Below are 56,459 nucleotides of genomic sequence, written 5' to 3'. Positions count from 1 at the left end.
TTCTTCTCTAAAGGATCGTTTACCTTCTACACATTGTAAATTTGACGAAATTGTGACAAGAAAAAAATGTTCGCTTTCTTCCACTAAACCAAGAAAGTTTCAATTCACGTAGTCCATTTAATCCCAATATATTTCCGTATAATTTCCGACCTCAAATATTTGTTAAACGCCCATGTAATCTGACTTAACATCTATCGGTAGCGCTTTCATTGTCTCTCCCAAAAAGACGAACGATAATCTGGATAAAACAATATAAAGTTCGTTTTTAGTTACTTTCTCGACTTCTGAAGTCAAGTTTTTTAATCTTTTTCAGAAATATTGTTGACAAAGGTGAACAATAAGGATTATGATGTTAACAAATTTAATCACACGAAAATATAACGACGGAGACATGCTAGTCGCAAGAAAATCCAAAGAGAGCTGATGGTTGGTGTAAATCAGCGATTTCTACGATAATAGTTCCACTCCTGAATAGATAAGCCGAACATCTCCAAAGTAAGCTTATCCGTCACATGCACGTTACGCATATTGCTAAGACTGCTAGAAATCTTTCAAGCAGTGATTAAGGGTGGTACCGCGAACCAATATTTATTCAGCCTTTCGCCCCTTACAACACAATCTTTGTGTTTGTAAGGCGCGGAAGGCTTTTTTATTGTTTTTTATTCTAGAAAGGAGATTGTTTGCATGCTGTAAGATATTTAGTTTTACAAATTTCAGACTGTTTCGTATATAAAGAACACTAAAAAATTTTTATTAAAAGGAGCTAATTACAAATGACTACTGCAACTAAAACAATTAACGTATTTATCGCTGACCCACTAAGTGAAGATGGTATTTTCCCACTACGACAAGAACAAGATTTAGACTTAAATATCATTGTTGATACTGGTCTTGCACCAGAAGAATTAATCGCAAAAATTGCGGATGTAGATGTTTTACTAGTACGTTCTCAAACAACGGTAACACGTGAAGTAATTGAAGCGGCTAAAAGCTTAAAACTTATCGGACGTGCTGGAGTAGGTGTAGACAACATTGATCTAACTGCTGCAACTGAACATGGCATTATCGTCGTGAATGCACCAGACGGTAACACGAACTCTGCTGCTGAGCACACTATTGCAATGATGACTTCACTTGCTCGTCACATCCCTCAAGCATTCAATACACTTAAAAATGGTAAATGGGATCGTAAATCTTATGTTGGGGTTGAGCTTAAAAATAAAACGCTAGGTGTTGTAGGCTTCGGTCGTATCGGTGTTGAAGTTGCTTATCGTGCAAAAGGTCAACGCATGAACGTTATGGCATACGATCCATTCCTAACAGATGAACGCGCTAAAGAGTTAGGGGTAACAAAATCAACAGTTGAAGAAATTTGTGCAACTGCAGATTTCATTACAGTACACACACCACTTCTTCCTGAAACACGCAACCTTATTAACAAAGAAAAATTCGCTATGATGAAAGATGGCGTGCGTATCATTAACTGTGCACGTGGCGGTATTATCAATGAGGATGATTTATACGATGCAATCGTAGAAGGTAAAGTAGCAGGTGCTGCTCTTGACGTATTCGTATCTGAGCCAGCAACAGATCACAAGCTACTTACTTTACCACAAGTAATCGCAACACCTCACTTAGGTGCATCTACAATTGAAGCACAAGAGTCTGTAGCTGTAGACGTTTCAAACGATATCATTAAATTCTATAAAACAGGTACTGTAACTAACCCAGTAAACATGCCATCTATTCCAAAAGAGTTACTTGCACAAGTCGAGCCATTCTTTGAATTAGCTGAAAAACTAGGTTCATTCTTATCTCAACTTACAACTGAGCCTGTAAAAGAAATCAACTTATCTTATGCTGGTGAAGTAGCAAATTATGATGTACGTCCATTAACGTCAAACGCGTTAAAAGGCTTATTAGCTAAAAACCACGGTAATCATGTGAATGACGTAAATGCTCGCTACCTATCTGAACGTATCGGCATGAAAATTAATGAGCATAAAACAACAACTGCTAAAGGCTTCACTAGCTTAATTACAATTGAAATTAAAACAGTGAACGAAACACACACAGTTGCTGGTACATTATTAAATGGTTTAGGTGCACGTATTGTTAAAGTAGAAGACTATGTTGTTGACGTTATTCCACAAGGTCACCTTCTTTACATTAAAAATACTGACAAACCAGGTGCAATCGGCCGCGTAGCAACAAAGCTAGCAGAAAAAGATGTAAACATCGCAACAATGCAAGTTGGTCGTGCACAAGTTGGCGGTACAGCTGTCATGATGTTAACAATCGACAATACTGTAACAGAAGAAGATTTAACATTCGTTGCAAAGCTTGAAAATATTGATGAAGTAAAAGCGATTAACCTATAATATACTGATTTATAAGCAGGGAGTACAAATACTCTCTGCTTTTTTATTTTTGGAGATTATCATCTTAACGTAGGGTTGATTTCCGTTCCGACTGGGCGCTTTGTAGCTGCCGCTTCGCTTTCTCTACAGATAAAACATTTGTTGTTGCTGTCGCTATGCTTTCGCACAGATAAAAAGCTTCATGCCTTTATGTACCTCAGGAATGTTATACAAATAAACGACTTTTAAGTCAGCTACAAGAACAAATGGAACATGCACCTTCAATTTCAGTAACCGCTCAACAGTGAGAAGCTAATGGTTACTTTACACCTCATGACGTATTGATTGTCTATTCTGATGGAACTCAAGAGAAATGGAAGGTGCTTAACGATGATACTTTCTTTAATATCGCAACTGAACAAGCAATTCAATTCGACAACGGATTTGATTCACTGGAGTACTACTATGATGATAAACGTTCCATCAAGTTTCTTATTAGTAATATCTTTGTATTGCTTGCGCACTTCACACTATGGCATGCCAAAAAAAAGAATGCCTCATATTAAACGGCGTTTTGTTGCGGCTACTGTCAAACATGCCATCGCCAATGCCATCATGCTAGTTTTGTTTGCAGGTCTATTATTTGCTATCTATTTACTGATGCATTCCATACACGCTACGATTATATACGGCTTATTTACGTTCTACTCTCTTATGCAAATTTATTATCGTAAAAAAGCAGGTGAGTGCCGTTGTACAACTTTGTATTGCAATAGCTTTTACATTGCTATATCTTGCATATTATGTACACCTTTAATATATATTTCGATAAACTTCAAGAGACAAAAAAATGTACTGATCCTTTGATGAATCAGTACATTTTTTACTTTATAGCTTATTTACAAGTTCTAATAATGCAGTTAAAGAATCAACCTCATATGTTGGAGTGACAACGCCATTTATTGCACTGTTTTCACGATTGATCCAAACGTTGCGCATACCAACACGAGATGAACCTAAAATATCAGTATTTAAATTATCTCCAACCATGATCGCATCGTCTGCAGTAATACCCGCTTTCTCCATTACATGTTCAAAAATAGAGGCATCTGGTTTTCCTTTACCAAAGTCCCCAGAGATAATAATATGATCAAAATATGGCGCGATTTCCGGTGTTATTTTTAGCTTTAAATTTTGTAAACTTGGTGCTCCGTTTGTTAGTAATACGAGTTGATACTTTCCTTTCAGCTTATCTAGCACATCAAAAGTATCTTCATATAAGAATGGTGACACTTTACGCTCTGCGACAAAGCGCTCCCCTAGCTCCGCCCCTAATTGTGCATCATCAATGCCAAGAGCTGCTAAGCCTTTTGTCCATGCTTCTGTACGATAGCCTGGTACGATATTTTTCATCTTTTGGAAAGAATCTGTTGGATCGTCGAATGTTCCCCAAAGTCCTTCGAATGGGTTAATGCCGATTAACACCGTATAATCATATGTTTCATAGCCTTCGTAAAGTGCACGTGCTTCTTTACGCACTGATTCCTCTAGCTCAGCCGGATTCACATTATGTATTGTTGCTGCATATTCACACGTTTTCTCAAATGCTGTTTTGACAGATTTTTTATCCCATAATAGCGTATCATCTAAATCAAAAATAATTGTGTTAATTGACATTGTGTCAGCTCCTAGCTTCCTATTAGTATAATTATTTTAGCATATATTCAAAATATTTAGCATAGCGTTTTAGGCATTTTCGTGCTCGAGTTGGCCCGTCATAAAATAGGCTCATCACCATCTTCTAGTGATGAGCCTATTCCCAGTCTTTTCTTCATTCTATGACTATTGATTTTTCTTACGTAATCTACCCATTAAGCTTTGTATTTCGAGCTTTTTTTGCTCAGTTTCTTCCTTTAAAATTTCAATTTGATAGATGCCATCAATTTCTTCAATTAGCACGCGATCGCCAACCTGTACTGGTTTATTCATGGCAGATTGTAAAATGATTAGCTGATCCTCTTCCTCTGGGTACTTCAAAAAAACTGCATATCCATCTTCAATACGGTCTAAGGTGTATTTAGTCGAGCTCACTAACAAGTTCCCCTTTCACATTACGTAATTGTGCAGCATCCCCATCATTTAGCCAAATCTGTTTCTTTGTCCACTTTAAATAATTTTGACCGTCTCGTGCATTTGAGCCACTTGTGACATAAATCGTCTTCCCTGGCTGCAATGTCACATTCGGGAAGTTAAAAACTTGATTCCCTTCAATCGATATTAGCTGCCAATCTTTTAAAGACACTGCTTCATTACCATTATTTTTAATGCCTACTACTTCTTCTATTAAGTCCTTACTAATAATCTCAACACTTGCACTAGTCGCTTTTGGTATTGAGACACTTGAACTAGTTGTTTGTGGTTCCGAGGCAATTGTTCCTGACATTTCTTTCGAATTCACGTCATAGTTTACCCCATCTGTTGATACGATAACAGTTCCTGCTTCTGCAGTTGCGTAAATTTTACTGCCAATTGCTTGTAAACGCTCAACTACTTCAGCGTGCGGATGACCATACTTATTGCCCTCTCCATAGCTTAAAATTGTCACCTCAGGCTGCACTTTCTGAATGAACTCCGCAGAGCTACTCGTGTTAGAGCCATGATGACCTGCCTTTAAAATCGTTGCTTTCACATCGTTCTGCATCATCTCTTTTTCTAACGCTATTCCCGCGTCGGCTGTTAATAAAAATGATACATTGCCATAAGCAACTTTTAAGACAATGGAAGCATCATTATTATCTGTTGCATGTTCATTGGCATTTAACACCTTCACATTAATATCATCATCAAACGCTATACTATCGCCTGTTTTCGGAACATTATAAGGAATATTCTTCGTATCAATTAGTGTCAGCATCTCTTCAAAAGTTTGAGATGTATGTACCTTCCCTGAATCATAAAATTGTCCGATATCTAACGAATTCAACACAGGAATTAAACCACCGATATGGTCTGCATCGGGATGGGTTGCGACCACTATATCAAGCTTGTTCACACCAAGCTCCTTCAAATAGGAAACAACCTTTTGCCCAGCTCCTTTAACGCCTCCATCAACAAGCATTGTCTTGCCGTTTGGGGATTCAATAAAAATCGAATCTCCTTGTCCTACATCAATAAAATGTACGCGCATTTCATGTCCCGCAGTGACGGATACTTTCTCCGTATTTAATGTCTCCGTACAGCCTGCTAATAAAAAAATACAAAGGAGCACTACTATTAATTTTTTCATTTACTAACTTCCTTTCTATTTTTCTATTATACAAAAAAGAGATGATATACTCCCTTTTTCAATTAAACTAAAATCCATCACATGGGGTTGATTTCCGTTCCGACTGGGGGCGTCCGATGAGCCGCTTCACTCGCTTTGCTCGCTCCAGGGTCTCATCTGTGACGCTAATCCCTAAGGAGTCGCCCAGCCTCCACTCCAATCAACTTATTTAAATTGCTAATGTCATCCCTAACTCTTAGTGACAGACTTAATTTTTCATCCATTTTGTATATAATTCCTAAACATTTCCTTTGTTTTCATGCGAATAAAATAATAAGGTTCTTGCATTGCCTGTTGGACACTAATATTTTCATCTACTAATGATTCAACAACAGTAAAATATTCGAGCAACGCAGGTTTATCATTTTCATCTATTGCCCCTGACAATAAGATAGCCTGTACATTCGCTAATGTTGCAGCCTTCGCCACTCCTATCGGTGCTTTCCCATGTAATGTTTGACGATCCGACTTTCCTTCACCTGTCATAACAAACTCGGCACCTTTTAACTGCTTTTTCAACTGTACTGCATTCATCACAATCTCAATACCTGCATGAAAACTGCCGTTTAAAAATGCTATTAATGCGCCTCCCATTCCACCTGCAGCACCTGCTCCTCTGTAGTCGTGCAGTCGGATGTCAAATTGCTTTTCAACAATGTCTGCAAACTGCTTTAAGCAACTATCAAAATAAGCAATTTGATGCGCTTTCACACCTTTTTGAGGTCCAAAAACAGCTGTTGCCCCACGCTCTCCAATCAATGGATTATCAACATCACATGCAATATTAAACGTTGCTTCAGCCAATCGGGGATCTAGCTGACTAACATCAATTGAAGCTAAACCTAATAGTGCTGAAACCCCATCAGCAATTAAAGTGCCGTCTTCTTTTTTCAATCGCAGTCCAAGAGCCTTTAACATGCCTATACCAGCATCATTTGTAGCACTACCGCCAATTCCGATAATAAATTTCCTAAACCCTTCATCAAGAGCGGCCTTGATGAACTGCCCCGTTCCGTACGTTGATGCAAGCTCAGGATTTTTTTCTTTCTCCTGTAACAGCATAATACCGGATGCCTGAGCCATTTCAATAACGCATGTTTCATTATCACCGAGAACACCATATTTCGCTTCAATTACTCTCCCTAATGGGTCAAGCACATGTTGTGAAATATATCGACCATTTGTTGAGGCAACAAGTGATTCTAGTGTTCCTTCACCACCGTCTGCAATTGGTAAAATGATTGTTTCAATTGATGGATCAACATCTAAAATTCCTGCCTGCATTGCTTTAGCCACATCGCTGGCTGACAAAGTCCCCTTATAGGAATCTGGACTAATAACGACTTTCATGTTATACCTCCTTTTACAATCATTATAAAATTCAGATTAGAAATTTGCCTGAGATTTATCGGAATGATTTTTAAATTTATCGGAACATTTTGCGATTTTATCGGAATGTTTTCCAACTTTATCGGAACATTATCGAGATTTATCGGAATAAAAGAGGCAATCTGAATATACTACGTCAGATTGCCATCATTTTTTATGCCTTATATAATTCGTCTAAAAACTCGATTTTTTTACCGATTGCCTCTTCAAACGTCATGATGTAGGCAGCTGGATCTTTTGGATTATGGAACTGTGCAATCTTCCCTGTTTCAGGATGTACAAATTTAGAGGATGCTCCACAGCCAATCCCTAAAATTGTCTGTACTTCTTCCATTATGACAATATTATAGATGCTCTCTTCGCCAGCTTTACTGTAGCCGACATTTTCTAAATTACCTAAAATATTTTTTTGACGATATAAGTAGTATGGTACATAATCATTTTCCTTCGTCCATACTTGTGCCATATGCATCATTTGTGCAACAGTATCACGGTCTGCTACCTTGTATTTATCCTTATTACGTGTCATTTCCGATGCACGTTTAAATGATAATGTGTGTACAGTTAGCGATTCTGGCTGCATTTTTGCAGATTCATCTAATGAATGTTGGAACTCTTCAATTCCTTCATTCGGTAAACCAATAATTAAATCCATATTAATGTTATTCATGCCTGATTCACGTGCTAACCAAAACTTATCAATTGTTTCCTGTACCGTATGATGACGACCAATTGCTTTAAGTGTTTCATCTGTATACGATTGAGGATTAACACTTATACGGTCAATGCCCCATTTTTTTAACACGTCTAGTTTTTCAGGCGTAATCGTATCAGGTCTACCCGCTTCGACAGTTACTTCACGGATTGTCTCAGGATGCGGGAAGGATTCATGCATCGTCTGATAGAGTGCATCCATTTCATGTGCCTCGATAGATGTCGGTGTACCACCACCCCAATAAATGGACGTGATTTTCATATTATTTTCCTTCAGCCATTTTCCCATTTCACGTAATTCAATATGCAGCCCATCTAAAAATGTAGCAACACGACCTTGTTTTCGATTGCTGCCAATCGCATAGGCTGGGAACGTGCAATAGGCACATTTAGTCGGGCAGAAAGGAATGCCGATATAAATACTTATTTCTTTACCGATTTCATCTATATCAGGAATCGTCACTAACTGACGAGCAACTATTTCTTTTAGTAGCGCTACCTTTTCTTCCGACAGACGGAAATCACGAATAAGAATATCTGCAATTTCTTCCTCACTCTTCCCAGCCTTTCGGAATTTATGGTAAAGCTTCGTTGGACGAACACCCGTTAAAATTCCCCATTGCTGATGCATTCCCGTATGTTGCTCTAACACATCTAAAAATACGTGAGACAAAGCACGCTTCATACGAATATTTAGCTCACGTCCCTCAGCTTCAGATTCATATTGAATACGGTAATCATTCGTATAACGCTTACCGTCTACTTTGAGCTCAGCTTTAGTAGAAATCGAGAAATCATCCCCAACGTTATGTTCGAATGATACTGCCATATCTGTTCCTTCAGACTCTACCTTTAACTTGGAATCCTCAAAAAATAAATTCGCAATATGATTTAATACACGAATCCAATCCTCAGGATATTTTTGATCTATGTGAATAATTTTCATTTTCTTCGCTCTTTTCTCTCAAAATTACAGTACCAATAGTTTAACAAATTTTTATTACGTTAAGCAAAGCCAGAAATAATAACAGAACATTCTGTCTACCGATACAAAAAATCCATTTTGAAAAAATTTATCAAAATGGATTCTTATCTTTTAATTATCTATTGCCACATTTGTTTTGAATTTCTCTTCTTTTAGTTTAAGAATTTTTCTTAATTCCATGCTTACTTTCTCCAAGCCTTCCATATCGGGTATAAAATAAGAAAATTTACCGATATATTGATCTTCTCCTTTTATTTCTAACGATTTCGTAGATATGTTTTTAGAACTCAAATATTGCTTTTGGAGTGCGTAGATTTCATTAGGGTTTAAATCTGTTTCTACGTTTTTCCCTAAAATATCTGCAATTTGACCAATTTTAAATATTGTATTCGTCGATTTTGCTTGATTAATTGTTGCAGTCAAAAATTGTCTTTGTCTCTCTTCGCGTGAGTATGAAGCATTAACAGGTCTGTATCGCATTCTTACAAATGCAAGTGCCTCTTCCCCGTTTAAATGTGCCTCTCCTTTATGAAATTCTATCCTTTGTTTTCTATCGTAAATATTATCTTCCCAGAAGTCCTCTTTTACATCTATTGTTACTCCACCTAAAGCATCGACAATATCTCTAAAGCCATCAAAGTTTACTGCAATAAAGTTATCTATCGGTATATTAAGGAATTTTTCAACTGTCTCTAATTGCAGCTTAATTGCCCCATAGCCTGTAATTGATCCGTAATTATAAGCGGCATTGATTTTATGTATACCTGTATATTCCCCTGCATTTTCAATTTTTACTCTTGCATCTCGAGGTACTGTAATTAAGTTTATTTCAGATGTATCCGGGTCTAAGGTAATGACCATTTGAGTGTCTGCCCGACCATCCTTCGTCTTACTAGAATAATTTTCAACCCCCAATAATAGAATTGAGATCGGATCTTTTTTAAATGATACATCCTCTTCCCTAAGCTCTGATTTATTTCCTGCTCTATTTAAATCGACCTTTGAACTATCATAAGCATTTTTAAATTTAACAAACGCATAAGCTCCATAACTAGTTACGGTTAATAGTGAAATTAATATTACTAGTAAGGTTATTTTAAAAACTTTATTTTTAGGTTTCGCTTTTTTAGAGCTTCTAGTTTTTCTTTCCAAATTAAATCCTCTCTTCTATTTGAATTCCTGAAGTAAAGTCATTTTCTCCCTTAATTAAGACGCTGTTTGTCCTTTAGAGTTTCCTATAATAAATATTTTTGGAAATTAAATTCTAAAAATCCCCATAAAGGTAAATCTACCTTTATGGGGATTTTTAAAATTATTTTAAGTATTCCTCTACAAATTCAACTGGTACATATGTTTTATTACCTCCTAACAAAGCAGGGGCTGCATTAAGTGAGCGTAATGCTTTGTTATAACCAAACATTTTTTCTCCACGAGTAATTGTGTAAGATAAATTACCTTTAGATACAATTGCACCCTTACCTGTTGACTCCACTGTATAACCAAGCTTTTCGGCAATCAAACGCAACGGAACCATCTTTGTTCCATCAACTTCATAATAATCTGTCGCGATTATTTCTGCTATTTCTGCATCTACAGTATTTCCTGATTCGTCATCAAGAACAATTACTTTCGAAGGGGTTGTTTGAGCGGGGATACTTTTTGTTGAAGCTGTATAAAAAACAACTAAGTTCTTCTCTACTAAATCTTTAGCTGTAACTTTCTCTCCCGTCGTATTTAAAAGCTCCGTGTTTTCACCAATGCTTAATTTTAACATATCATAAGTATTTGTTAGGTTTTCAAAGAAGTAATCAACTTCAACAAATCCAGCTTCCTTAGTTTCAACAATGACAACATCGGGATCGAATTGTGGTGGATAAATTAATTTTTGTGGCTTGTTCGCAAATGTATAAGCTACTATTTTATCCCCTTCTTTAAGCTCCACTTTTTTACCTGTATTATCGAAAACAAGTGTCTCTTTTGTTATCTCTAAAATGTTTGTTTGATCGGCATCTTTTACTGTGAAATATGTAATTTTCCCACTAGAATTGACTTTTTCAACTGTTCCATAAGTAGTATTGAAAATGTGAACAGGATCAATTTGAATTTGTGGTAGTTGTTGTTCTGTCTCTGTCGGATTTTCTTTTGCCGAAGCGACTGGTATTACTACACTTCCAAATAATAATGCTGTCATTGCTGCAGGTGCAAATTTTTTCATGTTCATAAAATCTCTCCTTATTATTAGGTTCATAGTAGTAGTAGTTTTAGAATGGTAAAAGTTTCATTAAAAACAGGAAAATTTGTGATAAAAACCATTTACAAGTGAATATCGATTATAATTAGCAATAACGAATGGAACGTAGCGGCAGCAACAGATGTTTTTTTGTGCGAAAGCGTAGTGCAACGTAGCGGCAGCAACAGATGTTTTTTGTGCGAAAGCGTAGTGCAACGTAGCGGCAGCAACACAGATGTTTTTTTGCGAAGCGAAGCGGTAAGATCCTTGGTCAAGAAATTTCACATAAGAAAAGTGCGAGAAATCAATGTTTCGAAAATTGATTTCTCGCACTTTTTAAAGTTTTGACTAGTTTTGTCCTATCCTCTTTTCTTTTGGAGTATTAATACCTACTCCTTTATCATTTCCCTTAATCCTGTAATATCGATACCGTTTAATGCTTGAGTTGCAAGGCGATCGGCTTCAGAATTTTCTTTACGTGATATAAGCTTGTACTCTGGTTGAATACTGAGTTCCTCTAGTTTTGCATCAATTTTATCTGCCCAGCTAGATAAATTCTTTTCAAGTGCCGGCCATTCTCCGCTCAATTGATTGATAACAACTTGGGAATCACCAGTGAAACAAACGGGCAAATGGTGAACATTCAATAGTTCAAGCTCGACTAATCCCAAATAAAGCGCTGCGTATTCTGCCTCATTGTTGGATTTAAGCTCTGCCGAAAAAGAATTTTGTCGTAATCGATATGGCTTGCCATTTTGCTCATAATAAACCACACAGCCTAGGCCCGATTGATTTGTTGCACGATCAAAGCCCCCATCAAAATAGACTGTAATATTGTGTGGCTCAGTGTCAATTTCCTTTAAATATGCCTTGAGTTCCTTTAAAGACCAATTTGTATCCTGTCGATCGACACAATGCAGCGATTTTACTCTCCCTGTCCGCTCCATGTCCTCTGCAAGTAGTAATGCTTGAGCTGCTGGCATTTCTTCTGAACGTAAAACAGTTTCAGCACCCTTTTTCGCTTTATAGGTCCATTCAATGATTACATGCATAATATAACCTCCAATAGATATTGAGCCATAAATTGAAAACGTGCTCCGGCTTGCGGAAACACGTTTTTCTTCTTACTTGTTATATGTGCAACTATTAGTATTTTTATGCCTAAGAAAGCTATTTGATCAGATCGATGATAGCATCTGTTTTTTCAGAGCTCTCGTTTGTGACGCTAGAACCTGTTGTTTTGCTGCTTTGATGTTGAACATTGCCGCTAGATTATGCTTTTCCGCCGCTTTGATGCTCAACTTCGCCGCTAAATTATGCTTTTCCGCCGCTTGGATGTTCAACTTCGCCGCTAAATTATGCTTTTCCGCCGCTTTGATGTTCAACTTCGCCGCTAAATCATACTTTTCCGCCGCTTGGATGTTTTTCTTCGCTGTTAAAATTCTTCATACAATGCTTGAATAGGTTTTATTAAAATGCGGTTTACTTCTTCAATGATCTTACTTAGCTTCATTTCTGCCTCAAGCATTGCAGAAATTTTTGCATTTTGCTGTGCAAGCTGTGCTGCTTTTTGCGCGTATACAAGTTCATCTTCCAAAATATCTTCGCCAGTTAATTGCTTTTTCTGTAGGTCAATTTGAACCTTACGGAAATTTTTGAATAAATTTACTGCCTCTGCATCTTCCTTAACAGCTGTCACTGCTTCTTTCAACGCTTCAAATTCAGGTGTTTTACGTAAAGTTGCCTCTAACGCATTAATTTCATTGTAAATATTAATCATAAACATAATTCTCCTTTTTAAATGAAGTAAACAATTAACCCTTGCACAATCCCAATCAATCCACCAAGAACTGCACCAAGTACTGTAATCATTTTAAACTCACGCTTTGAAATACCTAGTACAAGCTCCTCTAATTTCGATACAGGGAAAGAATCAACCTGCTCACGTACTACTTCTTGTAAATTTAAGCGTTTCAACACATCTTCTAATTTATCTTCAGCTTTTACAAAAGCTTTTTCAATCATTTGTGGGATTACTGTTTCCTTCATCCATGAATTACCTTCTGGCCAGTAATGCGAAATAGGATAATTCAAACGCTCTTCAACTGCTAATTGTTCTTTTACGTAAGTTTGTAATTTCAATAATATTTGTTCAAAACGAATATCCTTTAAGAAATCCATTGCTGGGCGATCTTTCAATTTTTCTAATTCTTGAGTAAAAATTTTCGTTAGTAATGTTGATGTTCCTGGTGCCTGTAAAAGTTTCACAAGTTCACGTTGAACCTTTCCTATGAGCGACGAAGAATCACCTAAAAACATATTAATCATTCCACCAAGTGATCCTTTTGACGATAAGAAGTCATCAATCATCGCCTTAATTGTCAGTTCGCCCTCAGGTGATAAAAAATAATCCTCACCTTTTTCTAAAATATGATCAACCGCTACTGGTATCTTTGCATCAATAGTATTTTGAATATCTGCTGATAGTAGTGTACGAATTGATTTTGTTGATAGTGTATTCTTAACTGACTCAAATTGTCCCTCAACAATTGCTTCTACCTTCCGCTCAATTGTTGCTGGCATATTGGAAAACCCAGCTATTGATAGCCAATCTTGAATTGTTTTATCATTTGTAAAAATCGTTTCTTCTACCTTTGTTTGTACAAACTGTTCTACCTTTTCCTGAATATCCTTTGAGAAAAATTTCTTTCTAAAAGTTTCTGGTGTTAATAAATAATTCACAACCGTTAGCCCAAGTTGCTTTGCTAATTCGTCACGCCGTTTCGGAATAAGACCTGGTGTGAATGGCACGCGCCAATTTTTAATATATATAGCTTTATGTGGTCGAAAAAGCATTTTAATAGCGAGGTGATTCGTTACACCACCGATTGCAGCACCGATAACGGCCATAAATATTAATGTCACTAGAAAATTATCCATTAGTATCCTCTCATTTCAATTGTATTCACTATTGGCGTATTTTGTCGCCTGCTGCACTAATTATAGCAGAGCAATGATTTTCTACGAAAGAATTACCCTCTATTAGATTAACTTTTTTATCCATCTTTATTAATTTGAAAAATACTGATTTCCGCTATGGGCTACTTGCTTTAATGCGGGATTCGAGTAGTATAAGCAAAATATCAACAAAAAATCCTTTTTCAGCTCATTACTGATAGGAATGAGATTTGTAGTTGCAAAATTACCACTATCCTTGAATAATATTAACTACATATATAAGAAATGGGGTTTGGTTATGATTCAGCATTTTAGCTTTAAGCCTTTATTTGAAAATTCTCAGCTTCCAGGTTGGTCTATTTCTTTCTTTTATCAACGTGAACGTTATTCAGCGGAGTACTTAAAAGATGGCGTTATCCAATGGAATGGAGCGATCCCTCCAAACGAAGAGGATGTAAAAAAAATGATTCATGAGCTTATGTTGTACCATGTTTACGACTGATCAATTTCGCCTTGGCGTAATTGTTGCTGTCGCTTCGCTTTCGCACAGAAAAACTTACAGCTGTCGCCAAAACTTTTTCTGAATAAAGATAAAAGTAGTATTTTCTTGCGCCGTTATTGCATAAAAACACCTATTTTTTACTAATTTTAGCACTGCTATTAGCTTAATATTGTTTATGTATATTGAAATTCCCTTATTTTTCTTATACATTTATGTTATTAAGAATTAAAGGTTTTTTATGCAGGAGGCTATTTCAATGAGTAAAGTCACTCTTTCTGATGACTTAAACAGTTATAATTCAAAAGCATTAATTCGTGCAAAAGTAAAAGAAGTTTTTTCCGAATTTTCCGCTAAAATTTTCGAGTTAGCGAATGAGGCTGAAGCTATTGATAGTAAAAAATTTGAGGCTCTTTCTGGCTTTAAAAGTGATTTCTACAATGAATACTGCAGTCAATTAAAAGGATTTTTCGATTCATCTACTAGTACTTTCGGAAAAAGGCCTGTAAAAAATATATATTTAACGTATAATGGCAAAAATTATCTTTTTACACAGCAAGGTATAACAGAAAAAGCACCTGTTACAATTGCACTTTACTCAGGTGAAATACCGTTTAAAGAAACGCTTCACGATGTGGAAAAAGCGTGCTTAAAATTACGTTTTCAACAACAATAAATAAAGCAGAAGGAGCCGTCTCATATGAATGAAATTGGCTCCTTTAAATTATCGCTCTTCATTAAAACAAGGGGCAGATTTCCGTTCCGACTGGGCGCTTTCCTGGGGCGTCCGATGAGCCGCTTCGCTACGCTGCAGGGTCTCGGGCCAACACGAAGTTGGTCACGAAGGCGTTATCACAGGATGTGATGCTTTTAGTCTTCGTTCCTCTATTGCTAATCCCCATGGAGTCGCCCAGTCTCCACTCCAATCAACCTCTTTACTTAAAGTATATTTTTTCGTATCACTCTAATTTATAATCATAAAACGTAACTTCAGCTACAGATGTTTTGCGAAAGCGAAGCGACTTTCCACGACATCCACATAGATTTCTTTGACTAATTTATTTTCAACACAACAAAAGAGCCACCCCATATGAATGAGATGGCTCCTTTTTGTTGCTATTAAAAATAATTCATTTAAAAAAATCCGCAAGTATAGCTCTCTTGAGATTTTTGACGTGTCGTTTTATATGAGATTAAATGCTTCTTTCTCTAAACAAACTATCTTCTTTGCTATATTTAAAGTTAGCATAACAAATTTCTATTTTCAATCTTTTGGTGTTTGAAATTATTTAATTTTTTCAATTTACGGTGTGAAGATCAAATCAATTATTCCTCGGCATAATTGCGTCTGGGGGCTTTAACTTCTCTCAGCGGATGTTTTTTGTACCGAAAGCGTAGCGACAGGTACAGATGTTTGGACCCCCGCTGAAAGAAGTTAAAAAAATTGTTGTCAATATTTGTGTTTTGCCTATAAATATTTTATGATTAAATCATTCAACAATTTTTTAATATCATAGGAGGTGTACACTTTGTTTACCTCCCTCATTTGGGCGGGGACAAAGGAATTATTTGGACGGAGACATAATGGAAATAACCATAAGGTTGGTGGCATTTGCCCTACTAATAATAATGACAGGATTTTTCGTTGCAACTGAATTTGCAATCGTTAAAGTAAGATCTACACGTATTGATCAATTGCTTGCCGAAGGGAATAAAAAAGCTAAAAATGCAAAACGTGTAATTTCGGATTTAGATGAATACTTATCTGCATGTCAATTAGGTATTACGATCACTGCTTTAGGTCTAGGTTGGCTTGGTGAACCTACATTTAAGATTATCTTAAATCCAGTGTTTGAATTTCTAAATTTGAGTGAAAATTTTACTACTGTCCTTTCATTTATACTTGCATTCTCAATTGTAACGTTTATGCATGTAGTTATGGGGGAATTGGCGCCAAAGACACTTGCCATCCAAAAAGCAGAATTTGTAACATTAAACCTTTCTGGCCCATTAATTTTATTCCACAACATTACGTATCCAATCATTAAGCTGTTAAACGGATCTGCACGTGGCTTAACAGGCCTTTTCGGTTTAAAAATGATGTCAGAATCAGAAGTAGCCCATACAGAAGAAGAGTTACGAATGATTTTGTCGGATAGTTTAAAAGGTGGAGAAATTAATACTTCAGAATATGAATATGTGAACAGTATTTTTGAGTTCTCTGATCGTCTTGCGAAAGAAATCATGGTTCCACGTACTGAAATCGTCGGTATTGAAAAAGAACTAACGATTAGAGAAGTATTCGATTTAATGGGCGTTGAGCAATATACCCGTTACCCAGTTATCGATGGTGACAAAGACCATATTATCGGCTTAGTCAATATGAAGCACTTATTAACTGCTTACATTAAAGATCCTGCAAATGGTGATAAGCTAGTGATTGACTATATGCAGCCAATTATTCGCGTAATGGAAACAACGCAAATTAACGATTTGTTACTAAAAATACAGCGTGAACGCATTCATATGGCCATTTTAATGGATGAATATGGTGGAACATCTGGTCTAGTTACGATTGAGGATATTATTGAGGAAATTGTCGGTGACATTCAAGATGAATTCGATGAAGATGAAATTCCAGAGGTTCAGGAAATTGCAGAAGATCACTTTATTTTAGATGCGAAGATGCTAGTAGAAAACGTAAATGATATGCTAGGTACCGACATAGAAGATGATGATATTGATACAATTGGTGGTTGGTTCATGACAATGCGCTTTGATGCAGTCGAAGGAGACAGTATTGAAGAACAAGGTTATGAATTTATCGCAAAAGAATTAGATGGTCACCATATTTTATACTTAGAAGTTCTGAAATTACCTGAACGTGATTTATCAAATGACAACGATGAGTAACTAACTAAAATCTATTATGTCTCGGCATAATTGCGTTTGGACAAGCGCTAAAAGAAGATAAAATGCCTTATCGTATTTGCCTTGGTAAGATAAAAATCACGCTTATACGATTCAGGCAAAAAATAGTATTTTGCTCACAGCCTATAGTTTCAAGAGCTTCTACTTAAATATATCGCAAAAACGACTCCCTTACACGAGAAGGGGGTCGTTTTATTATGCCCGATGGGAGCCAACTGACACGGTGGTATCGCTATTAACAGCCTTTGTGGCGATCGGTAGTGCAGTTTGAACTTCAACACCAAAAAGGTCTATGGTTCACCGATTCCCATTGCTAATTGTAATAGAAAAGCATAAACCAAAAGTAATACATTTGCGAAAAGACCGATCCAACCGAAAATACGTTTTTTAGACAATACCAAAGAGACTACTGCAAATATAATACCGATGATTGCTAAAATGCTATACAAGGTGATACCAAAATAAATATCAAAATCTGGCCCCCTTTTTAAATAGAAAAAAATAACACTTATTATGACGGGTAATAACGATGAAACACTTAAAATGTCTCCTACTTTTTTCTTAGCCAAACAACTACTCCCTCCCTACAGTAATAAACAATTTGTCACCATCATGAGGATTAATTACAGTTGTACTATTCACCCAACAAACGTCAGAATATTCTTTTTTATTATACAGTACATAAGTATAGAAATGTATGCTTTCACATTTATTTTAATGTAAAAAATCCCTAACAAATAAGCCTCCTATCCATTATAGACAGGAAGCTTAATTTGTTTAATTATTTAATTGCAATATAAATATCGACCTGAGCTTCTTGTGGATTGGCACATCGTTCATCATACATTTCAAAGTCACCTGTGTATGCTCGCTCTACATCTGAGCTTGCGAACCAGGCCCAGACATCCTGCCAAGCTTTTACGACAACTTCTTCAAATGGACCTTTGTCAGAAGTAAAAATTAAATATTTTGCAGCTGGTACTGTTTTTACGACCATACCTTCAGGAATTTCGTCGGTAGCTACTACTTCCACTCCAAGTGTAATTGAATACTCTCCATTAACATCTGTTTCGTAGTCAGAATACAGACCATATGTTACTTGATTTACTGCATTAGCTATTTGTCCCGTTACATCTTGTTGATAAAAGTTCGTCCATAATTGTGGGATTTTTGCTTGTGAGGTAATTTCATTCGCGTTGCTTGTTCGTGATGAAATTCCAACGATTTGAAATGATTCTTTATTGTTCACAACTGGTTCTTGTATGTCATGCTTTCTCCATCTCTTTAAGCTTGGTAAAAAAGAAGTCAACATTTGGCGTGCTTCTTCTTCCCTCATGCCATCTTCCTTTAAATGCGGCACACAAATTTCAACCATTTCTTGAACTGTTAGATTTGGCTGCTTCAACTCTCCTAATTCATAACAATATGTGCAGTAATCCTGACTTTTGTGTCCTTCTTTTTCTGTACCAAGTAAAGCCTCATCCACTAATGGCATTCCACAGCTTTGACAATAACTTTGCATCATTAAATCCACCCTTCGTTCAATTTGTTTTGACTATAACAAAGGAAACCTGACATCTGTATGTCATCTATTAGGTAGAAGTTAATCATTTTTATACAACTCAACAATTTCCTGCGCCCGTTTTAGCACAATCTCACTTATATGAGGTGGTTCTAAAACTTTTAGACGATGACCAAAGCTAAGAAGAAAGCCGTATAACCATTCATCCTCAGGCAATGCAATGTTAATAGTTGAGCTCTCATTATCTACATGTTCCGCGCCAAATGATTCTTCTACTAAGGTCGTTATTGAAGAATCGAAAGATAACGTAAGGTTTACGATATTTTGAGGGCGATGCCACTCTTTGTCCCATGGGAGTTCAGACAAGTTGACTTCTTTGCGCTGGAATGTCGTCACATCTTCTTTTATATCCTTCATTCTAGAAATTTTAAATAAGCGAAAGTCCTTTCTCAATGTGCAATAGCCGTAAACATACCAAACTTTCCCCTTTTGTACTAAAGTGTGTGGCTCTACTAGTCGTCTTGTCATACAACCATGTGTAGTAGAATACGTAAAGCTGATACAATGCTCATGTTCAATCGCATTTTTTAATAACGTAATCTGTTCCTTAAAAATAACATTTGGCCCCCAAGGACTAAGGTCTATAAATAATTGATCGATAGATTGTTTAACTTTCTCATCAGCGACACCTGTTAATTTTTCAAGTACTGCTTCAGCATGTGAATCCTCGTATGTTGTCAGCGCACTTTTAATGGCAATAGAAAGTGAAGTAAGCTCCTCCTTCGTCAGCACCTGCTTATCCACACGATAGCCATCAATTAAACTAATTCCACCATTAACCCCCTGCTGGCTAATAACAGGAACCCCAGCACAGCTCAGCGTTTCAATGTCTCGATAAATAGTACGAACTGACACATTAAATAAATCGGCAAGCTCCTGGGCTGTCACTTTTTTACGATTTATTAAAATCATTATCATCGTTAAAAGACGCTCTAATTTCATATTTGTACTCCTTTATTATAAATCCTAATTATCCTACGCTAATTACGCTTTACCTACTAATTCCCTATCTACTTTAAGTATTTTTTAAGTACTTTTTGAGTTTTATTTAAGTCAAATGCACTATAATAACGCCTAATAAATTATTACATTCATTATACTATTTTTACAATATAAGAAAAAAACAACTAAGGTACTTTTAATCTCTACTATAACTCCGTTGTTTTTAACAATAAACGCTTAATTATTTCAATTCTCTTAACACAACATATAAAATTTTTATCCTCTATATAGGGACGCTGAAAACTCTGAAGTAGAAAACTTTATAGTAACTATTTGTGGAAGTCCAAATTTCTATGTATAAAGGTTTAGCACGGAGTACAAGCCATCATCGAGAAAAAGCTAAGCAGATAAATCTTGTATGAAGAGATAGCCTATGAGGAGACCCGACACTAACTTATGGAATACAAAGAGATAAATTATGGTGTCAAATTTTTAATTTTATGTGGAATTTACTTTTTAGTGCCCACCCTATATTCGAAAAGCATTTTCAAAACAACAAACTAGAGTTTAATGGTTTTCAATTTAATTGTAAAAAGGAGATTTTGATGTGATTCGAGCCGTTTTAATAGACAATGAACCTTTAGCTTTACACTATTTTCAAAATAAATTACAAGCATTTCAACAAATACAGGTAATTCAAACTTTTACAAGTGTAGAAGTATTTTTAAATGAGCTTCCAATAATAGAATTTGACGTCATTTTTTTAGAGGCAAGGCTGAATGAACTAACTGGGCTTGAATTAGCTGATATGATCAAAACTGATCGTCCACATGTTAGTGTTATTTTTATAACTTCATATAAAGAATTCGCTTTACAAGCATATGAAATCGGAGGTCTTGACTACGTACTTAAACCAATTAGTCATGCTCGCTTAGAAAAAACTATTTCTCGTATTGAGCATGAATATTCCATTCAGCAAATGATTAAAAAAGCTTCGAAAACTATGTTAAACGTACAATGCTTTAATCAATTTGCCGCATATAGCAACAACAGCTTAGTTGCCTTCAAAACTGAGAAAACAAAGGAGTTATTTGTATATTTCATATTACATTCAAACATTCCTATTCATCGGGATTATTTAATTGAAATTCTATGGCCTGATTTAGACTATGTACGAGCAAAATCGAATCTTCATACCGCTCTTTCTTATTTAAGAAAAACCTTAAATAATATAGGTTATGCAAACTGTATTATCTTTTCAAACAAATACTATATCTTCGAGAAACCGAACATCCTTTGTGATTTATATGACTTTCATAGATATTATGAGGATTTCACGAAGTTAGAATTCCCACCAATTTCATTGATCAATCAATGTCTCTCAATTTATAAAAATGGACTCCTCATTTATGATGATTATGAGTGGGCTACTGCCTATAAAGATAAGCTGACGAAATCATACATAGATTTATTAGAAAAAGGTTTTCAAGCAACTTTACTAACGGATATTGATAAGGCATTAAATTTTTTAAATAGACTATTAGAGTTTGATCCATATAATGAACAAAAACTTGAGCACTATTTACACATTTTAATAAATGCGGGGTTTCATGAACAGGCAAACAAAGTATTCCTCGCTTATGAACAGAAGCTAAAAGATGACCTATCGATTTCGCCAAGCTCTACGTTAATTGATATTTCTAACAATGTCTTTGTTCAAAAATAAATAAAGGATTCATTCATTAAAAAACGACGGGCTACTACAATTTGTAGGAACTCGTCGTTTTACTTGTTTTTTTATATTTTATACACCGCTACCCTCTGTTAGCCCGTGCTTCACAGCGTAAAGAGCCGCCTGCGTACGATCCTGCACTTGTAGCTTTGTGAAAATATTAGAAATATGAGTTTTCACCGTTTTTTCTGTAACGAATAAAGAGGACGCAATTTCTCGATTACTTTTCCCTTTTGTAAGCTCTGAAAGCACATCCTGTTCACGAGGTGTTAGTGGGTTTAAAACATGAGGTGCATTATTTGATTCTTGGCGGTCCATTTCAAGAGTTGTTGTTGCATCTGGATGTATTGTATTTTCGCCTCTCATAATACGACGAATGGACAATACCAACTCATCAGGTTCAATATCTTTCAACTGATAGCCTGCAGCTCCTGCCTCCATTGCTGGCACTACATGATCACGATCTGAAAAGCTTGTCAGCATTAAAATTTCTATTTGTGGAAACTTAGCTTTAATACGCTTCGTTGCCTGAATCCCATCCATCTCAGGCATTACCAAGTCCATGAGTATAATATCTGGCTGTATACTTTCCGCTAAAGCTACTGCCTCTAGTCCATTTTTCGCTTCTCCTACAACTTCTATATCTTTCTGTGTTTTTAAGAAAAATAATAACCCACGACGCACTACATGATGGTCATCTGCGATTAAAACACGTATCATACTCTTCCCCCCTAATATGGCAAGCGGATTAACAACTCTGTTCCTTTGCCAATTTCACTAACCCAGTCAGCTTTGCCACCAACTGATTTTGCACGATCCTTTATGGATTGCAAGCCTATCGATAGTAGCTTCGTGTTATGATCAATGACGAAGCCTCGTCCCTCATCACGAATAACAAGTAAAATATCTGTAGAAGTAACCGTAATATAAAGTGCAGCCTCCAGCACACCAGCATGACGACGAACATTATTAAGTGCTTCTTGGGCTACCCGAAATAATGTTTCTTCGATACGTGATGGGAATTGCAGTACACCTGAGACCGTTACATGAAGCTTCAGGCCAAGCATTTCAGCATACACTTTTATCGCTTCAAGTAAACCATTTTCTAATCCTTTTGGACGGAGCTGCCAAATAAGAGCACGCATTTCTGTTAAGGCATCCTGTGTTAAGTGCTGAATCTCCTTAAACGTTTCCTTCACATCACAGTCATTTGTCATTTCGATACCAGCTCTCGCCGTTAATGTAACCGAAAAAAGTAGCTGATTCACGGAATCATGTAAATCTCGAGCTAGACGATTGCGCTCCTTCACAAGTGCCATTTCCTGCTCCTGCTTTGTCAGCAAAATACGCTTAATAGCTGATCCCATCTGAAATGCAACCGATTCAAGTAAAGCTAGCTCTTCCTCTGAAAAACGCACGGTGTCCTTCGATGCAACATTTAAGACACCAAAACGCTCTTGTCCAGATTGAAGCGGTACTGTCGCATGATGTGTGATGCCTTCGTGATCGCCAACATTTGCTGCAATGGCACTTTCAATACGTTGACATTCAATAATATTAGAGGCTTTTTTTAATTCCTCATTACGATAGCGGGAAACGCACCAACAGCCCCCTTTTTCTAAGTAATGGCAATTTCTATACTCCAGTGCCTCTGGTAAATTGACATGGACGACAAGCTCTGAGCGCCCTTTTTCATCGATAAAAAAAATCCAGCCCGTTTCAAAATTTGTGCCATTTAAAAATTTCACAAGTGCTCCCTTTAGCATCGACACAATTTCAGTTTCCTCGTTTAATAACTCTGCAATCTCTTTTAAAATACCAATATTGGAATGATCATTGTCCCTCACAAAAACACCTCTTCTTTGGCATTACTAATTTTAATGATAACATTTCAAAGTCTGGAACGTCTGCCTCAGCCGTTCATACTTTAGACTGAAATTTTTCAGCTTCTTTCCGGACGCAATTATGCCTCGGCATAGATAAAAATATACCTTATTTTGGGTAAGTTAATTTACATATAAAACTAGAACAACTATAATCGAACAAGTACATGGTTATACTAAGGAGAGAATTTTATGTCTAAAAAAGTGGAGAATGGCTTATTATTTATTTGGATTGTCTCTGTCGTTGCAACACTTGGTTCCTTATACTTTTCTGAAATTCGTCATTATGAACCTTGTAAAATGTGTTGGTACCAACGAATTTTCATGTATCCAATTGTCATTATGACAACGATTGCCTTTATTCAAAAAAATGCACGTATTGCTGTAACAACAGCTGTTTTTGCCATTATGGGAGGCAGTATATCACTTTACCATTACGGTATTCAAAAGCTAAGTTTTTTAGCTGATACTGCACCATCTTGTGGTCTTGTTTCATGTACTGGTCAATATATTAACTGGTTAGGTTTTATCACAATCCCATTTTTAGCGCTAACTGCATTTATTTTAATTGCAGGGGCAAGCTTTTATGTAATGAAGGCTGCTAAAACAGCAAAATAATTATGAGACCGTGTTCTACATTTTGGAATACGGTCTTTTCTACGGAGGAAGATGTATGTTTCACTATGAAATAAATACGAATAATTTGACAGTCGAGGATCTATTACGCAATCATTGGAGACTAGGTAAAAAGCTAGTCCATGAATTACGAATGGCGAAGGCTGTCACAGCAATGGACGGAGAGCCTATTCAGTGGAATGATCCACTCCAAGTAGGCACAACAATAAAATTTACATTCCCTATTCCGGCATCCAATTATCAACCGACACCAGTTTGTGCAATTGATGTCGTCTATGAGGATGACCATTGTTTGATCGTTTCTAAACCAAAAGGCATGTCGACACATCCAAATGATGCACGTGATACTCACACTTGTATGAATCATGTTATGGCTCATATTAAAGAGCAAGGTGGTACTTATGCGGAGCATGTCCATCGTTTAGATAAAGGGACACAAGGTTTGTTACTTGTAGCAAAGCATCCTTTAGCAAAATCAATCTTTGACCGTATGATTGAGGAAAAATCCATTATTCGAACATACGCTGCAGAGGTGCAAGGGAATTTACGCTCTACATCTGGCACGATTTCTGAAGGAATTGGAAAAGACCGACATCATGCAACAAGACGTGTCGTTTCAAAAACTGGACAGCATGCGGTTACACACTACGAAGTTGTAGCGCGCTATAAAAGCTCTTGTGTTGTCCATCTAATTCTTGAAACAGGAAGAACACATCAAATTCGCGTACATTTAGCACATATCGGTCATCCGATTATTGGAGATACAATGTATGGAGCAAGAGAAACCGCAAGTGGCGACTATGAGCTCCATGCTATTCAATTGGAATTCGAGCATCCATTTTTAAATAAGGTGATCGTTGTAAAGGATCAGCAGTAATTATCGTACTGCACTTCGAATTGTTGCACATAAGCTAACAATTCGAGGTGCAGTTTTTGTATGCTTAAATTTGCAAGACATTGTATCTTCGAGAAAAGTAATATTCCTTTACTTATAATTAGCTCATCTCCATAACGTGGGGTTGATTTTCGTTCCGGTTGGGGCGCTTTCCTGGGGGCGTCCGATGAGCCGCTTTTGTTGTTGTTGTTGCTGTAGCTGCGCTTCCGTACAGAAAACATTCGCTTCGCTGCAGGTTCTCGGGCCAACAGATGTTTTTTGCGCAAAAGCGAAGCGGCAGCAGCACCGATGTTTTTTGCGCGAAAGCGAAGCGGCAGCAGCACCGATGTTTTTTGCGCGAAAGCAAAGCGACAGCAGCACCGATGTTTTTTGCGCGAAAGCGAAGCGGCAGCAGCACCGATGTTGGTCACGAAGGCGTTATCACAGGACGTGATGCTTTTAGCCATCGTTCCTCTATTGCTAATCCCCAAAGGAGTCTCCCAGCCTCCACTCCTATCAACTTATATACATAGAATATGTTTCAATAAATGTCATACCCAATTTTTTGTGATGATCCTTATAATTCTAAAAAAGTATAAATATAATATTTAACATTTCATTCATCTATTTTTTACAGTAAATTTATTATACATTACCATTATTGGTAATGACGGTGGTTTTTTTTCATGATAGAATAGAGTAAATTGTCAGTCATCTGACATATTATGAGGGGGAATTTATTGATGAAATGGGTTAAAAGTATTGCAGCAACAACTCTAGCTGCTAGTTTACTAGCTACACCAGGTTTTGCCGCACATGCAGCGGAAGCAACACCAACAGCTAAGAAAGATGATTTTAAATTAACAATTCTACACTCAAATGACACGCATGCACACGTTGAAGACGCTCCAAAGCGCGCAACAAAAGTAAAAGAACTTCGTGCTGCAAATGCAAACTCACTTCTTTTAGACGCTGGTGATGTTTTCTCTGGTACTTTATACTTTAACGAATTTGTCGGAGAAGCTGATATGAAGTTAATGAACTTAATGGGTTATGATGCCATGACTTTTGGTAACCATGAGTTCGATTTAGGATCAAGCCCAGAAGGACATGCTGCACTTGCTAAATTCGTTAAGGGCGCAGATTTCCCATTACTAGGGTCCAACCTAGATTTCTCAAAAGATTCTTTATTCAATGGCTTACAATTTAAAACAGTCACAAAAGACTTTGAAAACGGTAAAATTTATGACGGTATTATTAAAGAAATCGATGGACAACAAGTAGGTATTTTCAGCTTAACAACAGAAGAAACACCTACGATTTCAAGCGTTGCTAACGTTCAGTTTGCAAACTATATCGACTCTGCGAAAAAAGCGGTAGCAGAATTTGAAAAGCAAGGTGTTAACAAAATTATTGCAGTTACTCATATAGGCTTCGATGACTCCGCTGATTGGGATAATGACCAATTACTAGCGAAAGCTGTAGAAGGCATTGATGTAATCGTAGGTGGTCATACACATACAAAATTAGACAAGCCTGTGAAAGCTGAAACACCATTTAAGAACCCTACAATTATCGTTCAAACAGGTCAATATAGCGAAAATTTAGGTGAAGTAGATTTAACATTCGACGATAACGGTGCCGTTGTTGACTATTTCGGTCAGTTACATGCTTTAAATGATAAAGAAAAACCTGTAGAAGCAGATCCTGAAGCTACAGCACTTTTAGCTCCATATAAAGAGAAAATTTCAAAAATATTAAATCAATCAACAGGCAATACAGCTGTGTCACCTCTAAATGGTGGTCGTGGTCTTTGGGGCGTACGTGCTGGAGAAACAAACCTTGGTAACTTAATTACTGATGGTATGCTTGCTGGCGCAAAGAAAATTGACCCAGAAGTACAATTTGCATTCCAAAATGGTGGTGGTATCCGCGCAAGCATTGATGCAGGTGATATCACTGTAGGCGAAGTTATGACAGTTATGCCATTCGGTAATGCTCTTGGCATCGTAAAATTAAAAGGTGCTGAAATCTATGAAATTGCTGAACATAGTGTGAAAGAATTCCCGCAAGAATTCGGTGGCTTCTTACACTTCTCTGGTTTACAAGTAGAATTTGACGGTAAAGCACCATCTGGTAAACGTGTAAAATCTATTAAATTAAATGGTAAAGAGCTAGATAAAGCAGCCTATTATAAAGCGGCAACAAATACATTTACTGCTAAAGGTGGCGACGGCTACGATACACTGAAGAAAGTTTATGAGGACGGTCGTGTAAGTGAACCTGGTACGATTGACTATGAAATGTTTATCGAACACTTAGATACATTGAAAAAAGTTGATTCAAAAGTAGAAGGACGTATTATCGCAACAATTCCATTTAAAGATATCGCAAAAGGTTCAGAAACAGCTGGCTTTGTTCGTGATCTTTATTACCGTGATTTAACAAAAGGTACTTCAGCAACAACATATTCACCAAACGCAAACCTAACTCGTGCACAAGCTGCATCATTTATCGCACGTGCCTTAAAGCTTGAAGCAAAAGGTCAAGCAACATTCTCTGATCTTGCGAATGTAAATCCTGCAACACAAAAAGAAATTACAGCACTTGCTGAAGCAGGAATTGTAAAAGGCGTGAATGGTAAATTCAATCCTAATACAAAAGTAACTCGTGCTCAACTTTCCTTAATGTTTGCTCGTGCATACAACCTACAACACGATGCAAAAACTGGTTTAAAAGCTGATTTCAGTGATATTTCTCAATACAACGCTGAAACACAAAATGCTATCGCACTTATGAAAGACTTAAAGATTGTTAGCGGCGTAAACGGTAAATTTATGCCTGGTAACAACGCGACACGTGCGCATATGGCTAAAATGCTTTCTAACTATATTCCTTTTGTAAAAGAATCTAAATAATATGTTTACAAAATCCCGCTTCTCAAATTAGAGAGCGGGATTTCTATTGCACTAAAAATTAAATTTAAAGTTATCTGGGTCTTGTCCAAATCGTTCATTACGATTTAACGTAGCTATTTTATCCATTTGAGCTAGCGTTAGTTCAAAATCAAAAATCTGTGCATTTTCCTCAATACGACTAGGTGTCACAGACTTCGGAATAATAAGTGTATCATTTTGTAAATGCCAACGCAGTACTACTTGAGCAGCTGTCTTCCCTATTTCACGACCAATTTCCATAATCGTTGGATTATCAAGTACTCCACCACGACCTAATGGAGACCATGCCGTAACAGCAATTCCATGCTCACTACAAAATGTTCGTAAAGCTTCTTGCTGTAAATATGGATGCACCTCTACTTGATTGACCATTGGTGCTATATTTGCTTTAGCTAAAAGCTTTTGTAGATGATGCTCATGGTGATTTGAGACACCTGTTGCACGAATTAATTTTTCATCATATAAACGTTCAATTACTCTATACGTTTCTTCAAATGTTTCGGGTACTGCCCAATGCGTTAAATATAAATCTAAATAGTCCATATTTAACTTTTTCAATGAAACTTCAAAAGCTCGTAATGTTTCATCATAGCCTTGGTCATTATTCCAAACCTTTGTCGTCACAAAAATATCCTCACGTTTAACGCCTGAATGACGAATAGCTTCGCCCACCTCAGCCTCATTACCATAAAGAGAAGCCGTATCAATAGCTCGGTAGCCAAATTTAAGAGCTTTATCAATAGCCTGCAAAGTCTCATCACGCTCTGTCATTTTATAAACGCCTAAGCCAAAGCGAGGCATTTCCACACCGTTTGCTAATGTTTTTGTTGATTGTAAATTCAAAAATAACAACCCCTTTCTTTTCCTAGTTCCATTATACAAAAAATTGGTTTTAAGAAATATAAGGAAAATTTTCGGGGTAATGTCTTATTGATCTTTCGCTTCCTCTTTATAATCATCTACTTGAATAGGATCTGGAATTCGATTGTCTTCTACTAGCTCTAGACCATCACGCAAATGCTCCATCTGCTTCCCTAAATCCTGTAAATCTTTAAAGTTTCTAGCCATTGTACCGTTTTCGATATTCGGAACCTTTTTTTCCATTATTATCACCTCTCCTATAGTTTTCCCGAAATAGTTATTTCTGAACCATTTCTGACATATTTTATTCCGCTATGTCGTTTCATTTTTAAAGTAGATAGGCTATACTAAAAAGAGATTTCTTTATAAACATGAGGAGGGTTCTTCCATGAGTTTAATTTTAATTATTGGTGTAACTGTTGCGTTCTTAGCTGCTATTTTCACTGCTGGTTACGAAGGCGACTACAGATCAGAGAAGTAATACCTCAAGAAAATCACTAAGCATGAATATATGCTTAGTGATTTTTTTGTTGTTGAAAAACTATTGTGATGAAATAAGGTGCCCTCTTAAATAAAGTTTGGCTCTTCGGCAAAGTGAGAAGTTGATTTCCGTTACAACTGAGTGCTTTCCTAGGGGCGTCCGATGAGCCGCTTCGCTTGCGCTCTAGGGTCTCATCTGTGACGCTGATCCCCGAGGAGTCACTCAGTCTCCACTACAATCAACTTATTCATATGACATACATTTTTCAAAATGACATTCCAACCTTCCGATAATGGATCAAAATTTATTAGAAAATTCACTTGTATAACCTTTTCCATTACGTGAAATTGATTTCCGTTACGACTGAGTGCTTTCCTGGAGAGCCCGATGAGCCGCTTCGGTTACTTCTCTTATTTTTTGGAACAATATAATTACTTGACATTCTGTACTTTATAAAATAAACTTACTTACATAAAGTAAGTTGATAATTAATAATAACTTATATTCGGAGGTAGTTTACTATGCATTTTCATGAAAAACCTAACACATATGTCACTAATGTTGAAATTAAAGTGAGCGATTTACAACGTTCATTAACTTATTATCAGGAGGTTATTGGCTTTAAAGTTTTACATCAGGAATCTCATAGAGCGACTCTAACAGCTGATGGCAAAACAGCATTACTGACAATCGTCCAACCTGAAACAGTAGAAGAAAAAACGAGCTTAACAACTGGACTTTATCACTTTGCAATTTTATTGCCTACTCGTCGTGATTTAGCAAATATTATTACTCATTTCCATAACAAGGGCGTGTACTTCGGAGCATCTGATCATGATGTAAGTGAAGCACTTTATTTAAATGATCCTGATAATAATGGTATTGAGGTTTATGCGGATCGCCCTGAAAATGAATGGACTTGGCATTTCGACCAAGTGCATATGGTGACTGAACCTCTTAAAATCCATTCTATATTAGAGGAAGGCGATGGCAGATGGGATGGGCTACCAGCTGATACGGTTATGGGACATATTCATTTATCAGTTTCTAATTTAGCTGCCGCAGAGGAGTTTTATACAAAAGGATTAGGATTTGAGATTGTCACTCGCTATGGAGCACAAGCTTTATTCATCTCAACTGGCCGCTATCACCATCATATCGGTTTAAACACTTGGCACTCTGAAAACGCACCAAAGCTTGGTAAAAATCAGGTTGGCTTACAAACATTTTCACTCCGTCTAGATAATGAAGAGCAAGCAGCAGCAATGAAAGAAAATCTTCGTGCAATTGGTGCACCTGTTATTGATATAGATGGTGGCTTCCAAACAGAGGATCCATCAGGTATCGTTGTTTTATTGAAATTTTAAGAGTGATGTGACGTACTATCCCTCGAGGTGAGGGATGGATCCGTCGCTTGCGAGGTTTTATCCGTCGCTTGTCGGGCTCTTTCTGTCGCTTGTCGGGCTATCCGTCGCTTGACTGGTTCTTTCCGTCTCTTACGGGGGTATATCCGTCGCTTGACGTCCGGGTCTTTCCATCGCTTGCGAAGTTCTAACCATCCCTTTTCAAATCCCTTCACGTCTAACAAAAAAGCAAAAGCAGTTCTCCGCTATAGGAGAACTGCCTTTTTAATGTAACCCTGGATATCCTTGTTGACGTAATGCCTCATAAATAACTATTGCTGCTGTATTCGATAGATTGAGTGAACGAACATGCTCACTCTGTGGAATTCGTAAGCACATAGCTCGACGCTCATACGCAAAATCCTTTGGCAGGCCAGTCGTTTCTTTGCCAAACATGAAGTAAATATCTCGATCTTTATCACTAAAATCATGTGTCGTAAATGGTTCTTCACTATAGGTCTCAATTAAATAAACGTCGCCATTTTTGGATGCCTCTAAAAAATCCTCTAGCGAATCGTGATACACGACATTGACACTATGCCAATAATCTAAGCCGGCACGTTTTAGCATTTTATCGTCTGTAGAAAAGCCAAGAGGACGAATTAAATGTAGTGAGGTATTTGTGCCAGCACATGTACGTGCAATATTTCCTGTATTTGCTGGAATTTCTGGTTGATATAAAACGATATGCAATGGCATAACGGTACACTTCCTTAACTAAAAAATTGTAAACCTTTATTAATTTCAACGAGTACTTCCTCGTCTTGTTCTTTTACTTTTGCCTTAAGTAATGCAGATTGAGCTTGCTCCCCGCCTATCTTACCTAAAGCCCATGCGGCTGTTCCTCGAATTACAGGTCGTTCATCCTTTTCAAGAAGCGCTACTAAATCTGGGACCGCAGCTTCTTCTTTAAAGTGTGCAAGTGCCAAAATAGCATTGCGTTGAATTGGCTTTTTCCCCCGCCATGAACCAGAAACATGTCCAAACTTTTCTTTAAAGTCACGATTTGAAATTGTCAAAAGTGGCACAAGTAATGGCTTTGCAAGCTCTGGATCAGGTTTAAATTCCTCATGCATCCAGTTAATCTTTCCTTTATTCTTTGGGCATACGGTCTGACATGTATCACAGCCATACAAACGATTACCAATATGGGTACGAAACTCATCAGGTAGCATTCCCTTAGTTTGTGTTAAAAAGGCTATACAACGTTGAGAGTCTAGCTGTCCGCCTTCGATTAACGCACCAGTTGGACAAACATCTAAACATAAGCGGCAATCCCCGCATTCATCCTCCATAGGCTTATCCGGAGCAAAAGGGATATTCGTGATTAGCTCTCCTAAATATACATAGGAACCGAACTCAGGCGTAATGATCGAGCAGTTTTTTCCGCTCCAACCTATCCCTGCACGTTCCGCAACTGCCCTATCGACAAGTGCCCCCGTATCAACCATTGATTCGATACGAACACCTTCTATGCGTTCCTCAAGCCAGGCTGATAATAATTTCAAGCGCTCACGTAATGCTGTATGATAATCGATCCCCCAGGAAGCACGGCAAAAAATCCCGCGTCTTGCTCCCTTCTTGCCAACAGGTGCATTTTGCATACGCGACGGATATGCGACAGCTATCGCCACAATGCTCTCTGCTCCCTCTAACAATTGTAGGGGCTCGGTACGTTTTTCAATATCACTTTCTTCAAAGCCAGACTGATAGCCAAGCTCTTGCTGACGACGCAGTCTATTTTTTAATTCTGTAAATGGAGCTGCTGTTGTAAAGCCAATTTTATCTACACCAATGGACATTGCATACGCCACAAATTCACGTTGTAGGTCATGTATGTTCATTTCATTTCCAACTCCTTACATGGTACAATAATAGAAATAGATAAAGTAGGTGATGTTTTATGGACATTTCAATTAATCAATCTCTATTGACACAACATCCCGAGCTTAAAATCGGCATTATTCATTATACCAAAATTGTCGTTGCAGAATCTCCTCAAATGATTAAAGGTCGCATGCAATTGTATCAGGAAAATCTCTTTTTAGAAATGCAAGATAATCCTGTAACGCAACGAGAGGGTATTGCAGAATGGCGACAACTATGGAAAAAGCTTGGTGCAGATCCGAACCGCTATCGTCACTCAGCAGAAAGTTTAATGCGCCGAATTAGTAAGCAAAATTATTTAACACCACTTCACTCTGGTGTTGATTTAAATAATTTCTTCTCCCTCCAATATGAGATTCCAGTAGGCTTATATGATGTAGCTAATCTAAAAGGAAATATAGAAATCGCACTTGGCAATGAGGAAACTGGCTATGAGGGCTTAAATGGTCGTTTTAATGCATTAAAAAATATCCTTTATAGCTGTGATACTGAAGGAGCATTTGGGTCACCATTTGTCGATTCTAAACGTACGTCTGTTACAGAGGAAACGACCGAGGCTTTACATATCTTCTACCTCCGCCCATCGTTGTCAGAAGAAAGTGCGAAAGAGCTTCTTTCATCTGCAGGTAAGATGTTTAATCAAATTCATGGCGGCGATTATAAAATGGCCTTATTAACAAACGCAGCACCATCTACTACATTGTAAAAGGAAGGACGTGTTTTCATGATTAATCTTGCAGAAGCCGTTAAGCTAAAAAGTATTTTAGCAAAAAAAGTTCAAGAGCTCGTTGGCGAATTACATCGTAGCGCTTTTGTAACTGTTGAAAAAGGACAATCACCCAAAACAAGTAATCGCTCTATGAAAGTAATTGAAGCTGAATTAGCTCAAGTACGTCTCGATGTTCGTACATTGGATCGTTTAGTATATGAAGCAAATATAAAAAACACAGTAGACTTTAAAGGTGACAAACTAGCGTTAGTTGAAGCGATTGAGTTCGCAACACAGCTCCGCGCAGATGCTGAGCTATGCAAACAGTTTAGTATGCATGAAAAAGAGAGTGTACGCATGGGTTATGGTGAAAATACAATGCTTTATGAAATTGCTATGTATGAGCCAGATGAGTACCGCGAACGTGCTATTATATTAGAAAAAGATGCCCATAAATTATCGAATCTGATCAATGCAAAGAATTATAGTGTTGAAATTAACTTCGATGATTCTCGTTATTTTTAATCTTGAGCGCCAATTTCTAAAAAAGAAATACAATAAAAAAAGCATCCTTTTGAGCTGTACCTCCAATTGTGTTTAACAATTCGGGGTGCAGCTTTGGGATGCTTTTTGTTCTACTTACTTAAATCGTATTTAATTTCAAATTTCCCTATATCCCAATCAGCAAACAGAAAAGTTACATTAGTCTTAGTGTTAGGATCAGTATATGTATAAGCTACTTCCTCGTCAAAAGCAATATCACTTTCTTCGTCAAATTTATCTATATTCAATCCTAGTGCATTAGCAATTGACATAGCGGATATAATTCCTTCTGCCCATTCTCCTCCATTTTCATCTTCATTTAATTCGGTTGCGGGGATTCCTTCTATAAAAATATTATATCCAATTATTTTTTTATCCTCATTATATTTAGCGTCTATTTTATAATGACCCTTATGTTTTTTAAAATCAGTATCCAATAAGATTTGTGAGAAAATATTTTCCTCTTTATTCAATTCACTAGTTATTGGTTCTGGCATTTTTGCTATTACAATTCCATCTACTGGATTCTGTTTATATATATCAGCTCTGACATTGTATTTTTTAACAAACTTTTCTACCGCAACCTTTGATTCAGGATCAACCTCTTCAAATTTTATTGGAACGACTTTCTCCTCCTTTACGACCGCTTCTTTTGTTTCCTGATCTTTTTTTACATCTGCCTCTTTTTTCTTCTCTGTTCCTTCTCCAGAACATCCAACTAGCATAACTGCTAGAAGTAATAATAAAACTTTCTTCATTACCTTTATTCCCTCCGAATGTATATCAATAAAAATATACGTTACTAGATTCAATGAAATAGAATTCAGTGCAAAAAATACTTAAATTACTATATTGCATCATCCTATTATAATTCTGACAAAATAAAGTTTCTGTTTCCACCCTTTATTTCAACATTTTTCGACATTTTGTGTAAAATTAAGGTTTTATGGAATAATAATATATAGAATACCAATTTTTAAAATCTCAATTACACAAAAGCAAATACAAAAGACAAGCCGAGGTTTCATCGCTTCTCAAGCCTATTAATAAGCAAAAAAGACTTGTATAGCTCTAAATCAATTAAAATAAATACAGCAAAGCAAAAAAGCATCTCTTGATCTGCATTGCAATTGTTAGACACAATTGAGATGTAGTTCATTAGAGATGCTTTTTGTTCTACTTAGTTAATTCAAATTTAAATTCAAATTTTCCTGCATCGACCTCAGTACAAAGATTAGTTACCTTATATGCAGAATCAGTATAAGAATGAGTGTCTCTATTTTCTTCAGCTTTAGCTAATGATTCGGTGAATTTACCCAAATCTAATCCTAGTGTTTGAGCAACTATTACAGCTGAAGTCATCCCTTCTGCCCATTCTTCTCCCTCATCATTTACTTCTTTTTCAGGGAGTCCTTGAACAGAAAGATTATATCCAATTATTTTTTTATCCTTATTGTATTTAGCAACTAATTTATAATGGCCCTTATATTCTTTAAAATCAGCTTCCAATAGAACTTGTGAGAAATCATTAAGTTCATTCGTTACAGGTTCTGGAATCATGTCTAATCCTATAGGTTGAACCTGTTTAAATAAAGTAAGCTTTTCATTGTATTCTTTGGCAAACTTTTCAACTGTAGCTTTTGATTCAGTATCGACTTCTTCAAATTTTACTGTAACAACCTCTTCTTTTTTTACATCTGCCTCTTTTTTCTTCTCTGTTCCTTCTCCAGAACATCCAACTAGCATAACTGCTAGAAGTAATAATAAAACTTTCTTCATTACCTTTATTCCCTCCGAATGCATATCATAAAAATATACGTTATTAGATTTAATGAAATAGAATTCAATGAAAAAATTTCCTGATTTACTATATCATATTATCCTACTACAATTCTGACAAAATAAGGCGTCCATTTCCACCTTTATTTTTCGTCATTTTTCGACATTTTAAGTAAAATAAAGGACCTTGTTACATATTGAACTAAATCTAATGCATATAAAAAAGCGTTCAACCAATAGTGGCTAAACGCTTTTGATAGTCTATTTTTTGCGAAAGCTCAGTGCTAACGTAGCAGAAGCAATAGATGTCTTTTGTGTGAAAACATAGGGGCAGTGCCACCGATACAGGTCAATTAGCCGTTTTCGCATGGATGCGATGATTTTAGGCTAACAACTCCTTTCTGATCCCGTGATATCCGCCGGAAGCTTAACTTCTCCTAAAAGAAGTTAAAATGTCTTTACGGATTTGGAAGTCGATCATTTAGCATAGCTAAGTAAAAATTTCTTTTCTCATTGGCAAGAGTCATCACGTTTTCCAATTGCTCCAATTGTTGCTCTAGTAGATTAACATGTTTATTTAATAGTTCAATCCGTTTGTGTAAAATTTCCTGGATACCTTCTATTTCTTGATCATTTTGTGTTAATAGACAGCCATCTTCAGCAAACAAAGTAATATCCTTTAGCTTCATTCCTGTTTGCTTTAATCCATAAATAAATTGGATAAAGCGAAGATCCTGATCATTATATTGCCGAATCCCGTTTTGCTTCCCATCCAAACGATAAGGATTAGGTAAGAGACCCATTTTTTCATAATAACGAAGTGTATATGCAGAAATACCTGTTAATTTCGATATTTCACCAATTGAGTACATTAGGTTTTGTCCCCTTTCATTCACATATAAGAACAACCTTTCCTACCGATAATGAATTTTCAAGCAATTCTTGTGCATGTGCCGCTTCCCTTAAAGGAAATCTGTAAGAGATTAAGGGATTGATTTTCCCTTCCTCTAACAATGTGAGAAGGGAGCGAACATCTTCCTTAAACCAATCTAATCTTTCTTTTTTTAAAGAGGTTATAGAGTAAAGATAGATAGGATTACCTTTCTCTGTAGTTTGATTTTTAGCCAGACTTTCCCATTCTTTGGTCCATTCTTCTGAATCTTCTTGCTGAAGAATAGACGTATAGCCGTAACCTATGAAACGGCCATTCTTGCTTAAGGTTTTCATCGAACGCACATAATTCCGGCCTCCTATTGGATCAAATACAACATCCATACCTTCAGGAGCCTGGATACGAAGAGTATCTACAAAATCTTCGTTTCGATAGTCAATCGGCATGGCGCCGTATTGGGATACAATTGAATGTTTAGTCAAAGAAGCCGTGCCATACATGTCTAATTTCGCTAACTTTCCAAGCTCAAGCAATGCAGTACCAACCCCTCCACCTGCCCCGTGAATCAGGATACGTTCTCCCTCAGCTACCTTTGCAATCCTGTGAAGCATTTGATAGGCTGTCACATAATTTAAGATCACAGCAACCGCCGTTACGGAATCGATATGAGCAGGAATCCCGACAACCTCATCGTCCATCGCGTACACATAAGATGCATAGCCACCCGTTCCGTTAAAAAAGACGGCTACCTTATCCCCTATCAAATATTTTTGCACGCCTTCTCCCAACTCTTCAACAATTCCAATAGCGTCATATCCTGGAGTAAAGGGAGGTATAGGAGATAGCGGAACTTTTCCCTCTCTTCTCATAATATCCGCAAGTGCAACTCCTGCTGCTTGGACCTTAACGCGAATTTCCCCTCTTTCAGGTTTTCGTAAGGGTTCCTCTATCACATCAATAACTTGAGGTCCTCCGTATCGAGTTACAATTACTCGTGTATTCAAATCAAAACATCTCCTCTCAATAAAGATGTTTGTATTATATTTGTTAGAGTAAACTCTAAGTCAAGGAATCTATTTAGCATCAGCCAAAGTTTAAAGTTTTATTGCATAGACGATTTCCCTGAAACTGTATACAATAGATTTATGGGGTCGATGAGACTTCATAGCGAATTGGATGTGCTGTTTTCAAAACTAGCTTTTTGGAGCTAACTTCAACGAAACCAATGACAAGTTACCTGTTACTGTATGACCAATGACTAATAACCAACTATAAGCAATGGCCATACTCAAACAACTTCACTATTATTTGAAAACGCCATCCAATAGCTCTCTTACACCTTGTGTGTAGGAGAGCTTTTTATTTGCATATAATTACCTCATTTTGCCTTAACGAATAAAGAAGCAACGTAGAAGATTGCCCCTATTACAAAGGCAATTAATTGATCTAACAATATTTCATCATGAAGAAACCATCTTATACAAAAAGATTCCACCAAAAATTAACATGGTCAAAAACCCAACATATTTTAATCCAGTATGTAGCATTTTCCATCTCCTTTTTTAAAGTCTTCCGAAAACTCTCTTGGTAATAAGCACATAAAAAAATCGTTAAAAATGGAGCAACCTTCATTTAGTTTAAATATTGTTTCAGAAGCCTTTGATCTCATCTATCAATTTTTATACTTTGAATAGCTACTATTCTTTCATTTGCGGGAATTAGTCAAAGTATATTTCGTTTATTGATGCCATTCAAATGTGTACACAACTTGTTCATTTACTTTATACAAGCAAATGAAATAATCGTTCCCTCTGTTTTTATAATAATAATAATCCCCTATATCCACATTTATATTAATATCTTGAAATACGTTTTGAATCTTTACTTTATTATCGTCTGAATAAGAGTTAATGCTATTTGAAATAAATTTCGATACGTATTGTCTCGCTTCTTTTTGATTTGTTTCCGTTACTTTAATCATATTTTGAGTAAATGAAGTATTTTGATTTGTAAAGTCGAGGCATTTTACCCATGCACCGTCCCCTCTTGCTGCAAAAGGTTCAGTCCATAATTCCGTTACTTTGTTTGGTAAAGGCATTGAGATTCCCCAGCGTTCTTCATATGAATAGACAATTTCCGATGGATCACTATTCACAAAACTCTTTATCCAAAAGAACCCTATAAAAACAATAAGTACTATTATCACAATTACTATTCCTATCAATTTCTTCATGAAAATTCTCTCCCTCCTTTTTAAAAATTGATGTTCTTATTTACTGTTTAAATAATGATTATCTGTAAATATACCAATTCACTTTAATTATAAAATACTAATCTAATAAATAGATTACAATCGCCCCTACTCGTTTAGCTGCTGCATTCTGCTGGAAGGAATAGATATCACATGCAGAAGTTTTTTTATGTCTATTTCTCCCCTAGCATGGACAGAATGACTTTATCTAAAAGAAAGGGGTTAAACAATGACAAACCAACATGATTCAACAAACGAGCATGACATGACTTTGACAAATCGACAGGGGCACCCTATTACTAACAATCAAAATATTCGAACTGTCAGTAATCGAGGACCTGCAACCCTTGAAAACTATGATTTTATAGAAAAAATAAGCCACTTTGACCGCGAAAGAATTCCTGAGCGTGTTGTTCATGCGCGAGGTGCAGGGGCACATGGCTATTTTGAGACATACGGTGTTGTCGGGGATGAGCCTATTTCTAAATATACAAGAGCAAAAGTATTTCAAGATAAGGGGAAGCAGACGCCTGTTTTTGTGCGCTTCTCAACAGTTATTCATGGTGGTCATTCACCAGAGACATTACGTGATCCACGAGGCTTTGCTGTAAAATTCTATACTGAGGATGGTAACTGGGATTTAGTCGGCAATAATTTAAAAATCTTCTTTATCCGCGATGCTATGAAATTCCCTGATATGATTCACGCCTTTAAGCCTGATCCGATTACAAATATTCAGGACGTTGAACGCTTTTTTGATTTCTGTGCAAGCTCACCAGAATCCTTCCATATGGTGACATTCGTTTATTCACCATGGGGTATTCCTGCTAATTATCGAATGATGCAAGGCTCTGGCGTTAATACGTATAAATGGGTCAATAATGAAGGCAAAGCGGTCCTTGTTAAATATCATTGGGAACCTTTACAGGGCATTAAAAACTTAACACAAAAAGAAGCAGAAGAAATCCAAAAGAAAAATTTCAATCATGCCACACAAGATTTATATGATGCCATTAAAAATGATGATTATCCTGAATGGGAGCTTAACGTCCAAATTATGGAGGATGGCCCACATCCAGAGCTTGATTTTGATCCATTAGATGATACGAAGCTTTGGCCTAATGATCAATTCCCATGGTATCCGGTTGGTAAGATGGTGTTAAATAAAAATCCAGAAGATTATTTTGCTGAGGTTGAACAGGCTACTTTCGGTACAGGAGTGCTTGTGGACGGATTGGATTTCTCGGACGATAAAATGCTACAAGGTCGTACCTTCTCTTATTCTGATACACAGCGTCATCGTGTAGGTGCAAACTATTTACAACTCCCTATCAATGCACCTAAAAAACGAGTAGCAACCAATCAAAACGGTGGTCAAATGATGTATAAACGTGATTTAGCTCCGGGGCAAAATCCTCATATAAACTATGAACCCTCGATGTTAAATGGTTTAAAGGAAGCTACTCAAGCGGCTAAGGAATATACACCACTTGTGGAAGGCAATCTTGTTCGAGAATCAATTGATCGGCAAAGTAATACGAAACAAGCTGGAGAAACATATCGCAATTTTGAGCAATGGGAACGAGATGAGCTCCTTGAAAACTTAATTCGTGATTTAGCAGTCTGTCATATAGCCATTCAAGAAGCAATGATTGCATTAGCACAAGAAGCAGATGAAGAATACGGTCGTTTGTTAAAAGAAGGTTTACAAAAATCTCGAAATGATTCATCTTCATCAAAGCCACTTGGCAATATTGCTGGCGATGAAGCCCCTAAAAAGGCTGTAGATAAAGGCCATGGCGCAGAGCCTTATTAAAGCAAAAAGACATTACATATTTTCACAACAAATATGTAATGTCTTTTATTTAGCAGCAGAAGTTATTCTTCATTATAATAGAAGAAACTTTTTAATTATTTTTCGTATGCTTTATACCAATGATATGGTTGTATTTCTTTCAGTGTTTTAAATATCAATTCACCATTCGGATTAGTGATAGCCGCTTTTACATTTTCACCCCAGTAAAAAAGCCTTTCTTGACATACACCACAAGGAGTTAGCACAGTATATACTGAATTTTCGTTTTCTCTGGCAATACAAATACTATGAGTAACCTTCGTATTAAGTTTATGCGCTTCAAGTATTGCACCAGTTTCCATGCACAATTCAGTAGAAGCATTAATAACGTCTGGTGCTACGCTCGTTAAAATCTGACCATCTTCAGTATACATTGCTGCCGCACCACCCCAACCAGAAGGGTATCTTTTTTCGATCAATTCTACCACCGACTGATATAATTTTCGCTCAATATCCATCTTCTTCCCCCTGTTTTTAATTAATTTAACATAAAATGCTTCTTGTTAATGCACACCAGGCAAAATCCTTAGTACCTTTTCCTGTGCATCTAAAATAGCATCTACGCCTAATGGAATTGCAATATTCGTTGAATCATGGCCAATTTTAAAGCCCGCTACAACTGGAACGCCTATATCTTCAAAATAATCCCTCATTAAAGCAAATATTGCCGCTTCATCCGCTTCTGTTTGCGTAAAGGAACCGATAACAACACCGGCTAGCTGCTCAAGCTTTCTCGCCTGCTTTAATTGCTGCAGCATCGAATCGATTTTTGGGATAGATTCTCCAAGCTCCTCAATCAATAAAATACGACCTTCCGTGCAAACTTCAAATTTTGTACCTAATGTGTTAACAAGGCGACGTAAATTTCCACCAATAATCTCACCACGAGCTATACCAGGTGCAATCGTTGTTAATGGGGAAATATCCTCCGTATACTGTAATTCCATCGGTGAAAATAGCTGTAAAAACATTCTCTTTGATAAATCATCAATTCTTCCTACAGACATCAGTAGCGGTCCATGAAACGTCACTAAATTGGCATATTCGTTAATCGCGCAATGTAAATATGTAAGATCAGAGAAGCCCCAGAAGATTTTTGGATATTCCTCAAGCAGTCCGTAATCAATCTTTTCCGCAATGCGTGCAGAGCCATAGCCCCCCTTAACACAAAAAATTGCCTTCACCTCTGGATTTCTCACCATCTCATGAAAATCAGCCAGACGCTCTTCATCACTACCTGCTAGGTAATCGTGCTTTGCCTGAATGGTATCCCCAATTATATAGTTAAGACCTAAATCGTCAAGAAAGGCTATAGCATCTCCTAGCTTTTCGGGCTGTGCTGGACTAGATAAAGCCACAAGACCAACTGTATCTCCCTTTTGTAAATGTGGTACGGTACTTTTCACCCTAATCCCTCCTATAAGTTTTTCTTATTCTAGCATATAGATAATATTGTAGCATTGATTAATGGCGAAGTTAGTTTTGATAAAATTTAAATTTCCGGATGAATGGTTCTTTCCGTCGCTCTGACGGCTCTATCCACGATTTTGGCTGTTCTATCCGCCATTTTGACGTTTCTATCCACGGCTTTGGCTGTTCTATCCGTCGCTCTGGTGATTCTTTCCGTCACTTCGGCTCTTCTTTCCGTCGTTCTAGTTTCCATCCATCACCTTGGCTCTTCTTTCCGTCGCTCTGACTGTTCTTTCCGTCGCTCTGGTGATTCTTTCCGTCACTTCAGCTCTTCTTTCCCTCGCTCTAGTTTCCATCCATCACCTTGGCTCTTCTTTCCGTCGCTTTGGTGATTCTTTCCGTCACTTCGGCTCTTCCTTCCGTCGCTCTAGTTTCCATCCATCACCTTGGCTCTTCTTTCCGTCGCTCTGACTGTTCTATCCGTCGCTCTGATTTCCATCCATCACCTTGGCTCTTCTTTCCGTCGCTTTGACTGTTCTATCCGTCGCTCTGGTGATTCTTTCCGTCACTTCGGCTCTTCCTTCCGTCGCTCTAGTTTCCATCCATCACCTTGGCTCTTCTTTCCGTCGCTCTGACTGTTCTATCCGTCGCTTTGGTGATTCTTTCCGTCACTTCAGCTCTTCTTTCCGTCGCTCTGATTTCCATCCATCACCTTGGCTCTTCTTTCCGTCGCTTTGGTGATTCTTTCCGTCACTTCGGCTCTTCCTTCCGTCGCTCTAGTTTCCATCCATCACCTTGGCTCTTCTTTCCGTCGCTTTGACTGTTCTATCCGTCGCTTTGACTGTTCTATCCGTCGCTCTGGTGATTCTTTCCGTCACTTCAGCTCTTCTTTCCGTCGCTCTGATTTCCATCCATCACCTTGGCTCTTCTTTCCGTCGCTTTGACTGTTCTTTCCGTCGCTTCGGCTCTTCTTTCCGTCACTTCGGCTCTTCCTTTCGTCGCTCTAGTTTCCATCCATCACCTTGGCCCTTCTATCCGTAGCTCTCGCTTTTCATCAGTCACTTGAGCTCTTCTTTCCGTCGCTCTGCACACCAAAATAAAAAAGCGTAGATTTCAAATAATACAAAGTCTACGCTTAATTCTTATTTTGTTCCGCCGTAAATAATCGTTACATTTGGATGATTTAATAATTGACTTGCTGGGAAATCTTCAGTGATGATACCACTTTTTAATTTTTCTATAGCCTCTAGTTTTTTTTCACCAAATGCAATTAACACGATTTCCTTGGCTTTCATAATAGATTGAATGCCCATTGTAATAGCATGTGTCGGTACATCTTTAGAGTTATCAAAATAAATTGCATTTTCTGTGCGTGTAGATTCAGTTAACTCTACTATATTAGTCATTGAATCAAAAGATGTACCCGGTTCGTTAAAGCCAATATGTCCGTTAACGCCAATGCCTAGAAGCTGCAGATCAATTCCTCCCGCTTCCTTAATTCGAGCATCATAGGCCGCACACTCAGCATCTAAGTTTTCTGCCTTACCATTTGGTAAATGTATATTTTCTTCCGTAATATCTACATGATTGAATAAGTTTTCATGCATAAATGTCCAATAACTTGCCGGACTTGTTTGATCGAGACCTACATATTCATCTAGGTTAAAGGTAATCACATCGCTAAAAGATATATTTCCAGCTTGCTGGCGTTTCACTAATTCCTTATACATTCCTACAGGAGAACCACCAGTCGCTAATCCTAAAATACTTGTTGGTTTTACTTGTAATTGTTTAGTGAATATATCCGCTGCTACTTCGCTCATTTCATCGTATGAATTTACTTCTAACCATTTCATTTCGCTTGTCATTCGTATACCTACCTTACAATCATTATTATTAACTAAAATAATAGGAAATATCTCTCTTAATAGTAGTTAATATTTTCATTTTACAAGTTATTTACCTTCTTTTCTATTATTTTCTTTATATTATTCACGTGTATTCTCAAACCATTTCGGTTATGTTATTTAGTAAGGAAGTGAGGCGATTTTATGAATTCACAAATAAAGCAATATTTAAAGCTTATTCAATTTCAAGGATCTTTAGAGCCATCTATTAAGCTACTTGGTCAGCTCCAAACCAAACATCTACATACCATTCCTTATGAGAACCTAGATGTTGCCTTAAAACATGGCATCTCCTTCGCTATCCCTGACCTTTTTCAAAAAATCATTATTCATCTTCGCGGAGGTAATTGCTTTGAACTAAATATTTTATTTAGTTGGCTGCTTCGCGAACTTGGTTTTTCTGTAACCAACCGTTACGCACAATTTTGGCGCAACAATGAAGCAGATACACCTGTTGAGGATGTACCTATGCATCAGCTATTGCTGGTCAATTTCGATGGCCAATCATATATTTCAGATGTTGGTGTAGGTGCACTAGCTCCCTGTAAGCCAGTTCCACTAATAGCTGGGCATCAACACCGTGAAGGTAATGAACTTTATAAAATTGAACGAGATGAAGCGAACGGCTGGATGCTGTACGAACTAACAAAGAATAATTGGCGTTTACTTTATAGTTTTTTTGATGACGCTAACGATGCAAAGTTTGCACCAAGACTTTCTAAGCAAAAAAATAAAATCGCGATGATTCGTACTCCTCGTGGCCGACATACAATGCTTAATAATGAATTTCGAATTTACGAGGGGTACTCCTTAACTACTTATACGACTCATAACGAAAATGAATGGCGACAAGCACTTCATCGTTTTTTTCATATTTCAATAGATACTTCATGACAATAAGCAAGTCTCCTCATTTAATAGGAGACTTGCTTTTCCTTTTGATTGGCTGTACGATCGAGCAACTCATAAACAACAACATCATTGTAAAGCTCCTTAACTAAACCAATCCCATCAACAAAGTAATATCTTGAAACTCCATCACTGTATACGGACTTTTCTTCTAGAACAATTACATTATTATAATCGACACCACCTGCTTGGACAGTACCATCTGTTGATTTAACAGTAAGACGGATTCCTGAAATTACCCCGCTATCAACCTCATGTTGAATCACGCCAATTCTAAGGGGTATTTCGAAGTATAAATCGTAAAATAAATCATAATCACGGTCAACCCCTTGACCATAAACCTCACCATCGCTAAATAAAAGCTCATTATTAAACACCTTATTTGAACTCATATCGGTAACTGTCCACACATCATTCTTATCATCATAATGACTATACTGATATTTTAATTTATAGTGTTTTTTTCTTTCAATGAATAATACGAATACGTGTAGTCAAACGCCGTATCTTTTAATAAATTCGGATTTGATAGCGTTAATGCACGAGCTAAAAATGCTGAAAAGTGAGCCCGCGTTAAAGGTAAATTTGACTTAAATGAACCATCATCATACCCTCTTACTATATTGTTACTAAAAATTACTGAGATTTCCTTATAGCCTCTTGTCTTAGCTGAAACATCAGTGAAATAGCTCGTCTCAGATCCCTTTAATTTGTGATTAGTTAACAAAAAAGCCTCCGCAATCGTTTACAGAGACTTATTAATTAACTTATTTGTTTTGAATTAAGCCGAAGCCAAGCCCAGTCGGATCTACCATATAGGCAAGATAAAACTCATCGAATTCCATTTTGTCACGAACAATGATGGCACCATTCTGTTTAGCTTTCGAAATAGCTCCATCAATAGAATCCACTTAATACGTGTTCCAAAAGGATAGTCATGTGGGCCCTTAGCAATACCGCCGTTAATCCCAGATTTTTTATCATGCCCGGTTGTTACACCCCAATATTCCCAATTAGGTGCAGCTACCTCCCAACCAAAAACCTTGGCATAAAACTCAGCAGCTTTTTCAGGTTCCTGACTATTCAATTCAAACCCTATTACTCTCCCCATCTAATTCCCCTCCTAATTTTTAAATCATTATTTATCGTTCAACAATTTGATGGATATTTCCTCCATTAATTTCATCACCATAATGTGGAGTTGATTTCCTTTCCGACTAGGCGGTTCCTGTGGGCGTCGGATGAGCCGTGGTATTATGCAATTGTTAAAAACATAATGACTTAGGTATTTAACTATTCATTAAATAGTAAAATATTGTATAATTAAATTAGAACGAACGTTCAAATGTTCAATTATGCCTCGGCATAATTGCGTGTGGAATCGGCTTTGTGCTTAGGCCTGCACGATGCAGGTCAGTTAGCCGTTATCGCATGGATGCGATGATTTTAGGCTAACATCCTCTAAGCACTTCTTTCTGATTCCGTGACATCCGCCGGAGGCTTTAACTTCTTTCAGCGGATGTTTGGACATTCGCTGAAAAAAGTTAAAAGAGGTAAATCATTGAACAAAAGACGTTATGATAGCGAGAAAGCAAAAGTTGAAATTATGGAACATGCGGTTAGTTTGTTTTCTCAAAAAGGCTATAATCAAACATCAGTTGGAGATATTTCAACCGCTTCAGGCTACAGCAAAGGACATATTTATTACCATTTTGAAAACAAAGAAAAGCTCTTTGTTCTTTTAGCGCAACAAACAATGCAAGATTGGCACAACAAATGGCTGCAAAAAGAATGTACCTATTCCACGGCAACAGAAAAATTATATGGCATGGCCATGCATGTTCTCTATCATTACCAAACACCTTTATTAAGATCAGGGCAAGAGCTAGCTTCCAATCCAAAATCGAGCCCTGAATCAGTGCAACAACTATACAATTTAGCGATTGTACCGATGGATGCTTATCGTACGATTCTTCAAGAAGGAACCGATAAAGGGGAATTTGTTCATGGAAATATTGATGAGTGGACAGTTCTATTAGGCACATGGCTAGGGGGATTATGTCAGCTTACAAATACTCAGGAGCTGAAAGCACTAGAACCACTCTTTAATCAGGCAATAACTATTTTTTTAAAGGAGATAAAAAAGGTGGGATATAAATGAAAATTGCATGTATAGGAGACAGCTTAACAAAAGGTCGACCAGGTGTTTCATTTTTTAAACTACTAACAACAAAACATCAACAAATCGAATTTGACAATCTAGGTAAACCAGGTGAGACAGTGAAAAGCTTACACAGTCGTTTGGAGAAATCGAAGCTAGCTACTTATTATGACCTTAGCTTTCTTTGGATTGGTGTCAACGATGTCTATGCTAAACTTTTGAAAGTGCAGGCTCAGCCAGTTACAAAAGATCATCAAGAATTTAAAGATTACTATGTAAATTGTTTAGAAATGATTTTAGCATCCTCTAAACATGTCGTTTTAGTAACACCAGCTTTAATAGGAGAGACAATAAAAAACACTCCTAATAAGGAATTAAAAGAGCTCTCCTCTATTATTCAATCCATCTCCTCTAAATATGCAAATGTTAGCTTTTTAAATATGCAAGAGGTGTTTGAGCATCACTTAGAACAAGTTAATAGTTCGGATTATATGAACGCCAATGTTATGCGAGTAATGAAAGATGTATTGTTTTATAAAAATCCTTTGAGAATTGACCGATTATCTAAAAAGAGAGGGCTACATTTAACATTAGATGGCGTTCATTTAAATAGTAAAGGAGCTGAACTTGTCGTGGGGGAATACACAGCTGTCATTGAACAGCTTCAATTGCAAGAAGCTACCGCCCATTAGGAAGTCATATGAGAGGTGATGAATATGAGAAGGGTTGCGATTGTTACTGGTGGTGTATCAGGTATAGGGAAGGCTATCTGCAAAGAGTTAGTAGGTCGTAATGTATTTGTTATTATTGCAGATATCAACGAACATGATGGACGTCTTCTAGAGGCAGAATTAAATAAAGAAACTTTAAATGCTCGATTTGTTGAATTAAATGTAACCGATTACAAAAGTGTTGAGCGTGTTATTACAAATGCTTATGAGGAATTTCAAAGATTAGATTATTTATTTAATAATGCTGGTATAGCTATGTATGGTGAAATGTATGATATGTCTATGGACGAATGGAAAAACATTGTGGATCTTAATTTATGGGGCGTTATATATGGTACTCAAGTTGGCTATCGAATCATGAAAAAACAAGGTTTTGGACATATCATTAATACATCATCAGCAGCAGGGCTGGGGCCATCTCCTATATCTGCGGCATATTCAACTACAAAGCATGCTGTCGTGGGTTTAACGACATCACTACACTATGAGGCTGAGGAATTTGGCATCAAGGTAAGTACGCTATGTCCGACTTTTGTTGATACACCTATTTTCGATAAAGCAACAGCTATTAATATCGATAAATCAGTGATGTCCAAACAATTGAAAAAGCAAAAAATGATGTCTCCACAGCAACTAGCTAAAATCACTATTGCAGGCGTACACAAAAATAAACCTATTATCTGTCCTATGCCAATGCGTAAAACTATGGATGTTGTCTTTACGATCTTCCCTTCGTTACACAGGGCTTTAATGAGAATGGTCTGTAAAGTAAGTCGAAAAGCTTGATTAACATAAACATTTTCATAAAAGCTTTCTTCCAGATGGTAAAAAACCGCTATGTTTTTCCGCCGGCAAGGCACGAGCCGCATCAGGGCAAGAAATAGGATGTTGGACTCGAAGGCATATGTCTCCTTCGCTACATGTTCATTTACACTTCATCTCAAAAACAATTTGTAGGAATCTTGCGGCTTTTTACCTTTATATTTAAGATAACTAAAACATTGAACGGAATAACCCCTTTTCAAAGATAAATAGCTAGTTATTTAAACTTTCCTTTATCATTTTTATAAATACCTAAAAGTAATATAATTAACCCTATAACAAAAATTAAAGGAGATAAAAACATCATAATCGATGTTGCCCAACTATTTTTAACCACTATTCCATACATTACGCCAATTACAAAAGATAAGAACGGTGCAAACGCTATCATTGTAATGATACCCCAAACGATGTAATTCCCTTTCTCTGACCTTCCTTCAGTTAATTGGAATCCCGCTATTAAACCAACTAATACTATCAATAAAGCAATGACAAACGCCATTTCAAATCACCTCCCTCTTTCCTTCTATAATATGCTTCATTAGTTTAGTGGTTTGGTAACATAACACTAGGCTTATTAAAAATATCTATAAATTGCGCCCAGACGGAAAGGAAAATCAGCTTAACATGATGGAGCCTGTTTAACTTCTTTCAGCTGGTGTTTGGACACCTGCTGAAATAGAGGAACTCAGACTAAGAACGCCACGTCTTGTGGCAATTTATCTGTGAGAAAGCGAAGCGACAGCAACAACACACGACTAAGTGACCAACATCGGTGCTGCTGACGCTGCGTTAACACTACGCTTTCGCGAAAAAAACATCTGTTGGCCTAAAGCCTCCGACGGATGTCAAAAAACACAACCATCAATAAATGTGGTTGTGTTTTTTACGATTCAATCTAAATGGCATCTTGCAAAATGACACCGTCGCTCATTTTAATAATACGATCCGTATAAGCAAGCATTTCTTCATCGTGTGTCACCATTAAAGTAGTAATGTTTAACGTTTTAGTCAAATCTCTAATTAGCAACATAACCTCTTTTGATCTTTGTGAATCTAAGCTTGCTGTTGGCTCATCTGCGAAAAGAACTTTCGGTTTATGAATGATTGCTCGGGCAATGGCAACACGTTGCTTCTCGCCACCTGACAATGACGAAGGATAAGCCATTTTTCGATGGTCCATCCCTACTAATTTTAGTATTCGATTAACTTCATTTTTTTGTTCCTGCTTCTTTAATTTTGATTCAGAAACATCTAGCATTAGCAGTAGTTGCTCCTCAACTGTAAGAAAAGGTACAAGGTGTGCAAACTGAAAGACAAATCCAAATTCACTTGCTCGTACTTTTCGAACCTCTTCAGAGACCATAGTGGACATATTTTTTCCTTCAAATATAACGTACCCATCTGTTGCAGGCTGAAGTCCAGCAGCTATTGTCAGAAGTGTACTCTTACCAGATCCAGATGCACCGACCAATGCTGTTATTTCCCCTTCATTTAGAGAAAGATCTATCCCTTTAAGTATTTCTTCTTCTACCTCGCCATTCTTAAACGTTTTTCTAACTTCATCGATTTTAAATAAAGTCATGCTAAGCCTCTCCTTGCTGTATCGCTTGTAATGGTTGAATTTTTTTAATTTGGATGCCTGAAATTGTAGCACCAATAAATCCAATAATTAGGAATACAATCGATAATTGCGTTGTTGTCGCAATTGTTAAAGTGAAAGGCATTCCTTTTGGCGCTATCAGATTAAATGCTTGGCTAAAAGCTACCGACAAAATAAGTGAAATAACTGTAATGATAGCCATCTGTGTCCATATCATTTTGAATAATTTACTCGTTTTCACACCAATGGCTTTCAAAATTCCGTATAAACCAATTTTTTGAACATTCATCATATAGAAGAAGATAGCAAACAGCATCCCACTAATGACTACTAAAAACCATACAATCATATTTAAAGACATTTGTTCTGCATTATAGCTTGGAATTGTATTAAGAAACGCTTTATTAGAAAATGATTTTAATCCAGCAAATTCTTTTGAAGAATCTCCGTCTGGTACGAAAATCATCTGCATTTCATCTACACGGTAAATCTCTTTATAATCCTCTTTATTAATATAGGCAACAGGAGCATGACTATATTTCTTTTGGTCAACAAATCCCTTTACTACAAACTTGCCGTTAAATTGATTATTCGTTAATGTATCTCCTACTTTAATTCCTTTATCTTTCATTGAGCTGTCTAATATAACTTCCTCATGTTTCACATTTTCAAATAAATCTGAAGCGGTCGATGTAACAAAGGCAACGCTTTGTTGCTTATCGTCCTGATCATTTAAAAAGCCCATTTGTAATGAAAAAGCTACTGCATCTTTTTCTTTGCTCAATATTTCATTTTGTGTACTGTTATCTATTTTTGACAGATTATAAGTTTGATCTGCATCCTTATTCATATAAAATTGACCTTGTGGCAAATCCTTAATTAGAGCGGCATTATCTTGTGATAATCCGTTCGCTAAACCAGAAATAATAAAAGTTAATAAACTAACTAGAAAAACAATTGAACCTAATATTAAAAATCTTACTTTATTCTTCTTAATTTCTTTCCACGCAAGATTCATCGTTAACTCCTCCATTCCTTTTTACATCCTTAGCATAAAATCCTTAAATGAACGGAAGATGAACTAATTATTAAAAATGAAATAGTTTCAGTAAAAAAGCTCATAAACCTTTTTTAAGGTTTACGAGCTTATTGTAATATTCATTATTATTATAGTAGGCTTTTGACAGATCTATTGGCCCTCTAAACGAATGACAGCTTTTTTATAATATTTCGGGGTTTCCTCTATTTTTGATTCGTACAAAACCACTTCTTCTACTAGAAATTTAGGAAGCTGAAAATTATCTTCCATCAATGCCTCTAACGGAATTTTCCCGCATGCTTCATCCCACTTTCTTGCAACAGTTATATGGGGGACAAAGGGCTTCTTATCTAATTCAAATCCAGCCTTAATACAATCTCGGTATACTATTTCTTGCACAACACTTAATTGCTGCGATTCGAGCAGATCGGCCCATAAAATTCTTGGATATTCTTTTCTTCCAAAAGTATTGAACCCCTGAATTTTTAATTCGAATGGAAAAACATTCAGAAAATTACCCCTCACTTCATTCATTACAGCTTGTAATTGCTCTTCATCCGCATGACCTAAGAAAGCCAAAGTGATGTGATAATCTTCCTGATGAACCCATCGTTTAAAATGAAAGTCTGTTTTCATTTTTTCACATCTCACATGAAGAGCTGCTTTAATGTCTGAAGGAAGTGGAACTGCAATAAAAAAGTGTCTGTTCATAATCATACCCTCTCTATTCATCATAAATGCTACTTATCAGGCATTATGTCTTTTCCTACAATAATTTAACCATACTACTACGCTAAAATGATAAGGTTCTAATGTATATATGAAAGACTCTCTAGATAAAAGTAATACATGTCTTCCATTTAAATAACCCATTTTGCTTTTTAGCAGAGTGGGCCTTATTATTTTTGAATACAAAAAAGACTCCAACATAATCGTTGAAGTCTTTCATTCTATGATACCGGTGGTCGGGACAGGGAATGGTTCCGAAAGCCTTATATATCAAGGATATCTGGTTGTAATGTGTAAAAATTGTGTGAAATGATTTGCTGGGTTTTTCAGATAAAAAATATAAATGTTTTCTCTTGTGTCTACACTCAACATGCGTGGAGTGTATGTGGCAACACATTGGTGCTGTGGGTTTAAGTAATTGGCTAGGTGCTATCATAGTAGAACCTAGCCTTTTTATTTATATTCAAACAATCTTTTCTTATTTTTTAACAAGGGGGTCTATACAATATTTTACAAATTATTTATCGACAATTTCGCTTTGTCCAGATTTCTCCACATGTATGCTCTGCATTGGGACTAATCATAATCCAAGTACATGTTGCTCTCTGCTAATTCTTGCTGAGACATTCTTCCAAACTTTCTCCTCTTTGTGTTTTGCTTTTTATTTCTATACTATCTTTGAATACACCTTCTTTCGGTACCAACCCACTATGAATCCATCCTGCTAAAGTATGCTTATTTTGTATACAAGCGTTTTTAAGAATTTTATAATCATTATCTTCGATATAAAATGTTTCTCTATGGCTTTTATTGTCTATATGTTTATTGTGAGTAGACTGGGGAAAGATTTCATTTCGCTCAACGCCATCAAGATAATTAGCCCAGTATTTTTTTCTCCATCTATGTCTCAATTTCTAACTAATTTAATATACTCTCGCCAAGGTGTTACTTTTATTTTTGAAGGTAACTCTTTATCAACTTCGATTTCATTACATAATCTAGTAAAGCTATCTATAAGGATTCCACTACTCCATCCATCCCATAAAATATGGTGATAGGTTAATATCATGATTTTTTCATTGGCGCCATTTACCAGACGGATTCTTAATGGTTCCGTTGTTAAATCAATCCCTTTTTTAAGCTCATTATATGGGTTCTTTATCCTAAAATCGGGTGGGGAAGTTTTTTAGATAGCAAGTTTTCGTATAAAATACAATCGAAGGAGGCGGAATTTTATGGATTTTATCAGGAAATAAACCGCTTGGAAATAATTTATTCCTTTCTGCTATTGCGGATTGTCTCTGATCCTATCTGTACCTTATAGTAAGGGAAGAAGGGTACGAAAGAAGCCGTATAGTCAGTAGAAACCCTTGAAAAAGTTAGTTCAGAAAAATTTCTAGTAGGAGCGTGTAAAATGAATTTAAAAGAAAAGTTGATATTAATAAAAGAAAATGGGTACCAAGCACCCACCGATACATTCCAGTTGATACTAGAAATGATAAATAACATCGGTTCTTTGGATCCCCAACTACGTGATGAGCTAATTTATACAACGTTATCACATTGGATTCCTGATAATTCTCTAACAGCAAACGAACTAGAACAACTTCTACCGGTTATTTTGGATAAAAACCATTTGCTTTTTAAGCTTGGTGAAACAAATACAGACTCTGTCTTCACTCGATCTTTCTCCATGCTAGTCATACCGCTCCTCTTCATGAGGCATAGAGAATCACCATTTCTCTCAAGAGAGCAAATTCATCAGATAAAAGAGAAAGTATTTTACAATGTAAAAGAAGAGCGAGATTACCGTGGGTATGACGAGGAAAAAGGCTGGGCTCATGCTATAGCCCATGCAGCAGATGCTTTAGAAGATTTGGCTCAATGTTCCGAACTGGATAAAAATGACCTCTTAACTATCCTCGATTTGGTTTACGAAAAGATGACCATAACAGATCGAATTTACTCCGATGGAGAAGATGAGAGAATGGTAAAATCCATAATTAGTGTTTTAAATAGAAAAATACTTAGTCAGACTTATGTAGAGCAATGGATTCAAAGTTTTGGTGATGTGGAGAAAAATTCAGAATTTCTCCCTGCCTTTAAGCAAAAAAATAATATAAAGAACTTTTTGAAAAGTTTATACTTTCGAGTTAAATTTTACAAAGTGGATGCCGTTCTCTGCTCGACTATCGAGCATACATTATATAAAGTAGAAAAAGTATACTATTCCTAATTTAAAAAAATGGGGGGAAAGCACCCGCACTTGCCCGTCTCCACTTCAAATGTGGTAACAGGCAAACAATAGGCCTCAGGGGGCATTTTTACTTCACACTTTTCACAGAAAATTTGATTTGCGGGGATTCAGATGGATCTCCGTTCTTTTTGTTTTGCTTCCCTTAATCAATCCCTTTTTCCCAGATCGCAGCTTGTATAAAATGAATCTGTCTATGTGTAAAATGTGTGTAAAATAATTTCGACTCTTATCGTTTCCTATCGTATCCCCAAAAATGAAAAAAGCTCACAAACCCTGTACTATCAAGGTTTGTGAGCTTTTCAAACTTACTAAACGTAACATATATGTACGTGATGATACCGGTGGTCGGGGTCGAACCGACACTCCAAAGGAACACGATTTTGAGTCGTGCGCGTCTGCCAATTCCGCCACACCGGCATAATGGAGATAAAAAAAATCGGATACACCGATTGAGTAATAAAATATGGAGGCGGCAACCGGATTTGAACCGGTGATAAAGGTGTTGCAGACCTGTGCCTTACCACTTGGCTATGCCGCCGTCATATTTGGAGCGGAAGACGAGGTTCGAACTCGCGACCCCCACCTTGGCAAGGTGGTGTTCTACCACTGAACTACTTCCGCAAAAATGGCTGGGGTACTAGGATTCGAACCTAGGCATGACGGAATCAAAATCCGTTGCCTTACCGCTTGGCTATACCCCAACAATGGGGCGACTGAAGGGAATCGAACCCTCGAATGCCGGAACCACAATCCGGTGCGTTAACCACTTCGCCACAATCGCCATTGTTATATTGTATTTATTAATTTTATTGAAAATGGGGCGACTGATGGGAATCGAACCCACGAATGCCTGAACCACAATCAGGTGCGTTAACCACTTCGCCACAACCGCCATATTATTATATTTTATTATTTTAAATTAATTGGCAGGGGCAGTAGGAATCGAACCCACACCAAAGGTTTTGGAGACCTCTATTCTACCGTTGAACTATGCCCCTATTAAAATAAAACTGGTGGAGGGGGACGGATTCGAACCGCCGAACCCTAAGGAGCGGATTTACAGTCCGCCGCGTTTAGCCACTTCGCTACCCCTCCGGTAATGCCATGGTGCCGGCGATAGGAGTCGAACCCACGACCTACTGATTACAAGTCAGTTGCTCTACCAACTGAGCTACACCGGCGAAAAATATGGTGGGTCAGGACGGAATCGAACCGCCGACACTTAGAGCTTCAATCTAATGCTCTACCAACTGAGCTACTGACCCATATTTTTTAAAAAATGGCGGTCCCGACCGGGATCGAACCGGCGATCTCCTGCGTGACAGGCAGGCATGTTAACCGCTACACCACGGGACCATTTTGGTTGCGGGGGCCGGATTTGAACCAACGACCTTCGGGTTATGAGCCCGACGAGCTACCACTGCTCCACCCCGCGATAATAAGGTGATTTATTAAAATAATGGTGGAGGATGACGGGCTCGAACCGCCGACCCTCTGCTTGTAAGGCAGATGCTCTCCCAGCTGAGCTAATCCTCCATCTGGGTATTGAATGGTGACCCCTACGGGATTCGAACCCGTGTTACCGCCGTGAAAGGGCGGTGTCTTAACCACTTGACCAAGGGGCCATCGTTTGGAATGAAAAATCCTTAAAGTGCTGGCGGAGAGTAAGGGATTTGAACCCTTGAGACAGTGTTAACCGCCTACACGATTTCCAATCGTGCTCCTTCGGCCACTCGGACAACTCTCCAAGAATGGCTCCGAAGGCAGGACTCGAACCTGCGACAACCTGATTAACAGTCAGGTGCTACTACCAACTGAGCTACTTCGGAATATTTTTATCATATAGCCTAGCGACGTCCTACTCTCACAGGGGGAAGCCCCCAACTACCATCGGCGCTAAAGAGCTTAACTTCCGTGTTCGGTATGGGAACGGGTGTGACCTCTTTGCCATCATCACTAGACTATTTTGAAAGACAATACTTATTATAACATATTTCCATTATGTATGCAAGTATTTTATTAATAGTTTTTGTTCTTTCAAAACTGGATAAACGGTGCATTGAATGTTTCAAACTTTTTTGGTTAAGTCCTCGATCGATTAGTATCCGTCAGCTCCATGTGTCACCACACTTCCACCTCGAACCTATCTACCTCATCGTCTTTGAGGGATCTTACTTACTTGCGTAATGGGAAATCTCATCTTGAGGGGGGCTTCATGCTTAGATGCTTTCAG

General features: G+C 37.2%; 61 protein-coding genes, 16 tRNA genes, 2 rRNA genes, 1 pseudogene and 1 other annotated feature. Of the genes and pseudogenes, 24 read left to right on the top strand and 56 right to left on the bottom strand.

The window, feature by feature from the left end; genetic code table 11:
• Positions 1-371: 371 nt before the first annotated feature.
• Positions 372-611 (top strand) — a binding site (T-box leader).
• Between the two features lie 162 nt (positions 612-773).
• Positions 774-2,381, top strand: a complete 1,608-nt coding sequence (serA, locus tag ACYQ73_RS21465) for a phosphoglycerate dehydrogenase (protein ID WP_460014321.1) — start codon at positions 774-776, stop codon at positions 2,379-2,381.
• A gap of 359 nt (positions 2,382-2,740) precedes the next feature.
• A complete protein-coding gene (locus tag ACYQ73_RS21460) occupies positions 2,741-2,926 on the top strand; it encodes a hypothetical protein (RefSeq protein ID WP_460014320.1) in 186 nt (61 codons plus the stop codon).
• A gap of 322 nt (positions 2,927-3,248) precedes the next feature.
• Here ACYQ73_RS21460 and ACYQ73_RS21455 read toward each other — a convergent pair whose 3' ends face one another.
• The 11 genes from ACYQ73_RS21455 to ACYQ73_RS21405 form a co-directional block, all read right to left on the bottom strand.
• Positions 3,249-4,037 (bottom strand): HAD family hydrolase, encoded by a 789-nt coding sequence (locus tag ACYQ73_RS21455; RefSeq protein ID WP_460014319.1) that lies wholly within the window; start codon positions 4,035-4,037, stop codon positions 3,249-3,251.
• Positions 4,038-4,202: 165 nt separating this feature from the next.
• Entirely contained in the window at positions 4,203-4,451 is a 249-nt protein-coding gene (locus ACYQ73_RS21450) for a DUF3006 domain-containing protein (RefSeq protein ID WP_460014318.1), read from the bottom strand.
• Positions 4,438-5,646: an MBL fold metallo-hydrolase gene (locus ACYQ73_RS21445; protein ID WP_460014317.1), complete on the bottom strand. Its 1,209-nt coding sequence runs from the start codon at positions 5,644-5,646 to the stop codon at positions 4,438-4,440. Before ACYQ73_RS21445 ends, ACYQ73_RS21450 begins: the two co-directional genes overlap by 14 nt.
• A gap of 255 nt (positions 5,647-5,901) precedes the next feature.
• Positions 5,902-7,035 (bottom strand): glycerate kinase, encoded by a 1,134-nt coding sequence (locus ACYQ73_RS21440; protein ID WP_460014316.1) that lies wholly within the window; start codon positions 7,033-7,035, stop codon positions 5,902-5,904.
• A 193-nt stretch (positions 7,036-7,228) separates the two neighbouring features.
• Entirely contained in the window at positions 7,229-8,734 is a 1,506-nt protein-coding gene (locus tag ACYQ73_RS21435) for a coproporphyrinogen III oxidase (RefSeq protein ID WP_460014315.1), read from the bottom strand.
• Between the two features lie 150 nt (positions 8,735-8,884).
• The gene (locus ACYQ73_RS21430; RefSeq protein ID WP_460014314.1) at positions 8,885-9,925 is read right to left on the bottom strand and encodes an LCP family protein; all 1,041 of its coding nucleotides are present in this window, start codon (positions 9,923-9,925) and stop codon (positions 8,885-8,887) included.
• Between the two features lie 160 nt (positions 9,926-10,085).
• Positions 10,086-10,994, bottom strand: a complete 909-nt coding sequence (locus ACYQ73_RS21425; RefSeq protein ID WP_460014313.1) for a stalk domain-containing protein — start codon at positions 10,992-10,994, stop codon at positions 10,086-10,088.
• Positions 10,995-11,392: 398 nt separating this feature from the next.
• The gene (locus tag ACYQ73_RS21420; protein WP_460014312.1) at positions 11,393-12,055 is read right to left on the bottom strand and encodes a ribonuclease H family protein; all 663 of its coding nucleotides are present in this window, start codon (positions 12,053-12,055) and stop codon (positions 11,393-11,395) included.
• Positions 12,056-12,181: 126 nt separating this feature from the next.
• Positions 12,182-12,388 (bottom strand): hypothetical protein, encoded by a 207-nt coding sequence (locus ACYQ73_RS21415; RefSeq protein ID WP_460014311.1) that lies wholly within the window; start codon positions 12,386-12,388, stop codon positions 12,182-12,184.
• Positions 12,389-12,438: 50 nt separating this feature from the next.
• On the bottom strand, positions 12,439-12,783 hold the full coding sequence (locus ACYQ73_RS21410; RefSeq protein WP_460014310.1) for a YlbF family regulator: 345 nt from the start codon (positions 12,781-12,783) through the stop codon (positions 12,439-12,441).
• Positions 12,784-12,800: 17 nt separating this feature from the next.
• Positions 12,801-13,943: a DUF445 domain-containing protein gene (locus ACYQ73_RS21405; RefSeq protein ID WP_460014309.1), complete on the bottom strand. Its 1,143-nt coding sequence runs from the start codon at positions 13,941-13,943 to the stop codon at positions 12,801-12,803.
• A gap of 316 nt (positions 13,944-14,259) precedes the next feature.
• Between ACYQ73_RS21405 and ACYQ73_RS21400 the strand changes: the two genes are divergently transcribed.
• The 3 genes from ACYQ73_RS21400 (at position 14,260) to ACYQ73_RS21390 (ending at position 17,373) form a co-directional block, all read left to right on the top strand.
• Positions 14,260-14,463 (top strand): YheE family protein, encoded by a 204-nt coding sequence (locus ACYQ73_RS21400; RefSeq protein WP_100545624.1) that lies wholly within the window; start codon positions 14,260-14,262, stop codon positions 14,461-14,463.
• A 256-nt stretch (positions 14,464-14,719) separates the two neighbouring features.
• Entirely contained in the window at positions 14,720-15,136 is a 417-nt protein-coding gene (locus ACYQ73_RS21395) for a hypothetical protein (RefSeq protein ID WP_460014308.1), read from the top strand.
• Between the two features lie 908 nt (positions 15,137-16,044).
• Positions 16,045-17,373 (top strand): hemolysin family protein, encoded by a 1,329-nt coding sequence (locus tag ACYQ73_RS21390; protein ID WP_460014307.1) that lies wholly within the window; start codon positions 16,045-16,047, stop codon positions 17,371-17,373.
• Between the two features lie 308 nt (positions 17,374-17,681).
• Here the strand turns inward: ACYQ73_RS21390 and ACYQ73_RS21385 are convergent, their stop codons facing one another.
• The 3 genes from ACYQ73_RS21385 to ACYQ73_RS21375 form a co-directional block, all read right to left on the bottom strand.
• The gene (locus ACYQ73_RS21385) at positions 17,682-17,960 is read right to left on the bottom strand and encodes a hypothetical protein (RefSeq protein ID WP_460014306.1); all 279 of its coding nucleotides are present in this window, start codon (positions 17,958-17,960) and stop codon (positions 17,682-17,684) included.
• A gap of 212 nt (positions 17,961-18,172) precedes the next feature.
• Positions 18,173-18,913: an effector binding domain-containing protein gene (locus tag ACYQ73_RS21380; protein WP_460014305.1), complete on the bottom strand. Its 741-nt coding sequence runs from the start codon at positions 18,911-18,913 to the stop codon at positions 18,173-18,175.
• An 81-nt stretch (positions 18,914-18,994) separates the two neighbouring features.
• On the bottom strand, positions 18,995-19,915 hold the full coding sequence (locus ACYQ73_RS21375; protein WP_460014304.1) for a helix-turn-helix transcriptional regulator: 921 nt from the start codon (positions 19,913-19,915) through the stop codon (positions 18,995-18,997).
• Positions 19,916-20,522: 607 nt separating this feature from the next.
• On the opposite strand from ACYQ73_RS21375, the gene ACYQ73_RS21370 reads away from it, so the two are divergent.
• Positions 20,523-21,641: a response regulator gene (locus ACYQ73_RS21370; protein WP_460014303.1), complete on the top strand. Its 1,119-nt coding sequence runs from the start codon at positions 20,523-20,525 to the stop codon at positions 21,639-21,641.
• A 78-nt stretch (positions 21,642-21,719) separates the two neighbouring features.
• Here ACYQ73_RS21370 and ACYQ73_RS21365 read toward each other — a convergent pair whose 3' ends face one another.
• Both ACYQ73_RS21365 and ACYQ73_RS21360 read right to left on the bottom strand, forming a co-directional pair.
• A complete protein-coding gene (locus tag ACYQ73_RS21365) occupies positions 21,720-22,367 on the bottom strand; it encodes a response regulator (RefSeq protein WP_460014302.1) in 648 nt (215 codons plus the stop codon).
• An 11-nt stretch (positions 22,368-22,378) separates the two neighbouring features.
• Positions 22,379-23,494: a GAF domain-containing sensor histidine kinase gene (locus ACYQ73_RS21360; RefSeq protein WP_460014301.1), complete on the bottom strand. Its 1,116-nt coding sequence runs from the start codon at positions 23,492-23,494 to the stop codon at positions 22,379-22,381.
• A 228-nt stretch (positions 23,495-23,722) separates the two neighbouring features.
• Between ACYQ73_RS21360 and ACYQ73_RS21355 the strand changes: the two genes are divergently transcribed.
• Complete coding sequence (locus tag ACYQ73_RS21355) at positions 23,723-24,148, top strand: disulfide oxidoreductase (protein WP_370080976.1); 426 nt, start codon at positions 23,723-23,725, stop codon at positions 24,146-24,148.
• A 55-nt stretch (positions 24,149-24,203) separates the two neighbouring features.
• Positions 24,204-25,043, top strand: a complete 840-nt coding sequence (locus ACYQ73_RS21350) for an RluA family pseudouridine synthase (protein WP_460014300.1) — start codon at positions 24,204-24,206, stop codon at positions 25,041-25,043.
• Here the strand turns inward: ACYQ73_RS21350 and ACYQ73_RS21345 are convergent.
• A complete protein-coding gene (locus tag ACYQ73_RS21345; RefSeq protein ID WP_460014299.1) occupies positions 25,034-25,507 on the bottom strand; it encodes a hypothetical protein in 474 nt (157 codons plus the stop codon). The genes ACYQ73_RS21350 and ACYQ73_RS21345 overlap by 10 nt on opposite strands.
• Positions 25,508-25,783: 276 nt before the next feature.
• Here ACYQ73_RS21345 and ACYQ73_RS21340 point away from each other — a divergent pair, with 276 nt between their 5' ends.
• Complete coding sequence (locus ACYQ73_RS21340; RefSeq protein WP_460014298.1) at positions 25,784-27,958, top strand: 5'-nucleotidase C-terminal domain-containing protein; 2,175 nt, start codon at positions 25,784-25,786, stop codon at positions 27,956-27,958.
• Between the two features lie 51 nt (positions 27,959-28,009).
• Here the strand turns inward: ACYQ73_RS21340 and ACYQ73_RS21335 are convergent, their stop codons facing one another.
• Both ACYQ73_RS21335 and ACYQ73_RS21330 read right to left on the bottom strand, forming a co-directional pair.
• Positions 28,010-28,840: an aldo/keto reductase gene (locus ACYQ73_RS21335; protein WP_460014297.1), complete on the bottom strand. Its 831-nt coding sequence runs from the start codon at positions 28,838-28,840 to the stop codon at positions 28,010-28,012.
• 84 nt (positions 28,841-28,924) lie between these two features.
• Positions 28,925-29,101: a hypothetical protein gene (locus ACYQ73_RS21330; protein ID WP_274067474.1), complete on the bottom strand. Its 177-nt coding sequence runs from the start codon at positions 29,099-29,101 to the stop codon at positions 28,925-28,927.
• Positions 29,102-29,860: 759 nt separating this feature from the next.
• On the opposite strand from ACYQ73_RS21330, the gene ACYQ73_RS21325 reads away from it, so the two are divergent.
• Together ACYQ73_RS21325 and ACYQ73_RS21320 are read left to right on the top strand one after the other, a co-directional pair.
• Positions 29,861-30,706, top strand: a complete 846-nt coding sequence (locus tag ACYQ73_RS21325; protein ID WP_460014296.1) for a VOC family protein — start codon at positions 29,861-29,863, stop codon at positions 30,704-30,706.
• Between the two features lie 47 nt (positions 30,707-30,753).
• Positions 30,754-30,894: a hypothetical protein gene (locus ACYQ73_RS21320; RefSeq protein WP_460014295.1), complete on the top strand. Its 141-nt coding sequence runs from the start codon at positions 30,754-30,756 to the stop codon at positions 30,892-30,894.
• 73 nt (positions 30,895-30,967) lie between these two features.
• On the opposite strand, the gene trmL is transcribed toward ACYQ73_RS21320, so the two are convergent.
• Positions 30,968-31,441: a tRNA (uridine(34)/cytosine(34)/5-carboxymethylaminomethyluridine(34)-2'-O)-methyltransferase TrmL gene (gene trmL / locus ACYQ73_RS21315; protein WP_460014294.1), complete on the bottom strand. Its 474-nt coding sequence runs from the start codon at positions 31,439-31,441 to the stop codon at positions 30,968-30,970.
• A 14-nt stretch (positions 31,442-31,455) separates the two neighbouring features.
• The gene (queG, locus tag ACYQ73_RS21310) at positions 31,456-32,586 is read right to left on the bottom strand and encodes a tRNA epoxyqueuosine(34) reductase QueG (RefSeq protein WP_460014293.1); all 1,131 of its coding nucleotides are present in this window, start codon (positions 32,584-32,586) and stop codon (positions 31,456-31,458) included.
• A gap of 59 nt (positions 32,587-32,645) precedes the next feature.
• On the opposite strand from queG, the gene ACYQ73_RS21305 reads away from it, so the two are divergent.
• Both ACYQ73_RS21305 and ACYQ73_RS21300 read left to right on the top strand, forming a co-directional pair.
• Entirely contained in the window at positions 32,646-33,335 is a 690-nt protein-coding gene (locus tag ACYQ73_RS21305) for a B3/B4 domain-containing protein (RefSeq protein WP_460014292.1), read from the top strand.
• 18 nt (positions 33,336-33,353) lie between these two features.
• The gene (locus tag ACYQ73_RS21300; protein ID WP_460014291.1) at positions 33,354-33,863 is read left to right on the top strand and encodes a hypothetical protein; all 510 of its coding nucleotides are present in this window, start codon (positions 33,354-33,356) and stop codon (positions 33,861-33,863) included.
• Positions 33,864-33,973: 110 nt separating this feature from the next.
• Here ACYQ73_RS21300 and ACYQ73_RS21295 read toward each other — a convergent pair whose 3' ends face one another.
• The 5 genes from ACYQ73_RS21295 to ACYQ73_RS21275 form a co-directional block, all read right to left on the bottom strand.
• Positions 33,974-34,639 carry a hypothetical protein gene (locus ACYQ73_RS21295; RefSeq protein ID WP_460014290.1) on the bottom strand — a complete coding sequence of 222 codons (666 nt, stop codon included), beginning with the start codon at positions 34,637-34,639 and terminating at the stop codon, positions 33,974-33,976.
• Between the two features lie 418 nt (positions 34,640-35,057).
• A complete protein-coding gene (locus ACYQ73_RS21290) occupies positions 35,058-35,660 on the bottom strand; it encodes a hypothetical protein (protein ID WP_460014289.1) in 603 nt (200 codons plus the stop codon).
• 458 nt (positions 35,661-36,118) lie between these two features.
• Complete coding sequence (locus tag ACYQ73_RS21285) at positions 36,119-36,532, bottom strand: MerR family transcriptional regulator (RefSeq protein ID WP_460014288.1); 414 nt, start codon at positions 36,530-36,532, stop codon at positions 36,119-36,121.
• Positions 36,533-36,548: 16 nt separating this feature from the next.
• Positions 36,549-37,556 carry a medium chain dehydrogenase/reductase family protein gene (locus ACYQ73_RS21280; RefSeq protein WP_460014287.1) on the bottom strand — a complete coding sequence of 336 codons (1,008 nt, stop codon included), beginning with the start codon at positions 37,554-37,556 and terminating at the stop codon, positions 36,549-36,551.
• A gap of 734 nt (positions 37,557-38,290) precedes the next feature.
• A complete protein-coding gene (locus ACYQ73_RS21275) occupies positions 38,291-38,785 on the bottom strand; it encodes a hypothetical protein (RefSeq protein WP_460014286.1) in 495 nt (164 codons plus the stop codon).
• A 247-nt stretch (positions 38,786-39,032) separates the two neighbouring features.
• Here ACYQ73_RS21275 and ACYQ73_RS21270 point away from each other — a divergent pair, with 247 nt between their 5' ends.
• Entirely contained in the window at positions 39,033-40,619 is a 1,587-nt protein-coding gene (locus ACYQ73_RS21270; RefSeq protein WP_460014285.1) for a catalase, read from the top strand.
• 95 nt (positions 40,620-40,714) lie between these two features.
• Here ACYQ73_RS21270 and ACYQ73_RS21265 read toward each other — a convergent pair whose 3' ends face one another.
• Entirely contained in the window at positions 40,715-41,116 is a 402-nt protein-coding gene (locus ACYQ73_RS21265) for a cytidine deaminase (RefSeq protein ID WP_460014284.1), read from the bottom strand.
• 45 nt (positions 41,117-41,161) lie between these two features.
• Positions 41,162-42,064 (bottom strand): S66 peptidase family protein, encoded by a 903-nt coding sequence (locus ACYQ73_RS21260; protein WP_460014283.1) that lies wholly within the window; start codon positions 42,062-42,064, stop codon positions 41,162-41,164.
• A 98-nt stretch (positions 42,065-42,162) separates the two neighbouring features.
• On the opposite strand from ACYQ73_RS21260, the gene ACYQ73_RS21255 reads away from it, so the two are divergent.
• Genes ACYQ73_RS21255 through ACYQ73_RS21235 form a run of 5 tightly spaced genes read left to right on the top strand, consistent with a single transcriptional unit; the run spans position 42,163 to position 43,109 of the window.
• Positions 42,163-42,354, top strand: a complete 192-nt coding sequence (locus tag ACYQ73_RS21255) for a hypothetical protein (RefSeq protein ID WP_460014282.1) — start codon at positions 42,163-42,165, stop codon at positions 42,352-42,354.
• Positions 42,330-42,539, top strand: coding sequence for a hypothetical protein (locus tag ACYQ73_RS21250; RefSeq protein ID WP_460014281.1), 210 nt, complete (start codon positions 42,330-42,332; stop codon positions 42,537-42,539). Before ACYQ73_RS21255 ends, ACYQ73_RS21250 begins: the two co-directional genes overlap by 25 nt.
• Positions 42,515-42,703 carry a hypothetical protein gene (locus ACYQ73_RS21245; protein ID WP_460014280.1) on the top strand — a complete coding sequence of 63 codons (189 nt, stop codon included), beginning with the start codon at positions 42,515-42,517 and terminating at the stop codon, positions 42,701-42,703. Before ACYQ73_RS21250 ends, ACYQ73_RS21245 begins: the two co-directional genes overlap by 25 nt.
• Positions 42,679-42,888: a hypothetical protein gene (locus ACYQ73_RS21240; protein ID WP_460014279.1), complete on the top strand. Its 210-nt coding sequence runs from the start codon at positions 42,679-42,681 to the stop codon at positions 42,886-42,888. The genes ACYQ73_RS21245 and ACYQ73_RS21240 overlap by 25 nt, the downstream gene beginning before the upstream one ends.
• Positions 42,864-43,109: a hypothetical protein gene (locus ACYQ73_RS21235; RefSeq protein ID WP_460014278.1), complete on the top strand. Its 246-nt coding sequence runs from the start codon at positions 42,864-42,866 to the stop codon at positions 43,107-43,109. The genes ACYQ73_RS21240 and ACYQ73_RS21235 overlap by 25 nt, the downstream gene beginning before the upstream one ends.
• 101 nt (positions 43,110-43,210) lie before the next feature.
• On the opposite strand, the gene nagB is transcribed toward ACYQ73_RS21235, so the two are convergent.
• On the bottom strand, positions 43,211-43,924 hold the full coding sequence (gene nagB / locus ACYQ73_RS21230; RefSeq protein ID WP_460014277.1) for a glucosamine-6-phosphate deaminase: 714 nt from the start codon (positions 43,922-43,924) through the stop codon (positions 43,211-43,213).
• A gap of 195 nt (positions 43,925-44,119) precedes the next feature.
• On the opposite strand from nagB, the gene ACYQ73_RS21225 reads away from it, so the two are divergent.
• Positions 44,120-44,869 (top strand): arylamine N-acetyltransferase family protein, encoded by a 750-nt coding sequence (locus ACYQ73_RS21225; RefSeq protein ID WP_460014276.1) that lies wholly within the window; start codon positions 44,120-44,122, stop codon positions 44,867-44,869.
• 20 nt (positions 44,870-44,889) lie between these two features.
• On the opposite strand, the gene ACYQ73_RS21220 is transcribed toward ACYQ73_RS21225, so the two are convergent.
• The 3 genes and pseudogenes from ACYQ73_RS21220 to ACYQ73_RS21210 form a co-directional block, all read right to left on the bottom strand.
• Positions 44,890-45,276: a hypothetical protein gene (locus ACYQ73_RS21220; protein WP_460014275.1), complete on the bottom strand. Its 387-nt coding sequence runs from the start codon at positions 45,274-45,276 to the stop codon at positions 44,890-44,892.
• Positions 45,277-45,329: 53 nt separating this feature from the next.
• Entirely contained in the window at positions 45,330-45,611 is a 282-nt protein-coding gene (locus ACYQ73_RS21215) for an S-layer homology domain-containing protein (protein ID WP_460014274.1), read from the bottom strand.
• 40 nt (positions 45,612-45,651) lie between these two features.
• A pseudogene (locus ACYQ73_RS21210) lies at positions 45,652-45,995 on the bottom strand (VOC family protein).
• Between the two features lie 450 nt (positions 45,996-46,445).
• Between ACYQ73_RS21210 and ACYQ73_RS21205 the strand changes: the two are divergent.
• The 3 genes from ACYQ73_RS21205 to ACYQ73_RS21195 are packed head-to-tail and all read left to right on the top strand — an operon-like array spanning position 46,446 to position 48,562.
• Positions 46,446-47,045, top strand: a complete 600-nt coding sequence (locus ACYQ73_RS21205; RefSeq protein WP_460014273.1) for a TetR/AcrR family transcriptional regulator — start codon at positions 46,446-46,448, stop codon at positions 47,043-47,045.
• Positions 47,042-47,737: a GDSL-type esterase/lipase family protein gene (locus ACYQ73_RS21200; protein WP_460014272.1), complete on the top strand. Its 696-nt coding sequence runs from the start codon at positions 47,042-47,044 to the stop codon at positions 47,735-47,737. The genes ACYQ73_RS21205 and ACYQ73_RS21200 overlap by 4 nt, the downstream gene beginning before the upstream one ends.
• 18 nt (positions 47,738-47,755) lie before the next feature.
• A complete protein-coding gene (locus ACYQ73_RS21195) occupies positions 47,756-48,562 on the top strand; it encodes an SDR family NAD(P)-dependent oxidoreductase (RefSeq protein ID WP_460014271.1) in 807 nt (268 codons plus the stop codon).
• Positions 48,563-48,815: 253 nt separating this feature from the next.
• On the opposite strand, the gene ACYQ73_RS21190 is transcribed toward ACYQ73_RS21195, so the two are convergent.
• The 6 genes from ACYQ73_RS21190 to ACYQ73_RS21165 all read right to left on the bottom strand — a co-directional run bounded on the left by ACYQ73_RS21190 (position 48,816) and on the right by ACYQ73_RS21165 (position 53,131).
• Positions 48,816-49,100: a hypothetical protein gene (locus ACYQ73_RS21190; RefSeq protein WP_460014270.1), complete on the bottom strand. Its 285-nt coding sequence runs from the start codon at positions 49,098-49,100 to the stop codon at positions 48,816-48,818.
• A 396-nt stretch (positions 49,101-49,496) separates the two neighbouring features.
• Positions 49,497-50,183, bottom strand: coding sequence for an ABC transporter ATP-binding protein (locus ACYQ73_RS21185; protein ID WP_460014269.1), 687 nt, complete (start codon positions 50,181-50,183; stop codon positions 49,497-49,499).
• 1 nt (position 50,184) lies between these two features.
• On the bottom strand, positions 50,185-51,219 hold the full coding sequence (locus tag ACYQ73_RS21180) for an ABC transporter permease (protein WP_460014268.1): 1,035 nt from the start codon (positions 51,217-51,219) through the stop codon (positions 50,185-50,187).
• Positions 51,220-51,390: 171 nt separating this feature from the next.
• Positions 51,391-51,972, bottom strand: coding sequence for an RNA 2',3'-cyclic phosphodiesterase (gene thpR / locus ACYQ73_RS21175; protein ID WP_460014267.1), 582 nt, complete (start codon positions 51,970-51,972; stop codon positions 51,391-51,393).
• A 605-nt stretch (positions 51,973-52,577) separates the two neighbouring features.
• Positions 52,578-52,880, bottom strand: a complete 303-nt coding sequence (locus ACYQ73_RS21170) for a hypothetical protein (protein WP_460014266.1) — start codon at positions 52,878-52,880, stop codon at positions 52,578-52,580.
• On the bottom strand, positions 52,877-53,131 hold the full coding sequence (locus tag ACYQ73_RS21165; RefSeq protein WP_460014387.1) for a condensation domain-containing protein: 255 nt from the start codon (positions 53,129-53,131) through the stop codon (positions 52,877-52,879). The genes ACYQ73_RS21170 and ACYQ73_RS21165 overlap by 4 nt, the downstream gene beginning before the upstream one ends.
• 252 nt (positions 53,132-53,383) lie before the next feature.
• Here ACYQ73_RS21165 and ACYQ73_RS21160 point away from each other — a divergent pair, with 252 nt between their 5' ends.
• Complete coding sequence (locus tag ACYQ73_RS21160) at positions 53,384-54,205, top strand: DUF2785 domain-containing protein (protein ID WP_460014265.1); 822 nt, start codon at positions 53,384-53,386, stop codon at positions 54,203-54,205.
• Between the two features lie 357 nt (positions 54,206-54,562).
• Here ACYQ73_RS21160 and ACYQ73_RS21155 read toward each other — a convergent pair.
• The 18 genes from ACYQ73_RS21155 to ACYQ73_RS21070 form a co-directional block, all read right to left on the bottom strand.
• Positions 54,563-54,643: transfer RNA gene (locus ACYQ73_RS21155), tRNA-Leu, on the bottom strand.
• A 47-nt stretch (positions 54,644-54,690) separates the two neighbouring features.
• A tRNA-Cys gene (locus ACYQ73_RS21150) sits at positions 54,691-54,764 on the bottom strand.
• A gap of 8 nt (positions 54,765-54,772) precedes the next feature.
• Positions 54,773-54,847: transfer RNA gene (locus ACYQ73_RS21145), tRNA-Gly, on the bottom strand.
• Positions 54,848-54,852: 5 nt separating this feature from the next.
• Positions 54,853-54,927 (bottom strand) — tRNA-Gln (locus ACYQ73_RS21140).
• 4 nt (positions 54,928-54,931) lie between these two features.
• A tRNA-His gene (locus ACYQ73_RS21135) sits at positions 54,932-55,007 on the bottom strand.
• A 35-nt stretch (positions 55,008-55,042) separates the two neighbouring features.
• Positions 55,043-55,118: transfer RNA gene (locus ACYQ73_RS21130), tRNA-His, on the bottom strand.
• A 32-nt stretch (positions 55,119-55,150) separates the two neighbouring features.
• Positions 55,151-55,224 (bottom strand) — tRNA-Trp (locus ACYQ73_RS21125).
• Between the two features lie 13 nt (positions 55,225-55,237).
• Positions 55,238-55,321: transfer RNA gene (locus ACYQ73_RS21120), tRNA-Tyr, on the bottom strand.
• A 10-nt stretch (positions 55,322-55,331) separates the two neighbouring features.
• Positions 55,332-55,407: transfer RNA gene (locus tag ACYQ73_RS21115), tRNA-Thr, on the bottom strand.
• A gap of 8 nt (positions 55,408-55,415) precedes the next feature.
• Positions 55,416-55,491 (bottom strand) — tRNA-Phe (locus tag ACYQ73_RS21110).
• 15 nt (positions 55,492-55,506) lie between these two features.
• Positions 55,507-55,582 (bottom strand) — tRNA-Asp (locus tag ACYQ73_RS21105).
• A gap of 4 nt (positions 55,583-55,586) precedes the next feature.
• Positions 55,587-55,661, bottom strand: a tRNA-Met gene (locus tag ACYQ73_RS21100).
• Positions 55,662-55,686: 25 nt separating this feature from the next.
• Positions 55,687-55,762 (bottom strand) — tRNA-Val (locus ACYQ73_RS21095).
• A 14-nt stretch (positions 55,763-55,776) separates the two neighbouring features.
• Positions 55,777-55,851 (bottom strand) — tRNA-Glu (locus ACYQ73_RS21090).
• A gap of 30 nt (positions 55,852-55,881) precedes the next feature.
• Positions 55,882-55,973, bottom strand: a tRNA-Ser gene (locus tag ACYQ73_RS21085).
• Between the two features lie 5 nt (positions 55,974-55,978).
• Positions 55,979-56,055, bottom strand: a tRNA-Asn gene (locus ACYQ73_RS21080).
• Positions 56,056-56,071: 16 nt separating this feature from the next.
• Positions 56,072-56,187, bottom strand: a 5S ribosomal RNA gene (rrf, locus tag ACYQ73_RS21075).
• A gap of 117 nt (positions 56,188-56,304) precedes the next feature.
• Positions 56,305-56,459 (bottom strand): 23S ribosomal RNA (locus ACYQ73_RS21070); the annotation flags it as partial.

The organism is Lysinibacillus sp. CTST325 (assembly GCF_054665055.1).
Note: the sequence above shows the minus strand (reverse complement) of the source record. Positions and strands in the feature narration are given on the sequence as shown.

Excerpts from the sequence above, each read along its gene's own strand:
- serA (WP_460014321.1), top strand. The coding sequence starts at position 774 with ATGACTACTGCAACTAAAACAATTAACGTATTTATCGCTGACCCACTA.
- ACYQ73_RS21455 (WP_460014319.1), bottom strand. The coding sequence starts at position 4,037 with ATGTCAATTAACACAATTATTTTTGATTTAGATGATACGCTATTATGG.
- ACYQ73_RS21445 (WP_460014317.1), bottom strand. The coding sequence starts at position 5,646 with ATGAAAAAATTAATAGTAGTGCTCCTTTGTATTTTTTTATTAGCAGGC.
- ACYQ73_RS21440 (WP_460014316.1), bottom strand. The coding sequence starts at position 7,035 with ATGAAAGTCGTTATTAGTCCAGATTCCTATAAGGGGACTTTGTCAGCC.
- ACYQ73_RS21435 (WP_460014315.1), bottom strand. The coding sequence starts at position 8,734 with ATGAAAATTATTCACATAGATCAAAAATATCCTGAGGATTGGATTCGT.
- ACYQ73_RS21425 (WP_460014313.1), bottom strand. The coding sequence starts at position 10,994 with ATGAACATGAAAAAATTTGCACCTGCAGCAATGACAGCATTATTATTT.
- ACYQ73_RS21420 (WP_460014312.1), bottom strand. The coding sequence starts at position 12,055 with ATGCATGTAATCATTGAATGGACCTATAAAGCGAAAAAGGGTGCTGAA.
- ACYQ73_RS21410 (WP_460014310.1), bottom strand. The coding sequence starts at position 12,783 with ATGATTAATATTTACAATGAAATTAATGCGTTAGAGGCAACTTTACGT.
- ACYQ73_RS21405 (WP_460014309.1), bottom strand. The coding sequence starts at position 13,943 with ATGGATAATTTTCTAGTGACATTAATATTTATGGCCGTTATCGGTGCT.
- ACYQ73_RS21400 (WP_100545624.1), top strand. The coding sequence starts at position 14,260 with ATGATTCAGCATTTTAGCTTTAAGCCTTTATTTGAAAATTCTCAGCTT.
- ACYQ73_RS21395 (WP_460014308.1), top strand. The coding sequence starts at position 14,720 with ATGAGTAAAGTCACTCTTTCTGATGACTTAAACAGTTATAATTCAAAA.
- ACYQ73_RS21390 (WP_460014307.1), top strand. The coding sequence starts at position 16,045 with ATGGAAATAACCATAAGGTTGGTGGCATTTGCCCTACTAATAATAATG.
- ACYQ73_RS21380 (WP_460014305.1), bottom strand. The coding sequence starts at position 18,913 with ATGCAAAGTTATTGTCAAAGCTGTGGAATGCCATTAGTGGATGAGGCT.
- ACYQ73_RS21375 (WP_460014304.1), bottom strand. The coding sequence starts at position 19,915 with ATGAAATTAGAGCGTCTTTTAACGATGATAATGATTTTAATAAATCGT.
- ACYQ73_RS21365 (WP_460014302.1), bottom strand. The coding sequence starts at position 22,367 with ATGATACGTGTTTTAATCGCAGATGACCATCATGTAGTGCGTCGTGGG.
- ACYQ73_RS21355 (WP_370080976.1), top strand. The coding sequence starts at position 23,723 with ATGTCTAAAAAAGTGGAGAATGGCTTATTATTTATTTGGATTGTCTCT.
- ACYQ73_RS21350 (WP_460014300.1), top strand. The coding sequence starts at position 24,204 with ATGTTTCACTATGAAATAAATACGAATAATTTGACAGTCGAGGATCTA.
- ACYQ73_RS21345 (WP_460014299.1), bottom strand. The coding sequence starts at position 25,507 with ATGGCTAAAAGCATCACGTCCTGTGATAACGCCTTCGTGACCAACATC.
- ACYQ73_RS21340 (WP_460014298.1), top strand. The coding sequence starts at position 25,784 with ATGAAATGGGTTAAAAGTATTGCAGCAACAACTCTAGCTGCTAGTTTA.
- ACYQ73_RS21330 (WP_274067474.1), bottom strand. The coding sequence starts at position 29,101 with ATGGAAAAAAAGGTTCCGAATATCGAAAACGGTACAATGGCTAGAAAC.
- ACYQ73_RS21325 (WP_460014296.1), top strand. The coding sequence starts at position 29,861 with ATGCATTTTCATGAAAAACCTAACACATATGTCACTAATGTTGAAATT.
- trmL (WP_460014294.1), bottom strand. The coding sequence starts at position 31,441 with ATGCCATTGCATATCGTTTTATATCAACCAGAAATTCCAGCAAATACA.
- queG (WP_460014293.1), bottom strand. The coding sequence starts at position 32,586 with ATGAACATACATGACCTACAACGTGAATTTGTGGCGTATGCAATGTCC.
- ACYQ73_RS21305 (WP_460014292.1), top strand. The coding sequence starts at position 32,646 with ATGGACATTTCAATTAATCAATCTCTATTGACACAACATCCCGAGCTT.
- ACYQ73_RS21300 (WP_460014291.1), top strand. The coding sequence starts at position 33,354 with ATGATTAATCTTGCAGAAGCCGTTAAGCTAAAAAGTATTTTAGCAAAA.
- ACYQ73_RS21295 (WP_460014290.1), bottom strand. The coding sequence starts at position 34,639 with ATGAAGAAAGTTTTATTATTACTTCTAGCAGTTATGCTAGTTGGATGT.
- ACYQ73_RS21290 (WP_460014289.1), bottom strand. The coding sequence starts at position 35,660 with ATGAAGAAAGTTTTATTATTACTTCTAGCAGTTATGCTAGTTGGATGT.
- ACYQ73_RS21285 (WP_460014288.1), bottom strand. The coding sequence starts at position 36,532 with ATGTACTCAATTGGTGAAATATCGAAATTAACAGGTATTTCTGCATAT.
- ACYQ73_RS21275 (WP_460014286.1), bottom strand. The coding sequence starts at position 38,785 with ATGAAGAAATTGATAGGAATAGTAATTGTGATAATAGTACTTATTGTT.
- ACYQ73_RS21270 (WP_460014285.1), top strand. The coding sequence starts at position 39,033 with ATGACAAACCAACATGATTCAACAAACGAGCATGACATGACTTTGACA.
- ACYQ73_RS21265 (WP_460014284.1), bottom strand. The coding sequence starts at position 41,116 with ATGGATATTGAGCGAAAATTATATCAGTCGGTGGTAGAATTGATCGAA.
- ACYQ73_RS21255 (WP_460014282.1), top strand. The coding sequence starts at position 42,163 with ATGAATGGTTCTTTCCGTCGCTCTGACGGCTCTATCCACGATTTTGGC.
- nagB (WP_460014277.1), bottom strand. The coding sequence starts at position 43,924 with ATGAAATGGTTAGAAGTAAATTCATACGATGAAATGAGCGAAGTAGCA.
- ACYQ73_RS21225 (WP_460014276.1), top strand. The coding sequence starts at position 44,120 with ATGAATTCACAAATAAAGCAATATTTAAAGCTTATTCAATTTCAAGGA.
- ACYQ73_RS21220 (WP_460014275.1), bottom strand. The coding sequence starts at position 45,276 with ATGAGTTCAAATAAGGTGTTTAATAATGAGCTTTTATTTAGCGATGGT.
- ACYQ73_RS21200 (WP_460014272.1), top strand. The coding sequence starts at position 47,042 with ATGAAAATTGCATGTATAGGAGACAGCTTAACAAAAGGTCGACCAGGT.
- ACYQ73_RS21195 (WP_460014271.1), top strand. The coding sequence starts at position 47,756 with ATGAATATGAGAAGGGTTGCGATTGTTACTGGTGGTGTATCAGGTATA.
- ACYQ73_RS21190 (WP_460014270.1), bottom strand. The coding sequence starts at position 49,100 with ATGGCGTTTGTCATTGCTTTATTGATAGTATTAGTTGGTTTAATAGCG.
- ACYQ73_RS21185 (WP_460014269.1), bottom strand. The coding sequence starts at position 50,183 with ATGACTTTATTTAAAATCGATGAAGTTAGAAAAACGTTTAAGAATGGC.
- ACYQ73_RS21180 (WP_460014268.1), bottom strand. The coding sequence starts at position 51,219 with ATGAATCTTGCGTGGAAAGAAATTAAGAAGAATAAAGTAAGATTTTTA.
- thpR (WP_460014267.1), bottom strand. The coding sequence starts at position 51,972 with ATGAATAGAGAGGGTATGATTATGAACAGACACTTTTTTATTGCAGTT.
- ACYQ73_RS21160 (WP_460014265.1), top strand. The coding sequence starts at position 53,384 with ATGAATTTAAAAGAAAAGTTGATATTAATAAAAGAAAATGGGTACCAA.